Below are 55,847 nucleotides of genomic sequence, written 5' to 3'. Positions count from 1 at the left end.
ACGCGCCGCGTGGTGCGGTTGAACAGGCGCGTGCCGAGCAATTGCTCCAGCGCCCTCACCTGCTCCGATACCGTCGAGCGCGGCAGGCTCAGGCTGTCTGCCGCCAGTGTGAAACTGCTCAGTTCACTGACGCGAACGAACGTGCGCAGCAGTTCCAGCTTGTTCATACCCGCTCCTACTGTTCGAGCAACACGAACAGTATTTCCGATTTCACTGGATTTAACAGCCGCAGCACGATCAATAACCTGTGCGTCATCCACCACCCACGAGGGATACGACATGACTCGCAAGATCGCTCTGATCACTGGCGCCAGCCGTGGCCTGGGCCGCAATGCTGCCGAACACCTGGCTGCACGCGGCATCGACATCATCGGCACCTACCACAGCCAGGCCGACGAGGCCCAACGCGTGGCCAAGGCCCTCGAAGCGGCTGGCGCCAAGGCTGCCATGCTGCAGTTGGATGTCGGCGACAGCAGCAGCTTCGCCGGCTTTGCCGAACGCCTGGGCACGACCTTGCAACAACACTTTGGTCGTGAGCGCTTCGATTTCCTGGTGAACAATGCCGGCATCGGCCTGAACGTGCCGTTCAGTGAAACCAGCGAGGCGCAGTTCGACCAATTGTCGAACATCCAGCTCAAGGGGCCGTTCTTCCTCACCCAGCGGCTGCTGCCGTTGCTGGTCGATGGCGGGCGCATCGTCAACATCTCGTCCGGGCTGGCACGCTTTGCGCTGCCTGGGTATGCCGCCTATGCGGCCATGAAGGGGGCGATGGAGGTATTGACCCGGTATCAGGCCAAGGAGCTGGGGGCACGGGGAATACGCGTCAACATCCTCGCGCCGGGGGCGATCGAGACCGACTTTGGTGGCGGGGTGGTACGCGACAATCAGCAGGTCAATGACTTTATCGCCGGCAATACGGCGCTGGGACGGGTCGGGTTGCCGGACGATATCGGTGCTGCCATCGCCCTGCTGCTGGAAGAAGGCAATGGATGGATCACCGGGCAGCGGCTGGAAGTGTCTGGCGGGATGTTCCTTTAAGGCAGAGAAACTGGGGCCGCTTTGCGGCCCCAATGGTCATTACCGCTTCGCCTGATCCTCATGCACCTGCACGCTGGCGGTCATCCCGGCACTCAGGTGCACGCCCTCGGGCACCTGGTCCAACCTGATCCGCACCGGAATCCGTTGCGCCAGCCGCACCCAGTTGAACGTCGGCTCCACCACCGGCAGCAGTTGGCTGTCCGGATTGCTGTTGCTGTCGGTAATGCCGCGGCTGATGCTCTGCACATGCCCCTGCATCGCATCGCCCGCGCCCATCAGCCAGACTTTCACCTCATCGCCAACGCGGATGCGCGGCAGCTTGGTCTCCTCGAAGTAGGCCTGGATGTAGAACGTCGAATCATCCACCAGGGCCATCACCGACTCACCGGTGTTCACATAGTTGCCCTGGGCCAGGCGCAAGTTGGTGATATGCCCGCTGCGCGGCGCCCGCACTTCGCTGCGCGCCAGGTTGATCTTCGCCACTTGCAGCTGGGCTTCGGCCTCATGCAGTTCGCCACGGGCGACGGCGGCGTTGATCTGGGCGTTTTCGCGCAGTTCGGCACTGATCGCCTCCGGGCCCAACGCCGTGCGCCGCGCGGCTTCACGCTCACGCAGGTGCAACTGCTGGGCGCGGGTTTCAGCCACCGCGCTGGCCTGCTCGAAGGCCGCCTGGAAGCGCTCGCGATCGATGCTCATCAACAGATCGCCAGCCTTGACCTGCTGGTTGTCCTGCACCTTGAGTTCACGCACCCAGCCCGACACGTCCGGGGCGATCACAACCACATCGGCGCGCACCCGGGCATCGCGCGTCCACGGCGTGAGCATGTAGTACTGCCAGAGCTTGAAGCCGGCCACAACGGCAATGGCGACCACGCACAGGGTCACCAGAGTACGGACGACAGCACGCATTGAATCACTCCTTACAAAGGCCCCAGCAGGCGAACCACCAGGAACAGCACACAAACGAACAACGCCGTGTCGAACAGCGCTTCATGCCAGATCCAGCGCCCCAGCGGCGTGGCCTGCACCAGCAGGCGCAACACCCCGGTCAGCGCCAGTGCCATCAGCACATAAATCAGGAACGGACTGAGCAGCACACCGCCCAGCTCCCATTCACGCAAGCCCATGGGCATCCTCCTGCGCGCGGCACCATTTACCCCAGCTTTTCTGCAACTGCAGCACCGCGCCTTGGGCGAGGCGCAACGGGTCGCTGGCCGGCGCCCGCTGCAAGGCACCGATGAACTGCTCGCTGGCCGCATCCAGGCGCTGCCCGCGGCCAGCAGCCGGGCCTTTGGCGAGCACCGCTTCGACCTGCCGCAGGTATTCGCGCTCGGCGCCGGCCAGCGGCACCTGGGCCACCGCCAGGCACATGCGCAGGTGCACCAGCTCGTCACCGATGTCCAGCCCGTGCAGGCCATCATCCCAGCGCTTGCGTTCGGTGGCCGGCAGCTCGCTGGCATGCCGGGCCAGCTGCATCAGGCGGTCGGCCATGCGCCCGCCAAACCAGCTGTCGGCACCGCGCAGTTCGCGCCGGGTCAGGCGCACCAGGTCGCTCTGGGTCGCGGCACGCAGGCGCCGGCCAAGCCAGGCCGGGTGGCGGAACACCAGCAGGCGGAACGCCAACACCGCGGCGCCCACGCCGACCAACATGGCCAGGGCGCTGTTGAGCAGGGTCGCCACACCGAACGTCATGGCGTTGAGTGGCGAAACCAGCACGATGAAATGCAGGCAATAGGAAGTGGCCGTGGCCCCGGTGCGCGGATGAGCCATGCCCAACGCCCCGAAGAACAGCGGCACACCCATGCCCAGGCAGAGCATGGCGAAGCTGCTCCACTGCGGCAGGATGATCTGCCCGACCAAAAAGGCTGCCGGGACCGCCAGCAAGATACCGCGCAAGAAGCTCAGGCCGATCTGCGCCCCGTTCTCACGGCTGGCGAACAGGCTGCACACCACGCAGGTCAACACCAGGCCGCCAGGCGCCGACGGCCAGGCGGTGGCCAGCCAGAAGCTGCTCATCACCAGAAAGGCCAGGGCACTGCGTGAACCGAACAACAAGGCCAGGGACCAGTCGCGGTGTGCCGCCAGGCCCTGGGAGACATCCTTCGGCGCCCTGCCCGCCTCGACATCGTCCAGCCCCTGGGTGGCGGCCATGGCGTAGTCCAGCAGCAAGGCCATGCGCGCCAGGCAGAAATGCTCGGCGGAGCTGATCTGCTCATCATGGGCAGCGTCCCAGATACGCTGGCGCAACACCAGCAGGCTCGGCTGATCCGGGTTGGCCAACTGCGCCCGTACCTCTTCGAGCCAAGGTGCGAGGCGCCCGGCTTCGCGCTCGTCCAGTTGCCGCCACTGGCGGCGCACCGAGCGTGAAATACGCAGCAGCACCATGAGCTTCTGGCTCAGCCCGCGAATGGCCCTGGCCCGCTGCCGCCCGCGCGGGCCTTCGAACCAGGCGTGCTCGCGCTGGGTATCGATGGCGACGATACGACCGAGGCTGTCCAACAGCCCTTTGCGCGCTTCATCCTCGCCACCCAGCATGGCGCTTGCCGCCTGCAGACCGTTCTGCCAGGCCTGGCGGGCCTGCCCGGCAAGCTGCTGCTCGACCCGCATCGGCCAGATCAGGGCACTGCTGGCAGTGGCGCAGAAGATCCCCAGGCAGATTTCGGTGCACCGCGCCACCGCCTGGTCAAATACCTGCAAGGGATGATTGATAGCGGGCAAGGCGATGATGGCGGCGGTGTAGCCTGCCAGTACGAACGAATAGGCCCAGGCACTGCGCAATTGCGTGGAGGCCGCCGTGCACAGGGCCAGCCACAGCGCCAGGGTGATCAGGAACAGCCACGGGGTCTGGGCAAACAGGCCGATGAACACCACCGACATGACCGTGCCGACCAAGGTCCCGGCCAGACGCGCCAGGCCTTTCTGCACCACCATGCCCGACAGCGGCTGGGCGACGATGAACGCGGTCATCAATGCCCAGGACGGTTGCGCCAGCCCCCAGCGCATGGCCAGCCACAGCGCCAGTCCCGCTCCAAGCAGGGTCTTGATGGCGAACTTGATGGCGAGGCTGCTGGGTGCGAACAGGGCCTGGAAGGTGATGGGCACGAATCGGACCTTGCGGGGGATGGTCAGTTAAACGATAGACAATGGTGAGCAGGATACTGCGGGGACAAATAATTAGCTAGCTAATCATCTTTATGGGCAAAATACGCAGGCAAAAAAATAGGCGACCGAAGTCGCCCTAAATGCCTTGCGTGCTCGTGAATCCGAAAGGTCAGCGCGGCTTGCGCTTGTGCGAGTCCTTCCAGATGAAAATGCCCAGACCGGCAAAGAATGCGAACATCAACCCGACCGTTACCACGCCCGCGATAACCACGTTGTCGAAGAACATGCTGGCCTCCCGATTCGTTTGCCGTTGTCCGATGGATGCAAGGTAACGAATACGGAGGCGGGAAAAATTGATCAGGGTCAATGCTGCCCGGGACCGGGCACGCGAGGCGGGTGCAGGGTTGACCTGCGTCAAGTTTCAGCGCTTCTTGGGCTTGCCCTTGGGCTTCTTTTTCTTCGATGCGGCAAGCGGCATGGCCTGCTCGAACGCCTGGCGCACTTCATTCAGGCGTTTTTCCTTGAGGTCATGGATGCGCTTGGCGCGCTCGGCATCGAAGTCGATGAGGTTGTCTTGGCTCATGGGTGGGCTCGACGATCTACAGAGACTTGCATCATGAAGCCAGGCGCGGGCCGTGACCAGCCCCGCGTCAGACTTCGATATCGACCAGCAGGCCCTGGCGCGGGCTGTCACCCATCAGCGGCGCCACCGGCACGGTGTTGTCGGCGTTGACTTCGTCACCCGGCATGGCGTCGTAGCGCTGCGCCTGGTCCTTGTTGTTACGCCGCTGCTGGCGGCGCTGCTCCTCGCGCAGCAGCAGCACTTGCTCCTGCGGGTCGCGTTGCTGCTTCAGGTCGATGGCGCTTTCATTCGACGAAGGCTGCACCGGCACCACCGGCTTGATGTCGGGGGTCGGTTTGACCGGGTCCAGTTGCGAGGTCACCGGGGCGGCACTGAGCGGGATGATCGGCGGCAGCATGGCAGTTCTCCTATGCCCACTGTATCGGCCGTCCGTTAGCCAGCTTGAGCGTGAAGGGTATGGATGTGCGGCCAGTCACGGCCGCGTCATGCCAGTGTAGACAGCAGTTACTCGGTATCGTCCTCAGGGTCGTCGTCGACCGGCGGGCTGGCTTCGCTCCAGGGCCGCTTGTAGACCTGCTGCCAGACCGAATCCATATGCTCGCGCAGCACCTGTGGCGCATTCTTCAGCGAAGCGCTGTCTTCACGCTCGCCGCCGACCGGCTCTTCACCTGCCGGGGTGATCAGCGACTGGCCAGTGATGGTGTAGGCGCTCTGCCCCTCGCGCATTTCGATGGCGATATCGTGGGGATCGATGCCGCCGCCGCAGAAGGCGTGGCTGGCCACGGTCACTTCGGCGACACCGTCCTGGTTCAGGTCACTGACGTCACTGACATCAGTATAGAAGTCGACATCCAGGTCCAGCCCCGGGCAGGTGGTTTCCTGCTCGATCTGCCAGCGCGGCTTGAACGTGTCACGCTCGGCGGTGCGCCCGTACAAGGTGGCCTTGAGTACCACCTTGTCGACTTCCTGCTCGGATTCGGCGTCGACTGCCTGGCCATCACTGCGGCTGAGCACCAGCAAACCCTCGCCGTCGCGGTCACGGAAGTGCACGCTCTTGATCGGCGTCTGCACGCCCAGCACTTCGAGCTGCTCGACCGGGATCGCAGGCAGGGTTTCGAAATTTTTCTGTTCACAGGCGGCCAGCAGCAAGATGCTGCCCATGGCCAGGGAGGTGTGCAACCAGCGGTGCTTGAGCGGCATATCGGTGCGTAGCCCTCGTCAGCAAGACGGTGATCTGCGATGAAACAGCTAGACTGATGGACTTCTGGTCTATGGTCCGCCCGGCCTATCCGTTAACATAGCCGGCTTTTTCATCGCGGGAGTTCAGGCAGTATGGCGCAGCAGTATCAACCGGGGCAACGCTGGATCAGCGACAGCGAAGCGGAGCTCGGCCTGGGGACCATCCTGGCGCAGGATGGCCGCCTGCTGACCGTGCTCTACCCGGCCACTGGCGACACCCGCCAGTATTCCCTGCGCAATGCGCCGCTGACCCGCGTGCGCTTCTCGCCAGGTGACCAGATCACCCACTTCGAAGGCTGGAAGCTGACCGTACGCGAAGTCGAGGACATCGACGGGCTGATGGTCTACCACGGCCTGGATGGCCAGAACCAGCCGCGCACCCTGCCGGAAACCCAGCTGTCGAACTTCATCCAGTTCCGCCTGGCCAGCGACCGCCTGTTCGCCGGGCAGATCGACCCGCTGTCGTGGTTCAGCCTGCGTTACAACACCCTGCACCACACCAGCAAGCAGATGCAGTCGTCGCTGTGGGGCCTGGGTGGCTGCCGCGCGCAACCGATCGCCCACCAGCTGCACATCGCCCGCGAAGTCGCCGACCGCAGCGCCCCACGGGTATTGCTGGCCGACGAAGTCGGCCTGGGCAAGACCATCGAGGCCGGCCTGGTGATTCACCGCCAGTTGCTGTCCGGTCGCGCCAGCCGCGTGCTGATCCTGGTCCCGGAAAACCTCCAGCACCAGTGGCTGGTGGAAATGCGCCGGCGCTTCAACCTGCAGGTCGCCCTGTTCGACGCCGAGCGCTTCATCGAAAGCGACGCCAGCAACCCGTTCGAGGATGCCCAACTGGCGCTGGTCGCCCTGGAATGGCTGGTCGATGACGAAAAGGCCCAGGACGCGCTGTTTGCCGCTGGCTGGGACCTGATGGTGGTCGACGAGGCGCACCACCTGGTGTGGCACGAAGAGCAGGCCAGTGCCGAATACGGCCTGGTCGAACAACTGGCCCAGGTCATCCCGGGCGTGCTGCTGCTGACCGCCACCCCAGAACAACTCGGCCAGGACAGCCACTTCGCCCGCCTGCGCCTGCTCGACCCCAACCGTTTCCATGACCTCGCGGCGTTCCGCGCCGAGAGCGAAAACTACCGCCCGGTGGCCGAAGCCGTGCAGGAGCTGCTTGAAGAAGGCCGCCTGTCACCCAAGGCCCATGCCACCATCCAAGGCTTCCTTGGCGCCGAAGGCGAAGCCCTGCTGGCGGCGGTCAACGATGGCGATACCCAGGCCAGCGCCCGCCTGATCCGCGAGCTGCTTGACCGCCACGGTACCGGCCGCGTGCTGTTCCGCAACACCCGTGCGGCAGTCCAGGGCTTCCCCGAGCGCCAACTGCACCCGTACCCGCTGGCCAACCCCGCGCAATACCAGGACCTGCCAGCCGGCGAACACGCCGAGCTGTACCCGGAAGTGGCCTTCCAGGCCCAGGGCGAGGTCAGCGATGACGAACGCTGGTGGCGCTTCGACCCACGGGTCGACTGGCTGATCGACACGCTGAAAATGCTCAAGCGCACCAAGGTCCTGGTGATCTGCGCCCACGCCGAAACCGCCATGGACCTGGAAGACGCCCTGCGCGTGCGCTCCGGCATCCCGGCCACGGTGTTCCACGAAGGCATGAGCATCCTCGAGCGCGACCGCGCCGCGGCCTACTTCGCCGACGAGGAATTCGGCGCCCAGGTGCTGATCTGCTCCGAGATCGGCAGTGAAGGCCGCAACTTCCAGTTCGCCCATCACCTGGTGATGTTCGACCTGCCGGCCCACCCGGACCTGCTCGAACAGCGTATTGGCCGTCTCGACCGGATCGGCCAGAAGCACACCATCGAACTGCACATCCCGTACCTGCAGGACAGCCCGCAGGAGCGCCTGTTCCAGTGGTACCACGATGGCCTCAACGCCTTCCTCAATACCTGCCCGACCGGCAACGCCCTGCAGCACCAGTTCGGCCCACGCCTGCTGCCGATGCTCGAAGGCGGCGATGCCAAGGCCTGGACCGCACTGGTCAGCGAGGCCCGTGGCGAGCGCGAGCGCCTGGAGGCAGAACTGCACAGCGGCCGTGACCGCCTGCTGGAGCTCAACTCCGGTGGTGCCGGTGAAGGCCAGGCGCTGGTCGAGGCGATCCTCGAACAGGACGACCAGTTCGCCCTGCCGATCTACATGGAAACCCTGTTCGACGCCTTCGGCATCGACAGCGAGGACCACTCGGAAAACGCCCTGATCCTCAAGCCGAGCGAGAAGATGCTCGACGCCAGCTTCCCGCTGGGTGACGACGAAGGCGTGACCATCACCTACGATCGCGCCCAGGCCCTGTCGCGTGAAGACATGCAGTTCCTGACCTGGGAGCACCCGATGGTCCAGGGCGGCATGGACCTGGTGCTGTCCGGCTCTATGGGCAACACCGCCGTCGCGCTGATCAAGAACAAGGCGCTCAAGCCGGGTACCGTGCTGCTCGAGCTGCTGTTCGTCAGCGAGGTGGTGGCGCCACGCAGCCTGCAACTGGGCCGCTACCTGCCGCCAGCGGCGCTGCGCTGCCTGCTCGATGCCAACGGCAACGACCTGGCTTCGCGCGTGGCGTTCGAAACCCTCAATGACCAACTCGAAAGCGTGCCACGTGCCAGCGCCAACAAGTTCGTCCAGGCCCAGCGTGACGTGCTGGCCAAGCGCATCAGCGGTGGTGAGGCCAAGGTCATGCCGGTCCATGTCGAGCGCGTGGCCGAAGCCCAGCGCCGCCTGGCCGCCGAGGCCGATGAAGAGCTGGCACGCCTGACCGCACTGCAAGCGGTCAACCCGAGCGTGCGTGACAGCGAGATCGAGGCGTTGCGCAAGCAGCGTGAACAGGGCATGGCGATGCTGGACAAGGCCGCGCTGCGGCTTGAAGCCATCCGCGTACTCGTTGCCGGTTGACTCAACCAGCCATATCACCGGGGGGCGCTTTGCGCCCCCCGGTTCGTTATGCCGACTGGCTATCGAAGCCAGAACCAAATCATTGAAGCCAAAGTGCCATTATTCAGGAAGGTTTAACCACCGGTTCCTATACTGCCTCAGGACAGTCTCCACAGGGCTTGAACGGAGACGAGTGAAAACTCGAGCAAAGGGCAAGCAATGGAATGGCTGGGTCTGCAACTGTTCACCGAACTGCCGGTAACCGGGCGCATCGTCATCGACTGCCGCCATGAACCGCTACTCATCCTGATCGCCTTTGCAGTGGCCAGTGCAGCCTGCTTCGCCACCCTCGACATGGCCGAACGGCAATCCCACAGCGAACACCCCGGCGCTCAACGGCAATGGCGCATGCTCGGTGCCTGCTGCCTGGCGGGTGGCATCTGGGCCATGCACTTCATCAGCATGCTGGCCTTCCAGGCCCCGGTGGAAATGCACTACGACGTGTCGCTGACCGGCCTGTCGCTGCTGATCGCACTGTTGGTGGCGTGGATGGCGATGACCAGCCTCGACCGCATCGACATGCGCCTGCATCACTACCTGCAAAGCGCCCTGCTCATCGGCCTGGGCATCATCCTGATGCATTTCGTCGGCATGGCCGCGCTGCAGACCGGTGCCCAGCAGTACTACCAGACCGCACTGCTGCTGAGCAGCACTGCCATCGCCTTGCTGACCAGTCTGGCCGCCTTGCTGCTGGCCCGTTACTTCCGCAATGGCAGCGGCACGCGGCACCAGGCCCTGAAATATGGCGCCAGCTTGCTGATGGCCGGTGGCATCGTCGCCACTCATTTCACCGCCATGGCCGCCATGACCCTGGTGATTCCCGCCTCTACTGCCCTGAGCCTGCCATCCACGGACAACAGCCTGCAGCTGGGGCTGGCCGTGGCCTTCATTACGTTGCTGATCAGTGGCAGCAGCATCAGCGCCGCGCTGGCCGACAAGAAGCTGCAAAGCAAGGAAGACGACCTGCGCCGCTACGGTGTGCTGCTCAGCCAACTGGACCAGGCCCGCGCGTCACTGCAGCAGGCGGCTCACTACGATGCCCTGACCAACCTGGTCAACCGCCGTGGTTTCAACCAGATCTTCGCCGAACGCCTGGCGGAACTGGACGCCGGCGAAAGCCGCCTGGCGGTGATGTTCCTCGACATCGACCACTTCAAGCGGATCAACGACAGCCTCGGCCACGATGCCGGCGACGAACTGCTCAAGGTGATCGCCAACCACATCAAGGCTGCCACTCGCAGTCACGACCTGGTCGCCCGCTTTGGCGGCGACGAGTTCTGCGTGGTCACCAGCCTCAACAACCGCGACGAGGCGCGCCACCTGGCCCAGCGCATCATGCAGCGGATGAAGGATCCGATCGACCTCGGCGGCCGGCGCATGGTCATGACCACCAGCATTGGCATCAGCATCTTCCCCGATGACGGCCTGACGGCCGAAGAACTGCTCAAGCATGCCGACCTGGCCCTCTACCAATCCAAGGGCAGCGGCCGCAACAGCCTGCACTTCTTCAACAGCAACCTGAAAAGCCGCGCCAGCCTGGCGCTGCAACTGGAGGAGGAACTGCGCATTGCCCTGCTTGAAGAACGCGGCTTGTGCGTGCATTACCAGCCCATCTTCGACCTGCGCACTGGCCAGGTGGCCAAGCTTGAAGCGTTGGTGCGCTGGCAACACCCGCTGCACGGGCTGATGGGGCCTGACCGGTTCATCGGCATCGCCGAAGCCAACGGCCTGATCGTCGACCTCGACCTGTGGGTGTTGCGCCACGCCTGCCAGGACCTGTCCCGGCTTCACCAGCATGGTTTTGCCAGCCTCAAGGTCACGGTCAATTGCTCGGCGGTGACCCTGGGCGACGAGAACTTGCCCAATGAAGTGGACGTGGCGTTGTTCCAGGCGGGCCTTGCACCTCGCCATCTGGAGCTCGAAGTCACCGAGAACGCCCTGATGGGTGATATCCAGCAGACCGTCAATCTGCTCAAACGCATCCGTGGCCAGGGCGTCAGCCTGTCGATCGACGACTTCGGTACCGGCTATTCGTCGTTGGCCTACCTCAAGCGCCTGCCCCTGGACGTACTGAAGATCGACCGCAGCTTCCTGCAGGATGTGCCCGCCAGCCTGAAGGATCGCGAGATCATCCAGGCCATCATCGCCATGGCCCATACCCTGCACCTGGAAGTGGTCAGCGAAGGTGTCGAAACCGTCGAGCAGCACGAATTCCTGGCCCGCAATGGCTGCGATTACCTGCAGGGCTACCTGCTCGGTCGCCCGGTGCCGATGACTGAGCTGCGCCCGCTGCTTGACCAGCTCGACCGCCAGGACATTGGGTTCAGCCCTTGTTGCGATACAGCTCTACCAGGGTCGCCGGATCTTTTTGCAGATAGCCCTGGCTACCGTGCAGGCGCATCAACTGCGCGGCGAGGCCACTGAGCGGCGTTGCCGCGCCCTGCTCGCGGGAAAGTTTGACCGCACCGTCGAGGTCCTTGAGCAACGTGCGCACATGCCACTTGATCGGCTCGAAACGGCTTTCGGCCATCTGCGGCGCCAAAATCTGCAGCGGCTTCGAATCGGCAAAGCCACCGGCAAGGGCTTGCGCGATCAAGGTGGCGTCGACACCTGACTGCTCGGCCAGTGCCACCACCTCGGCAATGACCAGGGCATTGCAGGCCACGATCATCTGATTGCAGGCCTTGGTCACCTGCCCTGCCCCTACCCCGCCCATGTGCGTCACCCGCTGGCCGAGCACCTGCAGCACCGGGCGCGCACGTTGCAGGTCAGTGGCATCGCCGCCCACCATGATCGCCAAGCTACCCGCCTCGGCCCCTGGCGTACCGCCGGATACCGGCGCATCCAGCCAGGCCATGCCGCACAGGGCAGCCAGCTCGGCCGCCATTTCCCGGGTCGCGGTCGGCTCGAGGCTGGAGAAGTCCACCAGCAACTGACCGCTGCGCCCGCCCTCGGCGATGCCTTGCTCGCCAAACACCACCTCGCGCACTACCGCCGTGTCGGCCAGGCACAGCAGCACCATATCGCTGTCACGGCACAACTCGGCAGGGCTGGCAGCCAAGCGCGCACCGGCTGCCACCAATGTGGCGCATTTGTCCGGGCTGCGGTTCCAGACCGTCAGCGGGTAGCCCGCGGCCAACAGCCTACGGCACATCGGCAGCCCCATCAGGCCAATCCCGGCAAACCCCAGCGAAGGCAGTGCAGTACTCATGAACGACTCCAGGCAGAAGATTAAAGAAGCGTGACAAGCGGGCGATGCAATACCAGCTCGACAGAAAAATCCTTAAAACAAGTAAGGGAAACCCCTATCGCATCCGTAAATGGCGCACTGCTAGAGTCGCGGCATTTAGCGTGATGGCCATATGGCATAACCCTCTAATAATCACTGACACCAGGCAAATGGCGCACTATGACCTCTACGAACACTTCTGCCAATGCGGTCCCCGAGTCTTCGACTCTACCCAATCTACCGACCGCCAGTAGTGTTCGTGACACGCTGCCGACGCGCAGCGCAGCGACACAGCAGTACCTGTACTTCACCGAGCAGGACATCCAGCGCATCCTCGACAACCTCGACGGCCTGCGTGACCTGGTGTTTCCCGGCAACCAGCACATCGAGGGCGATGACCCACTGCGCCTGGAGCAGCAGTTTCCGTCGGTCTGCCTGATTGGCCTGGGCCGTTGCGGCTCGAACATTGCCCTCGACGTGGCCGAACTGGTCTACAACGCCCGCACCTTCTTCCTCAACGAGTTCAACAACGAAGACCGACTCAAGGGCGAGTCGGGCTACAGCCCGGCACGCTGGATCCGCCAGAACCTGCGCCTGGTGCAGAACAAGGGCGTCAAGCCGGTGTTCCTGGTCGAACCGCTGGTGATGCTGGGTGACCTGGACAAGGACATCGCCGGGCGAATCCGCTTCTCGCGCAAGGGCGAGCGTGGCGAGTTCCTGCGCGACTACAGCAAGATGAAGATCATGGACCTGTCCGAGGTGCATGCAGGCGGTGCCGGCAACGCGCCGATCCTCGGCCAGTACCTGGCCAAGATCATCCTCAACAAGGACACCCAGCGCTTTTCCAGTGCCGACTGGAAACTGATCCACTCGTACCTGATCGACTCCTGTGGCATCAAGGCCAACCAGTCGCGGCTGTACTTCTATATCTTCAGCGCCGGTGGCGGCACCGGCTCCGGCATGGCTTCGGAATTCGGCCTGGCCCAGCAGTACTCGTACATGAACAAGACCTTCGACACCAAGCCGGCCGACGAGAACGACGGCAAGGGCGGGCACTCGTTCGTCTTCGAGCCGATCTTCACCAGCGGCATCTGCGTGCTGCCCAATGCGACGGACCATCGCAGCGAAATGTCCGAAGCCCTGCACATCAACGCCGGCCGGCTGTTGTGCAAATACCTGTCGGAAGAATGGGACTTCTCGTACAACTTCGATAATGAAGACAGCAGCGAAGCCAGCGTGATGGGCCGTATCCGCCCGTGGAACGCGATGATGCTGATCTCCAACGACATCATGCGCTATGCCGAAGAAAGCGATGACGGCACCATCCACAACATCGACGTCAACGCCATGGAGAAGCACGCCAACCAGTACATCTCCCAGCAGATCTTCAACATCCTCACCGCCCAGGCGGTGACCACCGACTACGACCAGAACTACTTCCGCCGCGCTGGCATCGACATTGGCGAAACCATCCGCCTGGATGCCAACGACCTGTTCATGAGCCTGGCCGGCCCGGTGGCGATTGCCTATGCTGAATCGGTAGTGCCCGAAGCACCTGCGCCAGGCACGGACAAGTTCAAGGTGTTCGAGCGCGAAGCCCCACGCCTGGACATCGACGACCTGTTCCTGCGCTCCATCGACCTGCCGCATTTCAACAAGCAGACCCAGGCCATCGAAGGCATCAGCCTGTTGCCGATCGAGTCGCGCCGTTACCGCGCAGCCCTGGAGCAGTACAAGGCTTCGGGTTACGACGCGGCGGCGCTGCATGACCTGCACTTCTTCAAGAACTGCTCGTCGGTGGTGTCGATCGTCTCGTTGCCCAAGGACTACAAGCTGTCGTACATGGACCTCAACCGGCTCAAGACCCACCTCAACAGCCTGTTCCCCAACACCACGCTCAAGCGCTATGCGCTGGTGATCGGTGCCTCGGCCAACCTGTCGCTGACCACACTGATCGCCAAGAGCCCCTGCCTGTCGGACGACTTCCTGACCCTGATCGTGGCCTTTATCAAGCGCTGTTTTGCCCGCACGCCGTACCGCTTCGATGACACCTTGGACAATGCCATCCTCGAATTCATCACCAGCGAGCATTTCGCGGAGGAGCGGATAGACGACCTGCTGAACGAGTTCGAAAACCCGGCGAAGATCCTCGACACCAACTGGTACGCGATCAAGCCGATGTACGAGAAGAAGTACCGTGAGCTGATCAACGACAAGAGCCGCTTCGTGTCGATCAACGATATCCGCCTGTCGCGCGAATGCGTGAAGAAGGCCGTGAAGTACCTGCGCGAGATATTCCGCCACCGCATCGGCAAGACCCGGGTGATTTCGCTGAACAGCCACACCGGCCGGGTCGATTACTGACCATCACGGGGCCGCTCTGCGGCCCTTCGCGGGCACGCCCGCTCTCATAGAACAATACATAACTCTTTGATTTAGCTGAGGTCTTGTGGGAGCGGGCGCGCCCGCGAACACCGGCGAAGCCGGTGCCATGCACCGCGTCGCATGCTTCGCGGGCACGCCCGCTCCCACAGGGTAAAGCGGCGCATGCTGAGGCTTTTTTCTCTGCGCGACAGCGCAGCCCAAAGGGCTGGGTGATCTCCCACAGGAATTTCGTGCACTTTCGAATTGCACCTCACCTGTGGGAGCGGGCGTGTGGGAGCGTGCGTGCCCGCGAAGGGCTGCACGGCAGCCCCAATTACGCATGCCGTAAACTGTTACCGCCCCGCCGAACCCCCCGGTCGTTGTTACTTACTTCCACCTTACGTGAGCGTCAACGAGCACCATCACAGGGCGACTGCGTATTTTTACGCACTAAAAAAGCGCTTTGTTATTCCGCTTGTTTCACCTGGATCACGATGAACGGCGAAACCACCACCGCCCAGATCTCTGGATCGCGGCTTTGCAGGTCGAGTGCCTGCTCGGCGCTGAGCGGCCCAACAGTGCCATCACTACGCCACTTGGCGAAGATCTCGCTGCGATTCTCGGCCATTGCCGCGGCAACCTCGATCAGGTCGAGACGGGGGTCGACCCAAATCAGGTCACCTTTGGCCCAGAAACGCTCCAAAGCTTTCCATTCGATTGTCGCAGTCTCACCGAGCAATTTGGCATAGAGGGTGCTTGTTTGATCAGTCATGGGTTTGTACCCGCAAATTCGGCCATTGAAAAATGGCCGGCATTTTTGCAGAAAAACCCGGTTTCAAATACGTAATTTGATCGATTGGCTCCGAAGTTGTGGGGTGGAGCCCAGGATGCAGGCAAAGTGATGGCGCTTTTCTGTATCTTTGTGTCGACCATGCGACAAGCCGCGGAACAGGCACTTTTTGCCGGCTTTTCAAGCGCGCAAGCAGCGCTCTACACTGTACCGGTACAGTTCCGGGACATGTTCCGGGGGAAGGTGGGCATGCAGTATGGCGTGGCCATGCCGCATATCCCGCCCGGTCTGTAGCCCTGGCCGCCAGGACTATAAGAATTACAACAGAATGAGTGGAGCACTATGATCAAGATTTCCAAGCTGTTCGCCGCAATGGTTCTGGCCGGGGTAGCCAGCCATTCGTTTGCCGCCGATACCATCAAGATCGGGATCGCGGGCCCCAAGACCGGCCCTGTGACCCAGTACGGCGACATGCAGTTCATCGGCGCCAAGCAGGCCATCAAGGATATCAACGCCAAGGGCGGCGTCGATGGCAAGATGCTCGAAGCCAAGGAATACGACGACGCCTGCGACCCTAAACAGGCCGTGGCAGTCGCCAACAAAGTGGTCAACGACGGCGTCAAGTTCGTCATCGGTCACCTGTGCTCCAGCTCCACCCAGCCAGCGTCCGACATCTACGAAGACGAAGGCGTGATCATGATCACCCCGGCCGCCACCTCGCCGGAAATCACCGCCCGTGGCTACAAGCTGATCTTCCGCACCATCGGCCTGGACAGCGCCCAGGGCCCGGCTGCCGGCAACTATATCGCCGACCACGTCAAGCCGAAGGTCGTCGCGGTACTGCACGACAAGCAGCAGTACGGTGAAGGCATCGCCACCGCAGTCAAGCAGACCCTGGAGAAGAAAGGCACCAAGGTGGCCGTCTTCGAAGGCCTGAACGCCGGTGACAAGGACTTCTCCTCGATCATCCAGAAGCTCAAGCAGAACAACGTCGACTTCGTCTACTACGGCGGCTACCACCCAGAGCTGGGCCTGATCCTGCGCCAAGCTCAGGAAAAGGGCCTGAAAGCCAAGTTCATGGGCCCGGAAGGCGTGGGTAACGACTCCATCTCGCAGATCGCCCAGGGCGCCTCCGAAGGCCTGCTGGTCACCCTGCCGAAGTCGTTCGACGCCGACCCTGAGAACAAAGCCATCGTCGACGCCATCAAGGCTGACGGCAAGGACCCAAGCGGCCCGTTCGTGTTCCCGGCCTACTCGGCTGTCGAGCTGATCGCCGCAGGTATCAAGAAAGCTGGCTCCGAAGATACCGACAAGGTGGCAAAAGCCATTCACGAAGGCACCTTCAAAACTCCGACCGGCGAACTGTCCTACGACGAGAAAGGCGACCTGAAAGACTTCAAGTTCGTGGTCTACGAATGGCACTTCGGCAAGCCGAAGACCGAAGTCTCCCCTCAGTAACTGCGTGACTAATAGCTGACCTAGGAGCCCACTGTGCGAGCAGTGGGCTTTGTTTTACGAGGTTCATGGGCCCGATCCCCGCGATCCGGGGGCCGACCCACCTGAAAATCTTAAAACCGTCACCCGCGGTTTCCTGGCCGTACCCCTGCCAGTGAAATGCAAATCAGGTTTTTAGGAGCGCTGTAATGCCTGAGATCTACCATTTCTTCCAACAACTGGTTAATGGATTGACCATCGGCAGCACCTATGCCTTGATCGCCATCGGCTACACGATGGTGTACGGCATCATCGGCATGATCAACTTCGCCCACGGCGAGGTGTACATGATCGGTTCCTACGTGGCCTTCATCGCCTTGGCGGGCCTGGCCATGATGGGTATCCACTCGTTGCCGATCCTGATGACCGTCGCCTTCGTCGCGACGATCTGCGTCACCAGTGCCTATGGCTACAGCATCGAACGGGTTGCCTACCGCCCCCTGCGCAACAGCAACCGCCTGATCCCGCTGATTTCCGCCATCGGCATGTCGATCTTCCTGCAGAACACGGTCTTGCTGTCGCAAGATTCGAAGGACAAATCCATCCCCAACCTGATCCCGGGAGCCTTCTCCTTCGGGCCAGGTGGAGCCGAAGAAGTCCTGGTTTCCTACATGCAGATCCTGGTGTTCGTGGTCACCCTGGTGGCCATGACCTGCCTGACCCTGTTCATCTCCCGTTCCCGCCTGGGCCGCGCGTGCCGCGCCTGCGCCGAGGACATCAAGATGGCCAACCTGCTGGGCATCAACACCAACAACATCATCGCCCTGACCTTCGTCATCGGTGCCGCCCTGGCGGCCGTGGCGGCCGTGCTGCTGAGCATGCAGTACGGGGTGATCAACCCCAACGCCGGTTTCCTGGTAGGCCTGAAGGCCTTCACCGCGGCGGTACTGGGCGGCATCGGCAGCATCCCGGGCGCCATGCTCGGCGGGCTGGTGCTGGGCGTGGCCGAAGCCTTCGGCGCCGACGTTTTCGGCGACCAGTACAAGGACGTGGTGGCATTCGGCTTGTTGGTTCTTGTCCTGCTGTTCCGGCCGACCGGCATCCTCGGCCGCCCGGAGGTTGAAAAAGTATGAACAGAAATCTCAAACAGGCGTTCTTCAGCGCCTTGCTGGTCTGGGCCGTGGCCTTTCCGGTGCTGGGCCTGAAACTGAGCATCGACGGCATCAGCCTGATCGTGCACAGCCAGGGTTCGTTCACCATCAGCATCATCGCCGTGTGCTCGGTGTTGATGTTCCTGCGCGTGCTGTTCGACAGGCAGTGGAACTCGGTGATGGGCCGTCGCTCGGATCGCAAGCTGATCCCGCCAGCCGTCAGCAACTACCTGACCCTGCCGAAAACCCAGCGCTATGTGATCATCGGCCTGATCGTCGCGGCGCTGGTGTGGCCGTTCTTCGGTTCACGCGGCGCGGTGGACATCGCCACGCTGATCCTGATCTACGTGCTGCTGGGCCTGGGCCTGAACATCGTGGTCGGCCTGGCCGGTCTGCTCGACCTCGGCTACGTCGGTTTCTACGCCGTCGGTGCCTACAGCTACGCGATGCTCTCGCACTACCTGGGTTGGAGCTTCTGGGTCTGCCTGCCGATCGCCGGCCTGATGGCCGCCACCTTCGGCTTCCTGCTCGGCTTCCCGGTGCTGCGCCTGCGCGGTGACTACCTGGCGATCGTGACCCTCGGCTTCGGCGAGATCATTCGCCTGTTCCTGCGTAACCTCACCGACTGGACCGGCGGCCCCAACGGCATCAGCAACATCCCCAAGCCGGAGTTCTTCGGCCTGACCTTCGAGCGCAGGGCCGCCGAAGGGATGCAGACCTTCCACGAGTTCTTCGGGCTGGAATACAACTCGATCAACAAGGTCATCTTCCTCTACCTGGTCGCCCTGCTACTGGCCCTGCTGGCACTGTTCGTGATCAACCGCCTGCTGCGCATGCCGATCGGCCGTGCCTGGGAAGCGCTGCGCGAAGACGAGATCGCCTGCCGTGCGCTGGGCCTGAACCCTACCGTGATCAAGCTCTCGGCGTTCACCCTGGGTGCCTGCTTCGCCGGTTTCGCCGGCAGCTTCTTCGCTGCGCGCCAGGGCCTGGTGACGCCGGAGTCGTTCACCTTCATCGAGTCGGCGATCATCCTCGCCATCGTCGTGCTCGGCGGCATGGGCTCACAACTGGGCGTGATTCTCGCGGCCATCGTGATGATCCTGCTGCCGGAGCTGATGCGTGAGTTCAGCGAATACCGGATGCTGATGTTCGGTGCGCTGATGGTGTTGATGATGATCTGGCGTCCGCAAGGCCTGCTGCCTATGCAACGCCCCCACATGGAGCTGCATCGATGAGCCGTGAAATTCTGCAAGTCAGCGGCCTGAGCATGCGCTTCGGCGGCTTGTTGGCGGTCAACGGCGTGGCCCTGACCGTCAAGGAAAAACAGGTAGTAGCGCTGATCGGCCCGAACGGCGCCGGCAAGACCACGGTGTTCAACTGCCTGACCGGCTTCTACAAGCCCAGCGGCGGCACCATCCTGCTCGACGGCCAGCCGATCCAGGGCCTGGCCGGCCACCAGATCGCCCGCAAGGGCGTGGTGCGGACCTTCCAGAACGTGCGCCTGTTCAAGGAAATGACCGCGCTGGAAAACCTGCTGATCGCCCAGCACCGTCACCTGAACACCAACTTCTTCGCCGGCCTGTTCAAGACCCCGAGCTTCCGCCGCAGCGAGAAGGAGGCCATGGAGCGCGCGCAGTACTGGCTGGAGAAGGTCAACCTGACCGAGTTCGCCAACCGTACCGCCGGCACCCTCGCCTACGGCCAGCAACGGCGCCTGGAAATCGCCCGCTGCATGATGACCCAGCCACGGATCATCATGCTCGACGAACCGGCCGCCGGCCTGAACCCGAAGGAAACCGAAGACCTCAAGGCACTGATCGCCTACCTGCGCGAGTCGCACAACGTCACCGTGCTGCTGATCGAGCACGACATGAAGCTGGTGATGAGCATCTCCGACCACATCGTCGTGATCAACCAGGGCACACCCCTGGCGCACGGCACGCCGGAGGAGATCCGCGACAACCCTGACGTGATCAAAGCCTACCTGGGGGAAGCGTAAATGCTGAAGTTCGAGAACGTTTCCACCTTCTACGGCAAGATCCAGGCGCTGCACAGCGTCAACGTGGAGATCAACCAGGGCGAGATCGTCACCCTGATCGGTGCCAACGGCGCCGGCAAGTCGACCTTGCTGATGACCCTGTGCGGCTCGCCGCAGGCGCACAGCGGCAGCATCAAGTACCTCGGCGAAGAGCTGGTCGGCCAGCCGTCCTCGCACATCATGCGCAAGAGCATCGCGGTGGTGCCGGAAGGCCGTCGCGTGTTCGCCCGCCTGACCGTCGAGGAAAACCTGGCCATGGGCGGTTTCTTCACCGACAAGGGCGACTACCAGGAACAACTGGACAAGGTCCTGCAACTGTTCCCGCGCCTGAAGGAGCGTTACATCCAGCGTGGCGGCACCATGTCCGGTGGCGAGCAGCAGATGCTGGCCATCGGCCGGGCACTGATGAGCAAGCCCAAGCTGCTGCTGCTCGACGAACCTTCGCTGGGCCTGGCACCGATCATCATCCAGCAGATCTTCGACATCATCGAACAGCTGCGCCGCGATGGCGTGACCGTGTTCCTGGTGGAGCAGAACGCCAACCAGGCACTGAAGATCGCCGACCGGGCGTATGTGCTGGAAAACGGCCGGGTGGTCATGCAAGGCACCGGTGAAGCACTGTTGACCGACCCGAAGGTACGCGATGCGTATCTGGGTGGTTGAATGAAAAAGGGCCTTCGGGCCCTTTTTTCTGCCTGTCACAAATGTGTCGGCCTCTTCGCGGGCAAGCCCGCTCCCACAGGTTCTGCAGAGTTTCAGAATCTGTGGGATCCCTGTGGGAGCGGGCTTGCCCGCGTAGAAGCCGGCACAGGTGTACCAAAGGCTTGTGATCCCCGCCGAGCCTGAGTAACGTGGCCAGCTCTTTGGCAAAGATTCCCCGGAGCCCGCCCCATGCGCCTCACCCCTACCCTGCTGCTCAGTGCCCTGCTGCCCCTGTTCGCCGGCTGCCAGTTGCTGGCCGAGCAGCCCCGTGACCCGAACATCGGTACCACGCGCATGCAGGGCGAACTGAGCGCAGGCGGCGACCGGCTGTTGTTCAAACCCTGCGGTGAGAGCCGCCACTTCGTGATCAACGACGTCGCCGGCACTGGCATCCTCCAGGAGTCCGTCAACCTGGCCAAGGACGCCAACGCCAAGCTCTTCGCCGACGTGCGCGGGCGCCTCACCGGCGCCAAGCAGGCCGACAACGATGGCCAGCTGGAGGTCAGCCGCCTGTACCGACTGGAGCCCTCCACCCGCGCCTGCGACGACCCCAACTTCAAGCAGCTGACCTTGCGTGCCAATGGCCATGAACCGGACTGGGACATCAAGGCCAGTGGCAAGGGCATGGTGCTCAACCGCGTCGGCAAAGACCCGCTGCCCCTGCCGTTCCTCGAAGAAGAAGTGCCCGGCGGCGGCCTGACCCTGACCAGCGAAGCCAACGGCCAGCACGTTGAACTGTGGGTGGCCCCGCAACGCTGCGTCGATGGCGCCACGGGCGCCGTGCGCCACCTGCGCGCCGAGCTGCACATCGACGGCCAGACCCTGCGCGGCTGCGGTTACTACGGCGGGGCGCGCGACAACTGATCGCCGGGCGCTTTTATCCTGCCAGTCGGGGCGGCTAACAGCTTATACTTGGCGGTTTGTGTAAAGCCGCCGGCCGCCCATGGCCGGGATACTGGACCCTGCCATGCTACGAATCACCGAACTGAAGCTGCCCCTGGACCATCCCGACGAAGCCCTGCGTGAAGCCATCGTCCAGCGCCTGGGCATCCGCGACGAGCAACTGCTCAGCTTCAACCTGTTCAAACGCAGTTACGATGCGCGCAAGAAGAACAGCGAACTGCTGTTCATCTACACCATCGACCTGCAAGCCAGCAACGAAGCCGAGCTGCTCGGCAAGTTCGCCGATGACCACAACATCGGTGTGGCACCCGACGTTACCTACAAGTTCGTCGGCCAGGCCCCGGCCGACTTGCAGCAACGCCCGATCGTGGTCGGCTTCGGCCCGTGCGGTATCTTTGCCGGCCTGCTGCTGGCGCAGATGGGCTTCAAGCCGATCATCCTCGAACGCGGCAAGGAAGTGCGCCAGCGCACCAAGGACACCTGGGGCCTGTGGCGCAAAAGCGTGCTCAATCCCGAGTCCAACGTGCAGTTCGGCGAAGGCGGCGCCGGGACCTTCTCCGACGGCAAGCTCTACAGCCAGATCAAGGACCCGAACCACCACGGCCGCAAGGTCCTGGAAGAGTTCGTCAAGGCCGGTGCGCCAGACGAGATCCTGTACATCAACAAACCGCACATCGGCACCTTCCGCCTGACCGGCATGGTCGAGCAGATGCGCCAGGACATGATCGCCCTCGGCGCCGAAGTGCGCTTCCAGGAAAAAGTCACCGACCTGCTGATCGAAGACGGCCAACTGACTGGCGTGGTGCTGGAGAGTGGCGAGCAGCTGCACTCGCGCCATGTGGTCCTGGCCCTCGGCCACAGCGCCCGCGACACCTTCCGCATGCTGCACGCCAAGGGCGTGTACATGGAAGCCAAGCCGTTCTCGGTGGGCTTCCGTATCGAGCACCCACAAACGCTGATCGACAAGGCGCGCCTGGGCAAGTACGCCGGCCACCCGAAACTCGGCGCGGCCGACTACAAGCTGGTGTACCACGCCAAGAACGGCCGTTCGGTGTACAGCTTCTGCATGTGCCCAGGCGGCACCGTGGTCGCGGCCACCAGCGAACCGGGCCGCGTCGTTACCAATGGCATGAGCCAGTACTCGCGTAACGAGCGCAACGCCAACTCCGGCATCGTCGTCGGCATCGACCCCGAGCGTGATTACCCGGGTGGCCCGCTGGCCGGCATCGAGTTGCAGGAGCGCCTGGAAGCCCACGCCTACGTCATGGGCGGCAGCAACTACCAGGCGCCGGCGCAGTTGGTGGGCGATTTCGTCGCTGGCAAGCCGTCCACGGCCCTGGGCAGCGTCGAGCCGTCGTACAAACCCGGGGTGACCCTGGGTGACCTGGCGCCGAGCCTGCCGGACTTCGCCATCGAGGCCATCCGCGAGGCACTGCCGGCATTCGACCGCCAGATCAAAGGTTACAACCTGCATGATGCGGTATTGACCGGGATCGAAACACGCACCTCGTCGCCACTGCGGATTACCCGCGGCGCTGACTTCCAGAGCTTGAACCTGAAGGGGCTGTTCCCGGCAGGTGAAGGTGCGGGGTATGCCGGCGGCATTCTTTCGGCAGGCGTGGATGGTATCCGCATTGCCGAAGCCGTGGCTCGCGACATTCTCGGCCTGTAAAGCTACCGGCCTCTTCGCGGGCACGCCCGCTCCCCCAGGAATGCTACTGACTCAAGAACAGTGGAGTACCTGTGGGAGCGGGCGTGCCCGCGAAGAGGCCGGCGCAGGAAAACAAAAAACCCCGAATGGGCCTGGTCCATTCGGGGTTTTTATTTGCCGCTGCGATCAGTGCGAAACGCGGCTGGTACCGTCAACGGTCATGATGCGCACGCGGTCGCCCACACGGAAGATTTCATTCTCCTGCACGGCCTGAACATAAGCGCGCATGCTGCCATCGTCTTCACGCACGGTGATTTCCACGCCCTGGGTACGGGTGATGCCTTCCTCGGCAGCCGAACCTGCCAGGCCACCGGCCACGGCACCGATCACTGCAGCGACGATGCTGCCACGGCCACCGCCAACGGCGCTGCCGGCCACGCCACCGACGATGGCGCCAGCGCCACCGCCGATCGGGGTCTTGGTGCCTTCGATCTTCACCGGACGCAAGGATTCGATGGTCCCCATGCGCACGGTCTGCACGCGACGGGCCTCATCACGGGAGTAACTGTCACCGGTCAGGCTCGAGGCACAGCCACCGAGCAGCAGCGACAGGGTGGTGAACGTCGCCACCAGCAAAGCGGATTTACGCATGAGTACAATCTCCAGAAAACAGGTGTCCATTAGACGCTGCGCATAGACGGCTGTCACGGCGCCAACGCGAAAATTTTATTTCCATTCAGCCCCTGTACAGCCACCGAGGACAGTAATGCGGGCGTTACAGCTCAGACCAAGCATAGCCACGGATTACTGCATCGTCGTGTGCAGACGGTGTGGTATCAGGAAGGCAAGGGGCCGCAGAAGCGGCCCCAGGTAGTCAAGGCGCCAGGCGCTCTCGCACCCACTGCCCGTCGACCAGGCGGTAGTTCAAGCGGTCATGCAGGCGGCTGGCCCGCCCCTGCCAGAACTCGACCCGCTCCGGCAGCAGGCGGTAACCGCCCCAATGCTCCGGGCAATGCGGCTGGGTATCGGAGAAGCGCGCCTCGGTGGCCTTGACCAACCCTTCGAGTTCTTCACGGTTGGCAATCACCCTGCTCTGCGGCGAGGCCCAGGCCCCCAGGCGGCTACCCAGCGGGCGCACCTGGTAATAGTCATCCGACTCCTTGGCCGTGACCTTTTCCACCCGCCCTTCGATCCGCACCTGGCGCTCCAGCGCCGGCCAGAAGAAGGTCATGGCAGCGAACGGATTGGCCAGCAGCTGCTGGCCCTTGGCGCTGTCATAGTTGGTGAAGAAGGTGAAGCCACGGTCATCGAGCCCCTTGAGCAGCAGCACCCGGCAATGCGGGCGGCCCTCGCCATCGACCGTGGCGAGGGTCAGGGCGTTGGCCTCCACCGGTGGCTGCTCGGTCTTCACGGCATCGGCAAACCACTGGTGGAACAGGGCGAACGGCTCACCCGGGGCCTGGGCTTCAGCCAGGCCATCACGGGTGTAGTCGCGGCGCATATCGGCCAGGGATTGGGTCATGGCTGCGGTTCCTTGACGATCAGTTGGTCTTCGCAGGGCTGTTGGCGGCTACTTTCTTGTCGGTGGTAGCAGCCTTCTTGGCGGCAGGCTTGGCTGGCGCGGCTTTCTTCTTGGCGGTGGCCTTCGCCGCAGGCTTGGCAGCGGCTTTCTTCGCTGCTGGCTTGGCGGCCGGTTTCTTGGTCTCGACAGGCTTGGCGGCAGGCGCCTTGGCATCCTGCACGGCAACCATCGCAGCCGGGGTTGCCACCGGGGCAGCCTGCTGGTACTTGGCCAGCAGGGCAAGCATGGTGTTCTGCGGCGTCAACAGCATTTCCACACGACGGTTCAGTGCGCGGCCTTCGGCGCTGTCGTTGGCAGCACGCGGCATTTCCGAACCCATGCCCTTGAGCGACAGGCGGTCACGCTGCAGGCCACTCAGACGGAAGATCGCCGATACCGAGGCGGCACGCTCCAGGCTCAGCTTCTGGTTGGCGGCAGCCACGCCGCTGCTGTCGGCATGGCCGAGAACCAGCACGGCAGTCTTCGAGTCACCTTCGACAGCCTTGGCCACGCGGGTGATCGGGCCCAGGGTCATCGGCAGCAGCATGTTCGGGCGGTCCGGGTTGTACGAGCTGTCGACCGGGATGGTCACCACCAGCACGTTGTCGCGGCGTTCCAGCTCCAGCTTGCTGTCCTTGACCGCTTCACGCAGCTTCGGCTCGTACTGGTCCAGCCAGGCCTGGGTGGCCTTTTCGTCAATCTTCGGCACCGCCGGCCCTTTGGCCTGCTTGTCGTCACCGCCAAACGGCCACCACCAGTGGCTGGCGCTCTCGGACTTGGCATCGGCCTTGGCGACTTTCTCGGTTACCGCCGCTTTCACTTCCTTGTCGGCTACCTTGTCGGAACCGAACGGCCACCAGCTGCTGCCGCCGTCCTTGGAGGCGTCCTGGGAATGGCTGGCGCAACCGGTCATGGCGGCCAGGCACAGGGCGAGAGCTAAGGTTTTATGTGAAGACATCAGCGATACACCATGAAATTGAAAGATATTTTGCCAACGCACTTCAGGCGTTGGCATTGAGGATAGTCAAAGGGGTTGCGTAATACCCGCTTTACCCGATCAAAGGCAAGTGCCAAGCACGCGTACCAGCTGCTGGGCTCTTGGATCCATGAGCACGTAAGGGCCGAGGGTGTTGACCACGAAGCCGAAGGCCACGTCGTGCTCCGGGTCGGCGAAACCGACCGAGCCGCCCGCGCCTGGATGGCCGAAGGCCCGGGCGCCGAGGCCGAAGGTGGCGTTGGCCACATCGGGCTGGTCGAGCATGCAGCCCAGGCCGAAGCGGGTCTGGGTCAACAGGGTACGATCCTGGCCAAGGCTGTGTTCACGGGTCAGTTCGTCGAGCAGTTCGGACTCGAGCAGGCTGCCGTCGAGCAGGCCCGCGTAGAAACCTGCCAGGCTGCGCGCATTGCCGTGGCCATTGGCCGCCGGCTGTTGCATGCGCCGCCATTCGGGCTTGTTGGTGCTGGTCAGGATGGCTGGCGGGTTGGTGAAGGCGCGCGTCGACAGCGCCTCGGGTTCACGCATGGTCACCTGCAGCAGGCGCTGGGCGGCGGCATCACCGGCGTTGCCCTTGCCTCGGGCGATATGCGCCACGCGATGGAATTCTTCGTCGGCCAGACCGACGTGGAAGTCCAGGCCCAGCGGCCGGGCGGTACGGGCAACGATCGACTCACCCGGGCCACGGCCATCGACGCGGCGGATCAGCTCGCCGATCAGCCAGCCGTAGGTGATGGCGGCATAGCCGTGTTCAGTACCGGGCGTCCACCAAGGCGTTTCGGCGGCCAGGGCATCGACCATGGTTTGCCAGTCATACAGGGCCTCTGCCGGCAGCAGCTCGCGGATGGCGGGCAAGCCGGCACGGTGGCTGAGCAACTGGCGCAGGGTGATGTTCTGTTTGCCGGCCTGGGCGAACTCCGGCCAGTAGCGCGCTACCGGTGCATCCAGGGCAAGCTTGCCCTCACCCACCAGCTGCAGGGCCGTCACGGCGGTGAAGGTCTTGGTGCAGGAAAACAGGTTGGCGATGGTATCGCTGTGCCAGGCCTGCTGGCCGTCCTTGTCGGCACTGCCCGCCCACAGGTCGACCACGGTCTCGCCACCGACCTGGATGCACAGCGCAGCGCCACGCTCCTGGGGATCTTCGAACAATGCCGCAAACGCTTCGCGCACCGCTTCGAACTTCAGCTCATAGTGACCCTGGATCTGCACCCGCTGTTCTCCGTACGACCTTGCTGACAAAGGCGTGCATTGTTTCAGTAGTTGGCGGTTTTGCCTACTGGGCAAGGCCGGATGGTCTGTGCCGAATACTGCCGTGTCATCTGTGCCGGGGGCACACAGCGCCCCCGGTAGACCTTCAGGGGGCCTTTTTCTCCAGCTCGCCACGCAACTGACCAACGGCCTGCAGGTTGCTCTTGCGCACCGCTTCGACGAAGCCTGGGTACGGCACATCGGTGATCGCCACCAGGCCCAGGTGGCCGTTCTCGCCATCGAGCAAACGCCCACTGGCCGGTTGGTCGAGGTACTGGAACCAATGCACGCCCACGATCATCGGCTGTGCCAGGGCGGCCTTGAGGAAGTTGCCGTAGGCCGGCCCACGGTCTTCTTCCCTTGCCACCTCGACCGGCCCCGGCCAGAACGGCCCACGATCGCGGGAGCCGAACTGGAACTCGGACACCAGCACCGGCTTGTCGAGCTCGGCAAGGCGGGCAAAGTCATAGCCATCCTCGGGCTTGAGGGTATAGAAGTTGAAACTCAGTACGTCGCAGAACTCGGCGCAGGCCTTGACCGCTTCCGGTGTGCTCACGGCGTAGCGACCGCCCAGCAGCAGGTGGTTGGGCGCATGCCACTTCAGCGCATCGGAAATGGTCTTGAAGTAGGTTTCGGCGAATACCTGCTGGAAATACTGGTAATCACGCTCGATTTCCGGGTGTTCGGGGTTGGGCAGCGGCGCCTCGAAACCTGGGTCTTCCATCAGTTCCCAGGCCTGCAGGTCGATGCCCCAGGCCTTGGACAACCCCTCCTGGTTACGGTACTTGTCGCGCAGCTGCTTGAGAAAGGCGCGCTTGGCCGGCACGTCGGTGGTCAGGCGCAAGGTGCCATAGGCCAGGCCATAGCGTGCCTTGGGGTCATTGCCGGGCGCGGCCCAGGCCAGTTCGTTGTCGGCGAAATAGCCGATCAGCCAGGGGTCGTCACGGTGATCACGCGCGGCAATGGCCACGGCGCGCTCCGTGGCCATGGCAAACCGTGGGTCGAACGGGTCAGGCATGCGGCCCCACCAGTCCATGCCGGTGCTGATGCTGGCATAGTCCCCGACGATCGACAGCGGCAAGGTATAGGGCATGCGCTTGGCCTGGCCGGCGGCCGGGTCGCTCCAGTTGCCCAAAGTGTTGAAGCCCCAGGCCTGCAGCCGGTCCAGCGTGTGCCCCTGCCAACGCTCGGCGTCCAGCACCAGCGGCGGGCACACGGGGGCCGCTTGCCCTTCAACGGCTGGCGGGCACGGTTTGCCATAGGTGCGCTGGATGTTCGCGGCATAGAAGTCGAACCAGCGCCCTTGCTTGAAACTGCGCCCTTGCGACGAGGCGTTGCCATCGTCGTTGTTGCCTTCACCATAAAAGGCCGTCAGGACGTCGCCTTCAGCCGGCAACCCCTTGAACATCCCCTCGCGGCCGGCAACGTAGGTACGCCCGCCATCGGCGGCCACGGCATTGACGCCCAGCGAGAAGAACGGATGCCCCTCCGGCGTGACCAGGTACCAGCGGCCTTCGCGCTTCTGCGTATTGAAAAAACCCTTGGCTGCAAACGCCGGCCCGTCCAGCAAGCCACCGTAACTGTCCAGTGGCTGCTTCTGACGGTCAGCCAACCAGCCCTTGAGCTGTTGCTGTTCGCGGCTGTCGGCGGCCTTGAGTTGCTCGTCGTTGGCAATCTTCTCGGGCCAATGCCCCCGGGTGGACTGGCCGTAGGCATCGATCAGCTCGTGGTAGGCCGCCTGGTAGGCCAGGTTGTCGTCCTGGATGCCGACCTTCTCGATCAGCAGGTTCTGCGCCACTTTCGGGTTGGGTATGCTCAGGCTGATGGACACCACCTGCTTAAGGTCAACCTCACCGGCACTGCTGGTCAACAGCAAGCGCTGCCCTTCGTAGGCCCATGGCATGGGCGGGCCGGCACGCATGCCCTGGCTCAGCGGCGAACTGGCATTGAGCGGCACCATGACGGTCTGCGCAGGCCCCGCAGGCAGGTCGATACGGCTGGTCAGCGTGCGCCCATCGCTGCCCAGGACCGTGACGTCGACGGTCAAGGCCCAGTCCTGGGCACTTTGCATACGCAAGGTAAGAAACTGCCCGGCCGACCAGTCCCACACGCCGCTCTGCGGGCTCAGGCGCAAGGTCGGCCGTTCGACCGGGTTGAACACCACCCGCCTGAGCACCTCGCCTTCGGCTGTCTGCTCCGCGTTGTACTGCGGCATGCCGGTGCCTTCGGTCGCCACATTGACCACCGAGGCCGGGCGAACGAAGCTGAACAGCGTCTGCTGCCCAGCCAGCAAAGGCGTGCTGAACAACAAGGTAAGTACCACGGGCAAGCTGCGGCGAATCATAGGGCTGAAGCTCTCCTTCCAGGCCCTCATGGGCCCGCGACTGAGTGATGGACAACGGGCCGGCGCATCGTGCTCCGACCGTCAGGAAATCTCCCGCCGGAAAGGCGGCAGCGCATTGAGAATAGCCTTGCCATAGCGCTGCGTGACCAGACGCCGATCCAGCAGGGTGATGACACCGCGATCCTGCTCGGTACGCAGCAGGCGACCGCAGGCCTGAATCAGGCGCAGCGAGGCATCGGGCACGGCAATTTCCATGAACGGGTTGCCGCCGCGGGCTTCGATCCATTCGGCCAGGGCCGCTTCGACCGGGTCGTCGGGCACGGCGAAGGGGATCTTGGCGATGACCACATGCTCACAATAGGCACCTGGCAGGTCGACACCCTCGGCGAAACTGGCCAGGCCGAACAGCACACTGTGCTGGCCATCGTCGACCCGGGCCTTGTGCTTGTTCAAGGTTTCCTGCTTGGACAGGTTGCCCTGGATCAGCACCAGCTTGCGCCAGTCGCGATCCAGGCCGTCGAACACTTCCTGCATCTGCTTGCGTGAAGAGAACAGCACCAGCGCGCCGCGGGCATCTTCGACAATGCTCGGCAGTTCGCGAATGATCGCTGCGGTGTGTGCTGCCGCGTCGCGCGGATCGGCCTTGAGGTCGGGGACCCGCAACAGGCCGGCATCGCCGTGCACGAACGGGCTTGGGACCACACAGGTGACGGCATCGCGGGGCAGCCCTGAACGCATGCGGAAGCGGTCGAACTTGCCCAGCGCGGTCAGCGTGGCCGAGGTCACCAGGGCGCCATGGGCGACACTCCATAAGCTGCGCCGCAGCATCTCGGCGGCGAGAATCGGGCTGGCATTGACCTCGATGTCGAACAGCGCTCCGCTTTCGGCCAGGGTCAGCCAACGCGCCATGGGCGGGCTGTCTTCCGGGTCTTCGGCGGTGAACGCGGTCCACAGCTCCCAGTTGCCCTGTGCGCGGGTGACCAGGCTGCCGAACAGCGGGTACCACTCCTCGGCCTGGTGGCTGGCGATGCCGATGTTGACCTCACCGTCCATGCCTTCCTTGAGCAAGTCGGCAAGGCGGGTAAACAGGTCATTGAGGCGGGCGAAGCCTTTCTTCAGCTCGATGCCGACTTCGCGGATCTGCTCGGGCACCACACCGCCCTCGAAGCGGTAACGCGGACGCTCGCGGCCTTCGGTGTCCTCGCTCGGGCGGAAATCGGCAACCTGCTCGCACAAGGTGAACATGAACTGCTGCTGGGTACGCACTTCCCGCGCCAGCTCAGGCACCTGTTCGATGTACTTGCCCAGGTCGCCCGGCAAGGGGTGCTGGGCCAACAGCTTGGTGAGATTCTTGGCGGTCTGCTCCAGCCAGTCGGCCGTGGAGCGCAGGCGCGAATAATGGGCGAAGTGGCCGATGGCCTTGTCTGGCAGGTGGTGGCCTTCGTCGAACACGTACATCGTGTCGCGCGGGTCAGGCAGCACCGCGCCACCGCCCAGGGCCAGGTCGGCCAGCACCATGTCGTGGTTGGTGACGATCACATCGACCTTGCCCATGCCTTCGCGGGCCTTGTAGAACACGCACTGCTGGAAGTTCGGGCAGTGGCGACCGGTGCACTGGCTGTGGTCAGTGGTCAGGCGCGCCCAGTCCTGGTCCTCGATGGCTTCCGACCAGCTGTCGCGGTCACCGTCCCAGCGGTTGCCGGCGAGCTTTTCGATCATGCTGTTGAACAGCTTCTGACTGCGCTCGTCGACCTCGATGTGGAAGCCTTCTTCCTCGAACAGCTGGGCCGTGGCCGACTGCGCGTGGCCCTCCTGCAGCAGGATGTCGAGCTTGGACAGGCACAGGTAACGGCCGCGGCCCTTGGCCAGGGCGAAACTGAAGTTCAGGCCGCTGTTGCGCATCAGGTCCGGCAGGTCCTTGAGGACGATCTGTTCCTGCAACGCCACGGTCGCGGTGGCGATCACCAGGCGCTTGCCGGCGGCCTTGGCGGCCGGGATCGCGGCCAGCGCATAGGCGACCGTCTTGCCGGTACCGGTGCCCGCCTCCACCGCAACCACGGCAGGCTCGCCGGCACGGCGGCCTTCGTCGTCACAGGCGATGTCGCCGAGCACCTTGGCCACTTCGGCGATCATCAGGCGCTGGCCATACCGCGGCTTGAGGCTCTTGGCTTCGAGAAAACGCGTGTAGGCGCCCTGGATGGTGGCTTTGAGTTCGTTGCTGATCATGGTCTGCAGGCGCCCGGAGGGCTGGATATATTTTCAGTGTTTCGCATGGGGCGGCTATCATACCCCGCTATTGCCCTTTGTGCCGCATGGAGATCCGGATGCTTGCCTTTGCCCTGCCCTACACACTGCATGTTCTTGCCGCCCTGGTCTGGGTCGGCGGCATGTTCTTCGCCTGGCTGGTACTGCGCCCGGCAACGGTTGCAGCCCTTGAAGGGCCTGCCCGCCTGCGCTTGTGGGTGGAAGTTTTCCGACGCTTCTTCGTCTGGGTCTGGCTAGCCGTTGCGATCTTGGCGATAAGTGGTATCGGCATGTTGCACATGCGCTTCAGCGGCTTCGAGACAGCGCCCAAATATGTGCATGTGATGATTGGCGGCGGGATTGCCATGTTCGCGCTGTTCATGCGCATCCAGGCATTGCTGTTGCCGGAACTGAAGGCAGCGGTGCAGGCCGAGGACTGGCCGACGGGCGCTGCGGTACTCGGACGTATTCGACGGATGGTGGGGATCAACCTGCTGCTGGGCCTGGCGGTGGTTGCGGTCGCCAGTTCCCGGTTACTGATGTAGCTGGTTTCGCGGTCCTGTAGGAGCAGCCCTTTCGCGACACAAGGCCGCTCCTGCATGGCGTGCGAAAAGTCCTTCAGAGGCGCTGCAGGATCAGTTCACCCTCGGCGCCAGCCAACCCAGGCTGCCCTTCCTGCCCCGGTCGGCCATTGGCCCCGGCATCGGTGCGATATACCAGGCATCCCTTGCTCGCCCCGCCTTTACCCGCCTTGCCGGCTGCCCCGGCCTTGCCCGGCGCACCGCCCTCCAGGCGTACCACGATGCGCTCCTGCGCGAAGCCCTGCGGCAGGCTCAGGCGAATCCGCCCGCCAGGCGCACCGTCATGCCCGTTGCCACCATCATCGCCGTTCGCCCCTTGGCTGGCCTGGCCCCAGGCACAGCCTCCCGCCTGGCCATTGGCGCCATCAAGGCCCACATAACCCGGTGCTCCGGCGCCACCACGGGCATCGATGGCCAAACGCTCGGCATCGACTGCGTCAAGCTTCAACTCCAGGCTGCGCCCGGAGCGGGCAGCCCGCTCGTAAGTGCCGGGCGCCCCTGGCGCGCTGATCTCGCTGCCCTCGCCCAGCACAGCATTGCGTACATCGATGCGCAGCGGTGCTTCGGCGGGTGCGATGGCAATCCGCGCCTCGCGGCCCAGTTGCAGATGATCGACCTTCAGTTCGGTCAACGTGGCCGGTAACAGCAAGGTTGCCGAATCTGCCACGCGCAATTGCTCCAGGTGCACGCTGGCCGACTTGTTCGGCAGGCGCAGCATGGAGTGGGAGGGAACTTCAAGGCTCTGTGCCTGGGCCATAGGCGCGGCCAATACCGCCAGCAACATCAATTTACGCATGGCGAGGCGCCTCCTGCGGACGGGGGATGGACATGACATGGAAAATACCGGTCAGCAGGATCTGCAACCGGTCGAACCAGCGATGGCTGCGGCCTCGCAAGCTGCCATTGAAAAACAGCACTTCAAGAAAATGCAGGCTCAGGACAAAAATGCCCAAGGCATTGATCAACAGATTCAACGGCAATGGTTGCGGCATCATCAGGTTGAACAGCACCACGCCCCAGAACGCCACGGTCAGGACCTTGCCCAGGCCCAGGATGAACTTCATACCCCGCCCCTACGTGTCTATTTATTGTTATGCCTACGCGGCCCGAGCAAGCGCGCCGCGCAGCCAACACTACCTGCATGCCCGGGCAGGCGCCAGCGCAGTCAGTTGAGGTGCAAGTCCACCCGTCGGTTGTGCGCACGCCCTTCATCGGTGGCGTTGTCAGCGATCGGCTCATGGGCGCCACGACCTTCGCTGGTCACCTTCTGCGGCGCCAAGCCCTGACTGATCAGGTACTCGGCGACACTGGCGGCACGGCGTTCGGAAAGCGCCTGGTTGTAGCTGTCGGAGCCGACGTTGTCGGTATGACCGACCACCTTGACACGGCTGACTCCCAGCTCGTTGAGGCGCGGCAGCAGGCTTTTCAGCCGCTCCTCGCTACCCGGCGTGAGGTCGGCGGAGTTGAAGGCGAACATCACCTGGCCCTGGTCGTCGAGGGTGATTACCTCGGGCTTGGGCTCCGGTGCAGGTTGGGAAGGCGGATACTGCGCCAGCGGGCAGCCCATGTGGTCAACCGGGGTATTGGCCTGGGTGTCGGGGCAACGGTCGCGGCGGTCGAACACGCCGTCACCATCCTCGTCACCATCCTGGGCGTAGCAGATCAGCCCGCCAGCGATCGCGCCGAGGGCACCGAGGCCAGCCGCCCAGCTTGAGTTTTCAATGGCGCCAAGGCCACCGCCGACCGCACCGCCGAGCAGGCTGCAGATGGGCCAAGTCCTTTGATTGAGGGGCGCACTGCCGTCACTGTGGGTGGCGCAGCCTGCAAGCAGGCCGGTCACCACCAGCAACGGCAACGCCGCCTTCGACATTACACTCATGATGAATGCTCCTGTGTCATCGGCCGCGACCGGCTAACAGGATTAAAGACGCGCCCGCGCCACTTCTCAAGGCGCGGGCGCCAGGGCGTCAACGCTGGATCTTGATTTCGGTACGACGGTTCATGGCACGCCCTTCGGCCGTGGCATTGTCTGCCACTGGCTGGGTTTCACCAGCACCTGCCACCGAAACGAAGCTGGCGCGAGGCACACCGCTTTCGATCAGGTAATCGGTTACCGCGTGAGCACGGTGCTCGGACAACTTCTGGTTGTACTTGTCGGAGCCCACGCTGTCGGTGTGGCCGGTCACGCTCAGGCGGGCGCTTGGCGCTTCCTGCTTCAGGCGAGTGGCAACCGTGTTCAGGCGTTCCTTGTCGGCCGCCGTCAGGCGCGAGGAATTGAACTCGAAGTGCACATCACGAATGACGATCACTTCCTCCTTCTGCACCACCACTTCCTCGACGACTGGAGGAGGTGTAGGCGGGCAGCCATTGGCATCGACCTTCACGCCATGTGGCGTACCTGGGCACTTGTCACGGCTGTCCGGCACGCCATCGCCGTCCTCGTCACCATCGCCGTGAGCCCAGCAATAGCCTGCCGCCAGGCCACCACCGAGCAGCGCGCCCCAGCCCGCCCAGCTGGAACTCTCGATGGCACCCAGGCCGGCACCGGCGACGCCCCCGACGGCAGCACACTTCGGCCAGTCGGTTTTTTGCAAACCTGCACAACCAGTCAACACACTGGTGAGCAGTACCAGGGGTAACGCTGTGCGTACTATGCTCATTTTCGTAGCTTCTCCTAGGGGGAATCGGCATAAGACCGATCTCTGGGAGTAAAGACCGCGCAACCCATCCCTGCCAGCAATAAGCCACGACGCGGCCACTTGCCTCTATGCCGGCGCACAGCAGCCCGCTAGTCTTGGACGACATGAACGAGGATTGGCAATGACCGACGGTTTTTCCCAGCGCACCCCGCAGCAAGCCCTGGCCGCCCTGCTGGAGCGCTTCACCCCGCAACGCCTGCTGCTGGTGGGCACGCGCTTCCCGGCCCTGGATGCCTTTGCCCAGGCTCACCCGCAGGTGACCATCGAAACCTGTGCGCCGGGGCCATTGCCCGCAACGCTGGCGGCGCAGCGCTTTGACCTGGCGGTGCTGGTGGACTGCCTTGAACACGTGCCAAAACGTACCGGCCTGCAACTGCTGGGCGGCATCCGCAACCTCAACGCAAGCCGCGTTGCAGTGCTGGCCGACCTGCCCGCCTGCGGCTGGCAAGACACCGATTTCTTCTCCCTGGCGCTGCAGGCCAGCGAGAAATTCCGCCGCGATGAGCAGGTGTTGAGCTTGTTCACCTATGATCTACATGACTACAAGCAGGTCCCGGACTGGCTCAACGCCAAGTTCTGGGCCAACCCTGAAAACTTCGGCAAGTATTGGTGGTGATGATGAGTGTCTCGGTTTGCCCTTGTGGCAGCGGCAATCTGCTCGACGCCTGCTGCGGGCATTACCATGCCGGCACCCCGGCGCCCGACGCCCAGACGCTGATGCGTTCGCGCTACAGCGCCTATGTATTGGGGCTGGTCGACTACCTGGTAGCCACGACCCTGCCGGCCCAGCAGGCCGGGCTGGACCGCGCCGCCATCATGGCGTGGAGCGCCCAGAGCACCTGGCTGGGCCTGGAAGTGGAAAGCGCCGAAGTGCTCGGTGGCCAACCCGAACACGCCTTCGTGACCTTCACCGCGCGCTGGCATGACCAGGAGGGTGACCATCAGCACCGCGAGCGTTCTGCTTTCGTGCAGCACGAGCGGCGCTGGTACTTCATCGACCCCACCGTCGCGCTCAAGGCCGGGCGCAACGACCCCTGCCCCTGCGCCAGCGGGCAGAAGTTCAAGAAATGCTGCGCCAGTTACGTCGGTAACTGAGCATGATCGCCGCCTCCCGCCTGCTCCTGCTCAGCGCCCTGCTGATGCTGCTGGCGGGCTGTGCGAGCTGGAGCGAAGACTGGCGCGAGCCGGAACTGCACCTGGACAAGGTCGAAACGGTGAAGGCGCGGCTGCTGCAGCAGGAGTTCGTCCTGCACCTGCGCGTGGACAACCCCAACGACAGCCGCCTGTTCATTCGCAACCTGAGTTATTCGGTGTGGCTGAACGACCTGTTGCTGGCCCAGGATGACGTCAGCCTCTGGCGCAGTGTCGGCGGGCATGCCCGGCGCACGTTCAAGATCACTGCACGGACCAACCTGTGGCAGCACCTCAAGCCATTGGCCAAGCTGCTCAAGAGTGGGCAGCCGCTGCAATACCGCTTGCAAGGCGAGCTGGAGACCGGGCTGATCATCCATCAGGACCTGCACTTGTCGCGCAGTGGTGAGATAATCCCCGGCGATTTCATACCGGAGTAACCCTGCAATGACTCAGCAACCTCATGTTCATGGCCCGGACTGCAACCACGGTCACGATCATCAGCATGATCACGACCACGGCCATGTACACGGCCCGCACTGCAACCACGGCCACCAGGAGCCGGTGCGCAACGCCCTGAAGGACGTTGGCCGCAACGACCCGTGCCCATGCGGCAGCCAGAAGAAGTTCAAGAAGTGCCACGGCGCCTGATGCCTTGAACGCCGGTACCTGCAGCGGCAATGACGGCGGTGCAGGTACCGCTGGTAAATAAAGCTCCACCGCACCTTGCACGGCGCCTGCGCGCTCACTACCTTAGCGCCTTTCGAACCCCGCCACGCCTTGCAGGAGCCCTTGTCATGGCCGCCCCCGTCCTTCCTCCCTTCCGCCCGCGGCTCAGCGCCGCCGCCACGCTGCTCGGCATGCTCGGGCTCGCCGGCTGCCAGATGGGGGGCTATCAGGACAGCGTGCCACCGACCACCGGCGTGCAGCCGCTCAAAGGCCTGGCGCAGAACGTCTCGGTCCGGCGCAACGCCATGGGCGCACCGCTGATCGAAAGCAGCAGCTTCCATGACGCCCTGTTCACCCTCGGCTATGTACATGCCGGCGATCGCATCGAGCAGATGCTCGCCATGCGCCTGCTCGCCCAGGGCCGCCTGGCGGAGCTGGCCGGCAGCGAAGCGCTGGACATCGACCGGCTGATGCGCGCGGCCAACCTCAAGCAGAACGCCGCCCAGCAGTACGCCGACGCCTCGCCACGCCTGAAGCGCTTCTTCGAGGTGTATGCCCGTGGGGTCAACGCCTACCTGTTCCGCTACCGCGACAAGTTGCCGGCCAACCTGGCCAGCAGCGGTTATCGCCCGGAATACTGGAAGCCTGAAGATTCGGCATTGATCTTCAACCTCTACGCCTTCAGCCAGTCGGTGAACCTGCAGGAAGAACTCAGCGCCCTGACCCTGGCGCAGAAGGTCGGCAACGACAAGCTGCCCTGGCTGCTGCCCGGCGCACCGGACGAACCCCTGGCTGACGCCGAGGTGGAAAAACTCAAGGGCCTGAACCTGGGCAGCCAGCTGCCAGGCCTGCCCGCATTGGCGGCGGCCAGCCAGAAACTCGCCGACCTTGACCTGCTCGGCAGCCCCGGTTCGGCCAACCTGGCGCTCGGCCCGCAACGCAGCCGCAGCGGCAAGAGCCTGCTGGCCAGCGACAGCCGCGCCGCCTGGGCCCTGAGCCCGGTACAGATCCACACGGGCAAGTACCAGGTCGCCGGCCTGTCACTGCCGGGCCTGCCGATCGTGCTGGCCGGCTACAATGGCAAGCTGGCCTGGAGCAGCAGCGCAGTGATGGCCGACAACCAGGACCTGTACCTGGAGCAGCTGCGTCATGCCGGCAGCCAGGTGACCTACCTGGCCGACGGCAAGTGGCTGCCGGCCCGGGCCCGCAGCGAAACCTTCTTTGTTCGCGGCCAGCGCCCACTGCGCGAAGTGATGTACGACACCCGCCACGGCACCCTGCTGCCCCAGGCAGGCAACGCCAGCCTGGGCCTGGCCCTGAGCCTGCCGCAGCTCAAGGGCGACCGCAGTCTCGATGCGCTGTTCGACCTGACCCGCGCACAGAACATCGAGCGCGCCTTCGACAGCACCCGTGAAGTCGCCACTGCCGCGCTCAACTTCGTCTTCGCCGAACCCGAACACATCGGCTGGCAAGTCAGCGGCCGCTACCCGAACCGCCGTGAAGGCCAGGGCCTGCTGCCGTCGCCGGGCTGGGACGGCCGTTATGACTGGGACGGCTATGCCGACCCGATGCTGCACCCCTATGACCAGGACCCACCGGCCGGCTGGATCGCCCACGCCAACCAGCGCAGCCTGCCGCGTGGCTACGGCATGCAGCTGTCCAGCACTTGGTACTACCCTGAACGCGCCGAGCGCCTGGGCCAGCTGGCCGGCAACGGCCGTCACGACAGCCGCAGCCTGATGGCCATGCAGAACGACCAGGTGACGCGGCTGGCCGACAAGCTCAAGCAGATGTTCGACGCCCCCGGCATGGCCCAGCCGCTCAAAAAGGCGATTGACGCGTTGCCTGCTGCCCAGCGCGACAAGGCGCGCGAGGCCCTTGCCCGACTGAAGGCCTTCGATGGCCGCCTGAGCCCGGTGTCGGCGGATGCCGCGTTGTACGAACTGTTCCTCCAGGAGGTGGCCCGGCAGACCTTCCTCGACGACCTCGGGCCGGAGTCAAGTCCGGCTTGGCAAGCGTTCGTCAGCAACGCCCGCCTGTCGTACTCGGCCCAGGCCGACCACCTGCTGGGCCGCGACGACAGCCCGTTCTGGGACGATCGCAATACCCCGCAAAAGGAAGACAAACCCGCCATCCTGGCCCGCAGCCTGGCCGCTTCGGTGGATGCCGGCACCGCGCAACTGGGCAGCGACCGCCGTGCCTGGCAGTGGGGCAAGCTGCACCAGTATCGCTGGCCGGCCCCTGCCTACCACGGGCTGGGCGATGCGCTGAACCGCTCGCCGCTGGCCGCCGGTGGCGACTTCACCACCCTGGCCCTGACCCCTTACGCCTGGGGCAGCGATTTCGACACCCGCCTGCCGGCCTCGGCGCGGATGATCGTCGACTTCGGCCAGGCCGAGCCGCTGCAGATACTGACCAGCAATGGCCAGTCGGGCAACCCGGCCAGTTCGCATTACAGCGACGGCCTGGATGCCTGGTTCAAGGGGCGGTTCATGAGCCTGCCCCTGCAGCCGCAGAATTTCGGGCGGGCCTATGGCAGCCAGCGGTTGACGTTGGTGCCAGGCCGCTAGCGGTCAGAGTTCCTTCTGATCACCTGTGAGCCCGGTGCTTAGCATCCTGTCGTACTGCGTTCGCCCGTCGGCAAGCGCAGCACGACTCAACCCAAAAAAGGATGACTAGCATGAGCAGCGAAACCCTCAAGATCGAAATCTCCTGGCCAGCATCGATGGCCGTTCCCGCAGGCGCGACCGTCAATGCGCAACTGTGGGTTGGCAATGCCAGCGCTGGCTACAGCATGATCGGCGAACTGGATGCCTCGGCAGACGCTGTCAGCTCGCCGACCACGCTGGAAATCCCCTACAGCCCGGACGACCTGCAGTCCTCGGACGGCGACACGACCTGGGATCACTTCCACACATCCCCTTACCTGGCACACGACGGCAAGCGCCTGAACATCAGTTATTCCGAAAAGATCAGCATTGCCGATGCCAAGGCCAATGGCTGGAAGATAACCCTGCGCTAAGCGTTCGAGGCGCCGGCCCTGTGCCAGGGCTGGCGCCTGACATCACCCGAACTTCCCTCACCCGATGACGTTCTCAACTGGTAAGCCCTCTGCCCAGGCACTGCCATGGACCTCGTCATCGCTCGCCCCGAAGGCCTGTACTGCCCACCCGGCAACTTCTACATAGACCCCTGGCGCCCGGTCGACCGCGCCGTGATCACCCATGGTCATGGTGACCATGCACGCACCGGCAACCGCCACTACCTGACCGCCGCCCCCGGCGCGGGCATCCTGCGCAGCCGCCTGGGCCAGGACATCGACCTGCAGACCTTGCCCTACGGCGAGCAGATCCGGCACCACGGCGTCACCCTCAGCCTGCACCCGGCCGGCCATGTGCTGGGTTCGGCACAGGTGCGCCTCGAGTACCAGGGCGAAGTCTGGGTTGCCTCGGGTGATTACAAAGTCGAGCCTGACGGGACCTGCGCAGCCTTCGAACCGGTGCGCTGCCATACCTTCATCACCGAGTCCACGTTCGGCCTGCCCATCTACCGCTGGCCCAGCCAGGCGAATATCCTTGCCGGGATCAATGCCTGGTGGCGCAGCAACAGTGAGCAAGGCAAAGCCAGCGTGCTGTTCTGTTATGCCTTCGGCAAGGCGCAGCGAATTCTCCATGGCCTGGCCCCGGACATCGGGCCGATCCTCGTCCACGGTGCTGTCGAGCCACTGAACCGGGTCTACCGCGAAGCCGGTGTGTACTTGCCAGCCACCCGCTATGCCGGTGACGTGCCGCGCAACGACCCGCTGATGCGTCAGGCGTTGGTCCTGGCGCCACCCTCTGCCGCAGGTAGCAGCTGGATGCGCCGTTTCGGCGAATACAGCGATGCCTTTGCCAGCGGCTGGATGCTGCTGCGTGGTACACGGCGAAGGCGCGGTGTGGACCGCGGCTTCGTGCTTTCCGACCACGCCGACTGGCCGGGGCTGCTGTGGGCCATCGGCCAGACCGGTGCCGAGCGGGTGATGGTCACCCACGGCTCGGTCAATGTGCTGGTGCGCTACCTCAACGAACAGGGCCTGGATGCCCGCGCCTTCGTCACCGAATACGGCGAAGAGGATGACACCACGGTCACGGAGCCTGAGGCATGAAAGCCTTTGCCGAACTGTACCTGCGCCTGGACGCCACCACCTCCAGCAATGCCAAGCTCGAAGGCCTGCGCGACTATTTTGCTGCAGCGCCGGCCGAGGATGCGGCGTGGGCCGTCTATTTCCTTGCTGGCGGGCGCCCTCGCCAGCTGGTGCCGACCCGCGTGCTGCGCGAGCTGGCCATGGCACTGGCGGGGTTGCCCGAATGGTTGTTCGAAGAGAGCTACCAGGCCGTGGGCGACCTGGCCGAGGCCATCTCGCTGCTGTTGCCCGAAGCCCCCCATGCCAGCGACGAGGGCCTGGCATACTGGGTCGAGGCCCACCTGCTGCCTTTGCGCGGTTTGCCTGCTGAAGAAGTCCAGCAGCGCCTGCCTCCCTTGTGGGCACAACTGGACCGCCCCAGCCTGATGCTGTGCCTGAAGCTGATCACCGGCAGTTTTCGCGTCGGGGTGTCCAAGCTACTGGTCACCCGCGCCCTGGCACAACTGGCCGGGCTGGATGCCAAACGCGTGGCCCAGCGGCTGGTCGGTTACACCGATATCGGCCACCGTCCAACGGCCGCCAGCTACCTCAAGCTGATCGCCGAAGAATCCGCTGACGAACATAGCCAGCGCGGTGGCCAACCTTACCCCTTCTTCCTGGCCCACGCCCTGCAGGCCCCGTCGGAACAGTTCGAAGCGCTGCTCGGCCCCCCCGCTGCATGGCAGATCGAGTGGAAGTGGGATGGCATCCGCGCCCAGGTCGTCAAGCGCGATGGCCAGCTGTGGGTCTGGTCACGGGGCGAAGAGCTGGTCACCGAGCGCTTCCCCGAACTGCATGTCTTGGCCGAAAGCTTGCCGGACGGCACGGTGCTCGACGGCGAAATCCTGGTCTGGAAGCCTGGCATCGATGCCAGCGTACCCGCAGTACAGCCATTCGCCGTGCTGCAGCAACGCATTGGCCGCAAGACCCTGGGCAAGAAGCTGCTGGCCGACGCGCCGGTGGTACTCCAGGCCTACGACGTGCTGGAGTGGCAAGGCGAGGACTGGCGCAACCGCCCGCAGCATGAGCGGCGCCAGCAATTGCAGCGCCTGGTGGCCGAGTACCCTTTGGCCCCGCTGTTGCTTTCACCGCTGCTCGAAGGCAATGACTGGAACGAGCTGGCCCGGCAACGCGAACAGTCGCGAAACCTTGGCGTGGAGGGGTTGATGCTCAAGCAGCGTGAGGCGTTGTATGGCGTGGGCCGAACCAAGGACATGGGGCTGTGGTGGAAGTGGAAAATCGACCCGTTCAGCGTCGATGCCGTACTGATCTATGCCCAGCGCGGCCATGGTCGCCGTGCCAGCCTCTACAGCGACTACACCTTCGCGGTGTGGGACGCGCCCCCCGGCACGCCCGAACGCACGCTGGTGCCCTTCGCCAAGGCTTATTCGGGGCTCAGCGACGAAGAGATGCGCAAAGTGGATGCGATCATCCGCAAGACCACGGTGGAAACCTTCGGGCCGGTACGTAGCGTCACGCCGACCCTGGTGTTCGAGCTGGGCTTCGAGGGCATTGCGCTGTCCAAGCGCCACAAGAGTGGTATCGCCGTCAGGTTTCCGCGGATGTTGCGCTGGCGCCTGGACAAGCCGGTCGATGAAGCCGATGACCTGGCAAGCCTGCAGGCATTGCTGGTCTGAAAGAAGGCAACGCGGTGAGGCGCGACAACGGAAATTATGCTTCTATCTTTGAGCCGACCCGTGTCGCAGACCGTTTTCGCCACGCAGCCAGGACCACCATGCACCATTCGACTCACGACCTGCTCTCGCCCGTACCGGGTATTACCCGCCAGTTGCACAGTTTCCACTTTGGCCCACGGGGTGGCGCCAAGGTGTATATCCAGGCTTCACTGCATGCCGACGAACTGCCCGGCATGCTGGTCGCCTGGCACCTCAAGCGCCGCCTGGCCGAGCTGGAGCAGCAAGGTCGCCTGCTGCGCGAGATCATCCTGGTACCGGTGGCCAACCCGGTTGGCCTCGAGCAGGTGATGCTGGATGCCCCGCTGGGCCGTTTCGAACTGCAAAGCGGCGAGAACTTCAACCGTAACTTCGTCGACCTGTCTGACAGCATCGGCGACCAGATCGAAAGCCACCTGACCCAGGACCCGGCCCACAACCTGGCATTGATCCGCGAGTACCTGCGTCGCGGCCTGGATGCCCACCCGGCGCACACGCCATTGCAGTCCCAGCGCCTGACCTTGCAACGGCTGGCCTGCGATGCTGACCTGGTGCTGGACCTGCACTGTGACTTCGAGGCTGTCGAACACCTCTACACCACCCCTGAGGCCTGGCCACAGGTCGAGCCGCTGGCCCGTTACCTGGGTGCCCGGGCCAGCCTGCTGGCCACCGACTCCGGTGGCCAATCGTTCGACGAGTGCTTCAGCCTGGTCTGGTGGCAGCTGCAACAGCGCTTCGGCAAGCGCTACCCGATCCCGCAGGGCAGCATTGCTGTGACCGTCGAGCTGCGCGGCCAGGCCGATGTCAGCCATGACCTGGCCAGCCAGGACTGCCAGGCGATTCTCGACTACCTGACCCACGCGAGCGTCATCGAAGGCACCGCCGCCCCACTGCCGGAGCTGACACGCCCGGCCACACCGCTGGCCGCCGTCGAACCCGTGGCCGCGCCCCTTGGCGGGCTGCTGGTGTACCACGCCCGCCCCGGCCAGCACCTGGAAGCCGGGCAACTGATCGCTGAGGTCATCGACCCGATCAGCGACCGGGTAACGGCCGTGCGCAACAGCCACCCCGGCCTGCTCTACGCCCGCAGCGTGCGCCGCATGGCCACGGCCGGCATGGTCATCGCCCATGTCGCCGGTGAACAGGTGCTACGCAGCGGCTACCTGCTGGCCAACTGATCGGTTAAAACCAATGCCGGTGGCGAGTGGTCTGTAGAAGCACAGCCCATTCAGGACCGCTCGCCCCTATGCCCGCCTCTGCCGACCTCGCCAATGCCTGGTTCACTGCCCGCGGCTGGAAGCCTTTCGCTTTCCAGCGCCAGGTATGGGCGGCGGTCGGGCGCGGTGAGTCCGGGCTGCTGCATGCCAGTACCGGAGCTGGCAAGACCTATGCAGTCTGGCTGGCAGCGTTGCGTGCCTTCTCCCAACCCGTCTCCGCGCGCCAACCCGCCGCGCTGCAGGTGCTCTGGGTCACCCCCATGCGCGCACTGGCCGCCGATACCGCGCGCGCCCTGCAAACGCCACTGGATGAGCTCGGCCTGAACTGGACGGTCGGCGTGCGCAGTGGCGACACCGGCAGCGCCGAACGCGCTCGCCAGGCCCGACGCCTGCCAAGCACCCTGATCACCACACCGGAAAGCCTGACCCTGCTGCTGACCCGGGCGCAAGCCAGTGATGACTTCGCCAGCCTGCGCCTGGTGGTGGTGGATGAATGGCACGAACTGCTCGGCAACAAGCGCGGGGTGCAGCTGCAACTGGCCCTGGCCCGCCTGCGCCGCTGGCATCCGGGCCTGATGACCTGGGGCTTGTCGGCCACGCTCGGCAATCTGCCACATGCACTCGAGGTGCTGCTTCCGGGGGGCGGCCAGTTGGTGAAAGGCCGCCAGGACAAGCAGCTGGTGGTCGATACCTTGCTGCCCGCTGCCATCGAGCGCTTCCCATGGGCCGGTCACATGGGCCTGAAGATGCTCGACCAGGTTGCCGATGAGCTCGACGCCAGCAGCAGCAGCCTGGTGTTCACCAACACCCGTGCACAAGCCGAACTCTGGTACCAGGCCTTGCTGGACGCCCGCCCCGATTGGGCCGGGCAAATTGCCTTGCATCATGCCTCGCTGGCCCGGGCGACCCGCGACTGGGTCGAGCAGAGCCTCAAGCAGGGCACACTCAAGGCCGTCATCTGCACCTCCAGCCTGGACCTGGGGGTGGACTTTCTGCCGGTCGAGCGGGTGCTGCAGATCGGTTCGGCCAAAGGCATCGCCCGCCTCATGCAGCGCGCCGGGCGCTCTGGGCATGCGCCGGGGCGCCGCTCGCGCGTCACTCTGGTACCCACCCATAGCCTGGAGCTGGTGGAAGCTGCCGCCGCCCGCGCCGCACTGTCGGCCGGCCATATCGAAGCGCGCCGCTCGCCGCGCCTGTGCCTGGACGTACTGGTCCAGCACCTGGTCAGCATGGCGCTGGGCAGCGGCTTTCGCCCTGCTGAGCTGCTCGCGGAAGTCCGCAGCACCTGGGCTTTCCGTGACCTGCTCGACAGCCAGTGGCAATGGGCGCTCGACTTCGTCAATCACGGTGGCCACGCCTTGACGGCGTACCCTGATTATCAGCGTGTCGAGGCGCACCCCGACGGGATTTGGCGGGTGGCCAGCGAACGCCTGGCGCGGCGTCAGCGCATGGGCATCGGCACCATCGTCAGCGACGCCAGCCTGCAGCTCAAGTACTGGAGCAAGGGTGGCGGCGGCAAGCACCTGGGCAGTGTCGAGGAAGCCTTCATTGCCCGCCTGCGCCCTGGCGATACCCTGGTGTTTGCCGGGCGGGTGCTGGAATTGGTACGGGTAGAAGGCATGACCGCCTATGTGCGCCGCAGCACCGCACGCAAAGCCGCCGTGGCGCGCTGGAATGGCGGGCGCATGCCGCTGTCCAGCGAACTGGCCGACGCATTGGTCGAGCAACTCGATGCCGCCGCGCACGGGTACTACATCGGCCCGGAGATGCAGGCCGTGAGGCCACTGCTGGGCGTACAGTCGCAGTGGTCGGCCTTACCCACCAGCGCCACGCTGCTGGCCGAAACCCTGGGATCGCGCCAGGGATCGCACCTGTTCCTCTACCCCTTCGCCGGGCGCATGGCCAACCTGGGCCTGGCCAACCTGATTGCCTGGCGGGTGAGCCGGGTACAGCCACTATCGGTGTCCATCGCAGTGAACGACTATGGTTTCGAGCTGCTCAGCCCCGGCAGCGTGGATTGGGCCAGTTGCCTGCCGCAGGCGCTGTCTGGCGACAACCTGCTGGAGGACGTGCTGGCCAGCCTGAACGCTGGCGAAATGGCGCTGAGGCGTTTTCGCGAAATCGCCCAGATCGCCGGGCTGGTATTCGGCGGCTACCCGGCCGCGCAGAAGAGCACACGGCAGATTCAGGCCTCCAGCGGGTTGTTCTACGAGGTTTTCCGCAAACACGATGCCGGCAACTTGCTGCTAGGCCAGGCGCGCGATGAAGTGCTGAGCGAAGAGCTGGAAATCGAGCGGCTGCACCGCCAATTGCTCAAGATGCAGCACCTGAAACTGGACCTGCGCCCGCTGCAACGGCCTGGCCCGTTGGCATTTGCCCTGCTGGTCGAGGGCATGCGCGAGACCTTGAGCACGGAAAAGCTGGCGGACCGCATCGCGCGCATGGTGGCCGACCTGGAAAAAGCGGCAAACCGGCCATGAACAGCTACCTGCCCATCGAGCACTGTGGCGAAACGCTCTGGCTGTTACCGGACAAGGCCATCTACTGGCCAGCCCGGCGCGCCCTGCTGGTGGCCGACGTCCATATCGGCAAGGCGGCCAGTTACCGAGCCTTGCATCAACCGGTGCCGCGTGGCACCACGGCCATTACCCTGGCACGCCTGGATGCGCTGCTGAACCAGCATGACTGCGAGCAGTTGATCATCCTCGGGGACTTTCTTCATGCGCGCGCTGCGCACTCACCCGACATTCTGGCCAGCCTGTCCACATGGAGAAAACGCCATGGCACGCTGAAGGTCGTGCTGGTGCGCGGCAACCATGATCGCCACGCCGGTGACCCGCCTGCGGCGCTGGCTATCGAGGTGAAAGACCAACCGTTGCTGCTGGAACCCTTCGCCCTGCAGCATGAACCCGTGCCACATCCCAGCCACCCGGTACTGGCCGGGCATGTGCATCCGGTGTACATACTGCGTGGGCGGGCACGCCAACGGCTCAGGCTGCCGTGCTTCCTGATCGATGCTCAGGTCAGCCTGCTGCCGGCGTTCGGTGAATTCACCGGGGGGTGGTTGGTCGAGCCAGGCCTGGGCGCCCGCGTTTACCTCGCCGGAGGCGATCAGGTCTGGGCAGTTGCCAACTGATCAGGCGACCGGGGCAGGTGGTGGCTCATCGGGAAGGGTGGGCTCACCCGGCTCCATCGGCGGCTGTTCACCGGGCTCTGGCGGTTGCGGCGTATCGGGATCAGGCTGGTGCGGCACGCCGCCGGCCTGCATGGGCAGCGGGTGCGCCAGCAGTGACCATGCCAGCAACCCGATCTGGTTGGGCTGCAGTACAGCCAGCTTCGCACTGATTGCGGGGTTGAGTTTCATTGGCAGCTCCTGACGAGGGCCGACACGCTTCATGCGTACCGGCACTGTTCAAAACGTTGGAGTGCCACCCGGGAAACTAATTCCCCGCGCTCGTCGGATCAGGTGCGTGGCAAGGTGACGCCGCGCTGCCCCTGATACTTGCCGCCACGATCCTTGTAGGACACTTCGCACTCTTCATCGGACTCGAGGAAGAGCATCTGCGCCACGCCTTCGTTGGCGTAGATCTTCGCCGGCAGCGTGGTGGTGTTGGAGAATTCCAGGGTCACGTGGCCTTCCCACTCCGGCTCGAGCGGGGTGACGTTGACGATGATCCCGCAACGGGCGTAGGTGCTCTTGCCGAGGCAGATGGTCAGCACGTTGCGCGGGATGCGGAAGTACTCGACGGTGCGGGCCAGGGCGAAAGAGTTAGGCGGGATGATGCAGACGTCGCTCTTGACGTCGACGAAGCTGCCGGCGTCGAAATTCTTCGGGTCGACGGTGGCCGAGTTGATGTTGGTGAACACCTTGAATTCATCGGCGCAGCGCACGTCGTAGCCGTAGCTGGAGACGCCGAAGGAGATGACCCGGCTGTCTTGCTCGCCGCGCACCTGGCGCTCGACGAACGGTTCGATCATGCCGTGTTCCTGCGCCATGCGGCGAATCCACTTGTCCGATTTGATGCTCATGGCGGGGGTGTCCTGAAGAGTTGCGAGGGGAAAATCCAGACGCGCATCTTACCGGTCCCGGCGCCAGGGTTAAAGTTCCAAGCCACATCCCGCGCCGGACGGGGGCTGCAGCCGCCGTCGATCCGAATTTGCGTAAAGCGTTCACAGACCATTGGCAGCTCGTGGAAAGTGGGGTAAGGTGGCGCCACTGTGCTGCACGTGACACCGAGAATCTCTAGTTTGATGCACGATCCTGATCGGCCCATCGCTGAATTTTCTGCTCTCTTTGCGCTCAGTCCCGGCCAGGGTTTTTCCTGACCGTTATCAAATTGTCCAAGGAGACAGAAAAATGTCCAACCGTCAATCCGGTGTTGTTAAGTGGTTCAACGATGAGAAAGGCTACGGCTTCATCACCCCTCAGTCGGGCGACGACCTGTTCGTGCACTTCAAAGCCATCCAAGCTGACGGCTTCAAAACCCTGAAAGAAGGCCAGGCTGTTACTTTCGTCGCTACCCGCGGCCAGAAAGGCATGCAGGCTGAAGAAGTTCAGATCGCCTAAGTCGATCTCAGCTTCCTGGCTTTCAAAAAAACCCGCCTTCTGGCGGGTTTTTTTATGCCTGACCGAAATACCGGGTCTCCTGCTTCGCGGGCAAGCCCGCTCCCACAGGGGCTGCAAAAGGCTTGAAACCTACGCGATCCCTGTGGGAGCGGGTTTACCCGCGAAGCAAGCAGCGCGGCCTTCAGTCCTCGCTGATGGTAATGCTCGGCATCGCCGGCGCCGCCGCTTCCTGCAGCACGATCCGTGCGCCCACCTGGCGAGCCAGCTCCTGGTAGACCATGGCAATCTGGCTTTCCGGCTCGGCGATCGCCGTCGGCTTGCCGCTGTCGGCCTGCTCGCGGATCAGCATCGACAGTGGCAGCGAAGCCAGCAGGTCGACGCCGTACTGCGCCGCCAGCTTCTCGCCACCGCCTTCACCGAACAGGTGCTCGGCATGGCCGCAGTTCGAGCAGATGTGCACGGCCATGTTCTCCACCACGCCCAGCACAGGGATATTGACCTTGCGGAACATCTCCACGCCCTTCTTGGCATCCAGCAGGGCCAGGTCCTGAGGTGTGGTGACGATTACCGAACCGGCCACCGGCACCTTCTGCGCCAGGGTCAGCTGGATATCGCCGGTACCCGGCGGCATGTCGATGACCAGGTAATCCAGGTCGTCCCAGGCAGTCTGGGTCACCAGCTGCAGCAACGCACCGGACACCATCGGCCCGCGCCAGACCATCGGTGTGTTGTCATCGGTGAGGAACGCCATCGACATCACTTCCACACCATGGGCCTTGATCGGCACGAACCACTTCTGTTCGCGGATCTGCGGGCGGGTGCCCTCGGCGATCCCGAACATCACGCCCTGGCTGGGGCCATAGATGTCGGCATCGAGAATGCCCACGCGGGCGCCTTCGCGGGCCAGGGCCAGGGCCAGGTTGGCGGCGGTGGTCGACTTGCCGACCCCGCCCTTGCCCGAGGCCACGGCAATGATGTTCTTGACGTTGGCCATGGCCGGCACCTGGGCCTGGGCCTTGTGCGCGGCGACCACGCAATCGACCGACACCTGGGCCGAACCGACGCCGTCGAGGTTCTCGATCGCGGTCTGCAGCACCTGGGCCCAGCCGTTCTTGAACAGGCCGGCGGCATAGCCCAGCTGCAACTGCACAGCGACCTGACCGCCCTGGATGTCGATGGCGCGCACGCAACCGGCGCTGACCGGGTCCTGGTTCAGGTAGGGGTCGGTGTACTGGCGAAGCACGCCTTCGACGGCGGCACGGGTTACGGCACTCATGGACACTCCCATTGGCAAACTGAGTACGAAACAGACGCCTATCCTAACCCGTCAATCGTCAGCAGATGCGTGCTTGGGGTGAAATATCTTCGCCGGCCCTTTATAGTGGCCGATCACCCTCATTTTTACCCGAGCCAGATAAGTAGCCGAGCCACCATGTCCGAGCCACGTCAGATTCTCGTTACCAGCGCCCTGCCCTATGCCAATGGATCCATCCACCTTGGCCATATGCTGGAGTACATCCAGACGGACATGTGGGTGCGCTTCCAGAAGCTGCGCGGCAACCAGTGCATCTACGTCTGCGCCGACGATGCCCACGGTTCGGCCATCATGTTGCGTGCCGAGAAGGAAGGCATCACCCCGGAGCAGCTGATCGCCAATGTCCAGGCCGAGCACAGCGCCGACTTCGCCGACTTCCTGGTGGATTTCGACAACTTCCACTCCACCCACAGTGACGAAAACCGTGAGCTGTCGGGCCTGATCTACGGGCGCCTGCGTGACGCCGGGCACATCGCCACCCGTTCGGTGACCCAGTATTTCGACCCCGAGAAGGGCATGTTCCTCGCCGACCGTTTCATCAAGGGCACCTGCCCGAAATGCGCGGCTGAAGACCAGTACGGCGACAACTGCGAAAAATGCGGCGCCACCTACGCCCCGACCGAACTGAAGAACCCGAAGTCGGCGATCTCCGGTGCCACCCCGGTACTGCGCGACTCCCAGCATTTCTTCTTCAAGTTGCCGGACTTCCAGGCCATGCTGCAGCAGTGGACCCGCAGCGGCACCCTGCAGGACGCCGTGGCCAACAAGCTCGCCGAATGGCTGGATTCGGGCCTGCAGGAGTGGGACATCTCGCGTGATGCGCCGTACTTCGGCTTCGAGATCCCGGGCGAGCCGGGCAAGTACTTCTATGTCTGGCTGGACGCGCCGATCGGCTACATGGCCAGCTTCAAGAACCTCTGCGCGCGCCGCCCGGGGCTGGACTTCGACGCATTCTGGAACGAAGGCTCCAAGGCCGAGCTGTACCACTTCATCGGCAAGGACATCGTCAACTTCCACGCCCTGTTCTGGCCCGCCATGCTCGAAGGCGCCGGTTTCCGCAAACCGACTGCGGTGAACGTGCACGGCTACCTGACCGTCAACGGCGCGAAGATGTCGAAGTCGCGCGGCACCTTCATCAAGGCCCGCACCTACCTCGACCACCTGCAGCCGGAATACCTGCGCTACTACTACGCCTCCAAGCTTGGCCGTGGCGTCGATGACCTCGACCTGAACCTCGAGGACTTCGTGCAGAAGGTCAACTCCGACCTGGTCGGCAAAGTGGTCAACATCGCCAGCCGTTGCGCTGGTTTCATCCACAAGGGCAATGCCGGCGTGATGGTCGCTGGCGACGCTGCGCCGGAGCTGACCGAGGCCTTCCTCGCTGCCGCCCCGTCGATCGCCGAGGCCTATGAAGGCCGCGACTTTGGCCGTGCCATGCGCGAAATCATGGCCCTGGCCGACCGTGCCAACGCCTGGATCGCCGACAAGGCGCCCTGGTCGCTGGCCAAGCAGGAAGGCAAGCAGGACGAAGTCCAGGCCATCTGCGCCCAGGGCATCAACCTGTTCCGCCAGCTGGTGATCTTCCTCAAGCCAGTGCTGCCGCTGCTCGCTGCCGATGCCGAGGCGTTCCTCAACGTCGCGCCGCTGACCTGGAACGACCATCAGTCGCGCCTGGAGAACCACCCGCTCAACCCGTTCAAGGCACTGATGAGCCGTATCGAACCGGCCAAGGTCGAAGCCATGGTCGCCGCCAGCAAGGAAGACCTGCTGGCCGCCGAAGCCCAGGCGCCAGCCGGCAATGGCGAGCTGGCCAAGGATCCGCTGTCGGCCGAGATCGAGTTCGACACCTTTGCCGCCGTCGACCTGCGCGTCGCGCTGATCGTCAAGGCCGAGGCCGTAGCGGGCGCCGACAAGCTGCTGCAGCTGACGCTGGACATCGGTGACGAGCGCCGCAACGTGTTCTCCGGCATCAAGTCGGCTTACCCGGACCCCTCCAAGCTTGAAGGCCGCCTGACCATGATGGTGGCCAACCTCAAGCCACGGAAGATGCGCTTTGGCATGTCCGAAGGCATGGTCATGGCGGCCGGCCCTGGCGGCGAAGAGATCTACCTGCTCAGCCCTGACAGCGGCGCCAAGCCAGGTCAGCGCATCAAGTAACCCCCCTGCCCCGGCCTCACCGCCGGGGCAGTTCCATCTGCTGCGCCAATGCCGGACGATCCAGGCGATTCCGGCTATCGTCATTCACATGAACGACACCATGCTGATCCTGGCCAGCGCTGCGCTAGTCAGCCACCTGCTCTTGCAACAACAGCCGTTGAGCCGGCTGCGCCTGCACGTGTGCGGCCTGGCAGGCGCCCTGTCGATAGCACTCGGGGTAGCCGGCGGGCAAATGCTCGAACGACTGGTGGTAGTGCCCTGGCATCTACAGGACCTGCGCCTGTTCCTGCTGCTGCCCTGGCTGGGGTTGCTGGCATGGGGCGTGCCGCAAGGGCTGGCAAGGCTACGCCCGCAATGGCCCACCGGGCACCTTGCGCTGCCATTGCTGGGCAATGCTCTGCTGCTGGGCCTTGCCCTGCAAATGGCAGGAGACAGCGCCACGCCGCTGGCCACGGTGAGCGGGGCAATAGTGGCTGGCCTGGGCTTCTGGCTTGCACTGGCGCTGTTCGACGACCTGCACCAGCGCAGCCAGCACGCTGAAGTGCCCGTTGCGCTGCGCGGCCTGCCCATCACATTGATCGGTACAGGTGTCATGGCCCTGGCGTTCTCGGGATTCAACGGATTATTCACGCAATGAACTTGATTCAACGCATCGACGCCCTGTTGCCGCAAACCCAGTGCGGCAAATGCGGCCACAACGGTTGCCGGCCCTACGCCGAAGGCCTGGCGGCGGGCGAAGCCATCAACAAATGCCCGCCAGGCGGCAGTGAAACCATCGCCGCCCTGGCCGTGCTGCTCGAGGTACCGCTGCTTGAGCCTGACCCGCAGCGGGGTAGCGCACCGCCCCAGGTGGCGTACATTCGCGAAGCCGAGTGCATCGGTTGCACCAAATGCATCCAGGCCTGCCCGGTGGATGCCATCATCGGTGCCGCCAAGCTGATGCACACGGTCATCGCCAGCGAATGCACCGGCTGTGACCTTTGCCTGGCTCCCTGCCCGGTCGATTGCATCGACATGCGCCCGCTGCCGGCGACCGTGGTGCCGATTGTCAGCGGCCTGGCCCACACACCCGAGCAACTGCAAGCCCGCCGCCAGCGCCGAGATCATGCGCGCCAGCGCCACGAACAGCGAAATGCCCGCCTGCAACGCGACATCGCGCGCCGCGAAGCGCAACGCCTGGCACGGGCCGATGCCGCAAAAGGCGCGGCAGACCCGATCAAGGCCGCCCTCGAGCGGATCAAGGCGCAAGAAAGCGCTGCTGCCGATGCTGCGCAGACCGCAGCCGGGCGCGACCATGGCAAGCCCTGACCCACGGTTACGCAAGGCCATGGGCCTGGTGCTGCTGGCCTGCATACCCGGCTTGCTCACGGCGTTCTGGACGCAAGGCTGGGGCGTGCTGTTCAGCCTGCTGTTGTGTGCCAGTTGTGCCTTGGGCTGCGAAGCGGCACTGCTGGCTGTACGCCGCCAGCCCGTATTGCCAGCATTGAACGATGGCAGTGCGTTGGTGACTGCCGTGCTGCTGGCCATCGCCCTGCCGGCTGCGGCGCCCTGGTGGCTGCCGGTGACAGCGGCAGGCATTGCCATCGGCGTCGGCAAGCAGGCTTTTGGCGGAGTCGGCCGCAACCTGTTCAACCCAGCGATGGTCGGTTATGCCTTTGTGCTGCTCAACTTTCCACTGCAAATGACCCACTGGCCCAACCAGGCCCTCGGCCTCATCGATAGCCTGCAACTGCTGTCTGGCAGTGGCGGCCAGATCGATGCGTGGGCGGGGCCGACCCTTCTCGACGGCCTGCGTCACAACCGCAGCCTGACCATCGACGAACTGTTTGCCAGCCACCCTGGCTTTGGCAGTTTCGGCGGCCGCAACAGCGAGCAGGTGAACCTGGCACTGCTGTTTGGCGGGCTGTTTCTCTTGCAGCGCAAGGTCATCAGCTGGCATGCCCCGGCAGGCCTGCTGGCCGGCTTGTTCCTGTTCAGCCTGCTGGCCTGGAACGGCTCCGGCTCGGATTCGAACGGCTCGCCCCTGCTGCACCTGTTCAGCGGCTCGACCATGCTGGCGGCGTTCTTCATCGCCACGGAGCCGGTGTCCGGCCCCAAGGCCAACCTGGCCAGGTTGTTGTTCGGCTTTGGCGCAGGCACGCTGATCTACCTGATTCGCACCTGGGGCAGCTACCCGGATGGCACGGCATTCGCCATCCTGTTGATGAACCTGGCGGCGCCCGCGCTGGATCGGTTCGCCTTGCGGCGACCGCAGGTCCTGCCATGATCGCGCCCGTTCGCAGCACTTTACTGTTACTGGCTGTCGGTGCTTCGGCACTGGCAGTGACGCTGGCCTGGCAACACTGGACCCGCCCCACCATTGCCGATGCCGAGCGCCAGTTGCAGGCAAGCCAGTTCCTCGCGGCCCTGCCAGCGCAAAGCTACGACAACCACCCGCTGGACAGTGCGTTGCCATTGCCAGCCGACCAGCCACTTCACAGCAAGGTACTCGCCGCCTATCGCGCAACCCACGGCGCTTCGCCAACCGCCATCGTGCTGGTGAGCCAGGTACAGGGCTATGCCGGCCCTATCAGGCTGATCATTGCCATCGCCGCCGATGGCCGCCTGATCGGCACCCGGGTGGTCGAACAGCAGGAAAGTCCTGGGCTGGGCGGCCAGATTGCCGATCCGCAGTCTGGCTGGCTGGCGCAGTTTGCCAGGCATGGCCCTGACGATCGTTGGGCGATCAGGCGCGACCAGGGCGAGTTCGACCAGTTGGCCGGTGCTACGGTGACGTCTCGGGCAGTCATCGAAGCCCAGCAGGAAGCCTTGCGCTATTTTGACCAGCATCGCAGCGAACTGCTCGGAGCCCCCGGCCATGAATAGATTCTGCTTGCTTGTAACCGGCCTGGCGCCGCTGCTTGGCGCGACCCGAAGCTTCCCTCAAACGGTGGCTCTGGGCGTGTGCATGCTCGTGCTGGTGCTTCTGCACCAAGCCTTGCTATGCCCGCTGAGGGCAACGCTCAGTGGCGCAAAATACTGGCTGGCAAGCCTGCTGCTGCTGGCTGCGCTTGCCAGCTGCCTGCAACTGGCGCTGCGTGCCTGGGCATTGCCGCTGGCACTGACGCTTGGCTATTTCCCAGCGCTGATCTGCCTGCAATGCCTTGCCATCGACGCACTGCTGCCAAGCGCAGGGCGCTGGCGCCAGCTGTTGCTTCATTTGACCGGGCTGCTGCTTGCCTGCCTGCTGCTGGGTGCCGGCCGCCAATGGCTGGATCAGGTCGCCGGCATGCACCTGGCCAACTTGCCACCAGGCGCACTGCTACTGCTCGGCGCGCTGCTGGCCTTGTACAATTGGCTACGCCCCACCCTCACACGTCGTCAAGGAAAGCGTTGACCCCATGAATGCCGCCAAACGCCTGGAGATCTTTCGCAGGCTGCACGAAGACAATCCCGACCCAAAGACGGAATTGGCTTACACCACCCCTTTCGAGCTCCTGGTTGCCGTGACGCTTTCCGCTCAGTCCACCGATGTCGGCGTCAACAAGGCCACCGCGCGCCTGTTCCCGGTCGCCAATACGCCGCAAGCCATCCATGCGCTCGGTGTCGCGGGACTGAGCGAATACATCAAGACCATCGGCCTCTACAACAGCAAGGCCAAGAATGTCATCGAGGCGTGCCGCCTGTTGATCGAGCGCCATGGCGGCGAAGTCCCGCAGACCCGTGAAGCACTGGAGGCGTTACCGGGTGTTGGCCGCAAGACCGCCAACGTGGTGCTCAACACCGCCTTCCGCCAGCCAGCCATGGCCGTGGACACGCATATCTTCCGGGTCAGCAACCGCACCGGCATCGCACCTGGCAAGACCGTGCTCGAGGTCGAAAAGAAACTGCTCAAGTTCGTCCCCAGGGATTATCTGCTCGACGCCCACCACTGGCTCATCCTGCATGGCCGCTACGTTTGCCAGGCACGCAAGCCACGTTGCGGCAGCTGCCGCATCGAAGACCTCTGCGAATACAAGCACAAGACCTCGGACGATTGAGCCAATAGCAAAAACAGCTGCATCGCGATTGAAAAAATCTTTTTTACCGGACTTCGCTTTCTC

At 64.1% G+C, this 55,847-nt stretch carries 53 protein-coding genes and 1 pseudogene (1 of these 54 running past the window's edge); 31 read left to right on the top strand and 23 right to left on the bottom strand.

The window, feature by feature from the left end; all coding sequences use genetic code 11:
* A protein-coding gene (locus CAF78_RS10095; protein WP_085675278.1) for a LysR family transcriptional regulator crosses the window boundary here: on the bottom strand, positions 1–167 show its beginning. 775 nt of this gene lie to the left of the window's left edge; 167 of the gene's 942 nt are visible here — the first part of the coding sequence; its start codon is at positions 165–167; the stop codon falls past the left edge of the window.
* 112 nt (positions 168–279) lie between these two features.
* Here CAF78_RS10095 and CAF78_RS10090 point away from each other — a divergent pair, with 112 nt between their 5' ends.
* Positions 280–1,038: an SDR family NAD(P)-dependent oxidoreductase gene (locus CAF78_RS10090; protein ID WP_085675277.1), complete on the top strand. Its 759-nt coding sequence runs from the start codon at positions 280–282 to the stop codon at positions 1,036–1,038.
* A 39-nt stretch (positions 1,039–1,077) separates the two neighbouring features.
* On the opposite strand, the gene CAF78_RS10085 is transcribed toward CAF78_RS10090, so the two are convergent.
* The 7 genes from CAF78_RS10085 to CAF78_RS10065 all read right to left on the bottom strand — a co-directional run bounded on the left by CAF78_RS10085 (position 1,078) and on the right by CAF78_RS10065 (position 5,923).
* Positions 1,078–1,947: an HlyD family secretion protein gene (locus CAF78_RS10085; RefSeq protein WP_085675276.1), complete on the bottom strand. Its 870-nt coding sequence runs from the start codon at positions 1,945–1,947 to the stop codon at positions 1,078–1,080.
* 11 nt (positions 1,948–1,958) lie between these two features.
* A complete protein-coding gene (locus tag CAF78_RS10080; RefSeq protein WP_054886934.1) occupies positions 1,959–2,165 on the bottom strand; it encodes a DUF1656 domain-containing protein in 207 nt (68 codons plus the stop codon).
* Positions 2,152–4,140, bottom strand: a complete 1,989-nt coding sequence (locus CAF78_RS10075) for an FUSC family protein (RefSeq protein ID WP_085675275.1) — start codon at positions 4,138–4,140, stop codon at positions 2,152–2,154. Before CAF78_RS10075 ends, CAF78_RS10080 begins: the two co-directional genes overlap by 14 nt.
* Before the next feature lie 169 nt (positions 4,141–4,309).
* Positions 4,310–4,426, bottom strand: coding sequence for a cytochrome c oxidase subunit CcoM (gene ccoM, locus CAF78_RS28900; protein ID WP_027918924.1), 117 nt, complete (start codon positions 4,424–4,426; stop codon positions 4,310–4,312).
* 135 nt (positions 4,427–4,561) lie between these two features.
* Entirely contained in the window at positions 4,562–4,723 is a 162-nt protein-coding gene (locus tag CAF78_RS28555) for a hypothetical protein (RefSeq protein ID WP_177408514.1), read from the bottom strand.
* 67 nt (positions 4,724–4,790) lie between these two features.
* Positions 4,791–5,120 carry an aspartate-semialdehyde dehydrogenase gene (locus CAF78_RS10070; protein WP_085675274.1) on the bottom strand — a complete coding sequence of 110 codons (330 nt, stop codon included), beginning with the start codon at positions 5,118–5,120 and terminating at the stop codon, positions 4,791–4,793.
* Between the two features lie 107 nt (positions 5,121–5,227).
* Complete coding sequence (locus tag CAF78_RS10065) at positions 5,228–5,923, bottom strand: M949_RS01915 family surface polysaccharide biosynthesis protein (protein ID WP_085675273.1); 696 nt, start codon at positions 5,921–5,923, stop codon at positions 5,228–5,230.
* A 132-nt stretch (positions 5,924–6,055) separates the two neighbouring features.
* On the opposite strand from CAF78_RS10065, the gene rapA reads away from it, so the two are divergent.
* The gene (gene rapA, locus CAF78_RS10060) at positions 6,056–8,902 is read left to right on the top strand and encodes an RNA polymerase-associated protein RapA (protein ID WP_085675272.1); all 2,847 of its coding nucleotides are present in this window, start codon (positions 6,056–6,058) and stop codon (positions 8,900–8,902) included.
* Between the two features lie 198 nt (positions 8,903–9,100).
* On the top strand, positions 9,101–11,365 hold the full coding sequence (locus CAF78_RS10055) for a bifunctional diguanylate cyclase/phosphodiesterase (RefSeq protein WP_085675271.1): 2,265 nt from the start codon (positions 9,101–9,103) through the stop codon (positions 11,363–11,365).
* Here CAF78_RS10055 and CAF78_RS10050 read toward each other — a convergent pair.
* Positions 11,265–12,152 carry an NAD(P)-dependent oxidoreductase gene (locus CAF78_RS10050; protein ID WP_085675270.1) on the bottom strand — a complete coding sequence of 296 codons (888 nt, stop codon included), beginning with the start codon at positions 12,150–12,152 and terminating at the stop codon, positions 11,265–11,267. The two genes, CAF78_RS10055 and CAF78_RS10050, sit on opposite strands and share 101 nt — an antisense overlap.
* A 198-nt stretch (positions 12,153–12,350) precedes the next feature.
* Here CAF78_RS10050 and CAF78_RS10045 point away from each other — a divergent pair, with 198 nt between their 5' ends.
* On the top strand, positions 12,351–14,534 hold the full coding sequence (locus CAF78_RS10045) for a hypothetical protein (RefSeq protein ID WP_085675269.1): 2,184 nt from the start codon (positions 12,351–12,353) through the stop codon (positions 14,532–14,534).
* Between the two features lie 466 nt (positions 14,535–15,000).
* Here the strand turns inward: CAF78_RS10045 and CAF78_RS10040 are convergent, their stop codons facing one another.
* The gene (locus CAF78_RS10040) at positions 15,001–15,306 is read right to left on the bottom strand and encodes a DUF2288 domain-containing protein (RefSeq protein ID WP_085675268.1); all 306 of its coding nucleotides are present in this window, start codon (positions 15,304–15,306) and stop codon (positions 15,001–15,003) included.
* A 360-nt stretch (positions 15,307–15,666) separates the two neighbouring features.
* Here CAF78_RS10040 and CAF78_RS10030 point away from each other — a divergent pair, with 360 nt between their 5' ends.
* From CAF78_RS10030 to CAF78_RS10000, 7 genes are all read left to right on the top strand, one after another.
* Positions 15,667–16,782, top strand: a complete 1,116-nt coding sequence (locus CAF78_RS10030; RefSeq protein ID WP_085675266.1) for a branched-chain amino acid ABC transporter substrate-binding protein — start codon at positions 15,667–15,669, stop codon at positions 16,780–16,782.
* Between the two features lie 185 nt (positions 16,783–16,967).
* Positions 16,968–17,891 carry a high-affinity branched-chain amino acid ABC transporter permease LivH gene (gene livH, locus CAF78_RS10025; RefSeq protein WP_085675265.1) on the top strand — a complete coding sequence of 308 codons (924 nt, stop codon included), beginning with the start codon at positions 16,968–16,970 and terminating at the stop codon, positions 17,889–17,891.
* A complete protein-coding gene (locus CAF78_RS10020) occupies positions 17,888–19,144 on the top strand; it encodes a high-affinity branched-chain amino acid ABC transporter permease LivM (RefSeq protein ID WP_085675264.1) in 1,257 nt (418 codons plus the stop codon). The genes livH and CAF78_RS10020 overlap by 4 nt, the downstream gene beginning before the upstream one ends.
* On the top strand, positions 19,141–19,908 hold the full coding sequence (livG, locus tag CAF78_RS10015) for a high-affinity branched-chain amino acid ABC transporter ATP-binding protein LivG (RefSeq protein ID WP_003254878.1): 768 nt from the start codon (positions 19,141–19,143) through the stop codon (positions 19,906–19,908). The genes CAF78_RS10020 and livG overlap by 4 nt, the downstream gene beginning before the upstream one ends.
* Positions 19,909–20,610: an ABC transporter ATP-binding protein gene (locus CAF78_RS10010; protein WP_003254879.1), complete on the top strand. Its 702-nt coding sequence runs from the start codon at positions 19,909–19,911 to the stop codon at positions 20,608–20,610.
* A gap of 228 nt (positions 20,611–20,838) precedes the next feature.
* Entirely contained in the window at positions 20,839–21,513 is a 675-nt protein-coding gene (locus CAF78_RS10005) for a COG3650 family protein (RefSeq protein ID WP_085675263.1), read from the top strand.
* Between the two features lie 103 nt (positions 21,514–21,616).
* Complete coding sequence (locus CAF78_RS10000; protein ID WP_085675262.1) at positions 21,617–23,224, top strand: NAD(P)/FAD-dependent oxidoreductase; 1,608 nt, start codon at positions 21,617–21,619, stop codon at positions 23,222–23,224.
* A 165-nt stretch (positions 23,225–23,389) separates the two neighbouring features.
* Here CAF78_RS10000 and CAF78_RS09995 read toward each other — a convergent pair whose 3' ends face one another.
* The 6 genes from CAF78_RS09995 to dinG all read right to left on the bottom strand — a co-directional run bounded on the left by CAF78_RS09995 (position 23,390) and on the right by dinG (position 31,576).
* Positions 23,390–23,854 carry a glycine zipper 2TM domain-containing protein gene (locus CAF78_RS09995; RefSeq protein WP_085675261.1) on the bottom strand — a complete coding sequence of 155 codons (465 nt, stop codon included), beginning with the start codon at positions 23,852–23,854 and terminating at the stop codon, positions 23,390–23,392.
* A gap of 223 nt (positions 23,855–24,077) precedes the next feature.
* Positions 24,078–24,725 carry a pyridoxamine 5'-phosphate oxidase gene (gene pdxH / locus CAF78_RS09990; protein WP_085675260.1) on the bottom strand — a complete coding sequence of 216 codons (648 nt, stop codon included), beginning with the start codon at positions 24,723–24,725 and terminating at the stop codon, positions 24,078–24,080.
* Positions 24,726–24,744: 19 nt separating this feature from the next.
* A complete protein-coding gene (locus CAF78_RS09985) occupies positions 24,745–25,722 on the bottom strand; it encodes an OmpA family protein (protein WP_085675259.1) in 978 nt (325 codons plus the stop codon).
* A 99-nt stretch (positions 25,723–25,821) separates the two neighbouring features.
* Entirely contained in the window at positions 25,822–26,967 is a 1,146-nt protein-coding gene (locus tag CAF78_RS09980) for a serine hydrolase domain-containing protein (RefSeq protein WP_085675258.1), read from the bottom strand.
* 145 nt (positions 26,968–27,112) lie between these two features.
* Entirely contained in the window at positions 27,113–29,350 is a 2,238-nt protein-coding gene (locus tag CAF78_RS09975; protein ID WP_085675257.1) for a beta-galactosidase, read from the bottom strand.
* Positions 29,351–29,431: 81 nt separating this feature from the next.
* Complete coding sequence (gene dinG / locus CAF78_RS09970; protein WP_085675256.1) at positions 29,432–31,576, bottom strand: ATP-dependent DNA helicase DinG; 2,145 nt, start codon at positions 31,574–31,576, stop codon at positions 29,432–29,434.
* Between the two features lie 98 nt (positions 31,577–31,674).
* On the opposite strand from dinG, the gene CAF78_RS09965 reads away from it, so the two are divergent.
* A complete protein-coding gene (locus CAF78_RS09965) occupies positions 31,675–32,139 on the top strand; it encodes a CopD family protein (protein ID WP_085675255.1) in 465 nt (154 codons plus the stop codon).
* A 73-nt stretch (positions 32,140–32,212) separates the two neighbouring features.
* On the opposite strand, the gene CAF78_RS09960 is transcribed toward CAF78_RS09965, so the two are convergent.
* The 4 genes from CAF78_RS09960 to CAF78_RS09945 all read right to left on the bottom strand — a co-directional run bounded on the left by CAF78_RS09960 (position 32,213) and on the right by CAF78_RS09945 (position 34,835).
* Positions 32,213–32,971, bottom strand: a complete 759-nt coding sequence (locus CAF78_RS09960; RefSeq protein WP_085675254.1) for a collagen pro alpha-chain precursor — start codon at positions 32,969–32,971, stop codon at positions 32,213–32,215.
* Positions 32,964–33,239, bottom strand: coding sequence for a DUF1145 domain-containing protein (locus CAF78_RS09955; protein ID WP_085675253.1), 276 nt, complete (start codon positions 33,237–33,239; stop codon positions 32,964–32,966). Before CAF78_RS09955 ends, CAF78_RS09960 begins: the two co-directional genes overlap by 8 nt.
* A gap of 101 nt (positions 33,240–33,340) precedes the next feature.
* The gene (locus tag CAF78_RS09950) at positions 33,341–34,054 is read right to left on the bottom strand and encodes an OmpA family protein (RefSeq protein WP_085675252.1); all 714 of its coding nucleotides are present in this window, start codon (positions 34,052–34,054) and stop codon (positions 33,341–33,343) included.
* A gap of 88 nt (positions 34,055–34,142) precedes the next feature.
* Complete coding sequence (locus CAF78_RS09945) at positions 34,143–34,835, bottom strand: OmpA family protein (RefSeq protein WP_085675251.1); 693 nt, start codon at positions 34,833–34,835, stop codon at positions 34,143–34,145.
* A gap of 160 nt (positions 34,836–34,995) precedes the next feature.
* Here CAF78_RS09945 and CAF78_RS09940 point away from each other — a divergent pair, with 160 nt between their 5' ends.
* The 11 genes from CAF78_RS09940 (at position 34,996) to pdeM (ending at position 46,862) form a co-directional block, all read left to right on the top strand.
* Positions 34,996–35,490 (top strand): DUF6231 family protein, encoded by a 495-nt coding sequence (locus CAF78_RS09940; RefSeq protein WP_085675250.1) that lies wholly within the window; start codon positions 34,996–34,998, stop codon positions 35,488–35,490.
* A gap of 2 nt (positions 35,491–35,492) precedes the next feature.
* The gene (locus tag CAF78_RS09935) at positions 35,493–35,969 is read left to right on the top strand and encodes a YchJ family protein (protein WP_085675249.1); all 477 of its coding nucleotides are present in this window, start codon (positions 35,493–35,495) and stop codon (positions 35,967–35,969) included.
* Between the two features lie 2 nt (positions 35,970–35,971).
* Complete coding sequence (locus tag CAF78_RS09930) at positions 35,972–36,445, top strand: LEA type 2 family protein (RefSeq protein ID WP_085675248.1); 474 nt, start codon at positions 35,972–35,974, stop codon at positions 36,443–36,445.
* A 7-nt stretch (positions 36,446–36,452) separates the two neighbouring features.
* The gene (locus tag CAF78_RS09925) at positions 36,453–36,656 is read left to right on the top strand and encodes an SEC-C metal-binding domain-containing protein (RefSeq protein WP_060486211.1); all 204 of its coding nucleotides are present in this window, start codon (positions 36,453–36,455) and stop codon (positions 36,654–36,656) included.
* A 146-nt stretch (positions 36,657–36,802) separates the two neighbouring features.
* A complete protein-coding gene (locus CAF78_RS09920; protein WP_085675247.1) occupies positions 36,803–39,244 on the top strand; it encodes a penicillin acylase family protein in 2,442 nt (813 codons plus the stop codon).
* Positions 39,245–39,354: 110 nt separating this feature from the next.
* Positions 39,355–39,696 carry a hypothetical protein gene (locus tag CAF78_RS09915; RefSeq protein ID WP_085675246.1) on the top strand — a complete coding sequence of 114 codons (342 nt, stop codon included), beginning with the start codon at positions 39,355–39,357 and terminating at the stop codon, positions 39,694–39,696.
* 105 nt (positions 39,697–39,801) lie between these two features.
* Positions 39,802–40,818 (top strand): ligase-associated DNA damage response exonuclease, encoded by a 1,017-nt coding sequence (locus tag CAF78_RS09910; RefSeq protein WP_085675245.1) that lies wholly within the window; start codon positions 39,802–39,804, stop codon positions 40,816–40,818.
* Positions 40,815–42,473: an ATP-dependent DNA ligase gene (locus CAF78_RS09905; RefSeq protein ID WP_085675244.1), complete on the top strand. Its 1,659-nt coding sequence runs from the start codon at positions 40,815–40,817 to the stop codon at positions 42,471–42,473. Before CAF78_RS09910 ends, CAF78_RS09905 begins: the two co-directional genes overlap by 4 nt.
* Positions 42,474–42,571: 98 nt before the next feature.
* Positions 42,572–43,687 carry a succinylglutamate desuccinylase/aspartoacylase family protein gene (locus CAF78_RS09900; RefSeq protein ID WP_085675243.1) on the top strand — a complete coding sequence of 372 codons (1,116 nt, stop codon included), beginning with the start codon at positions 42,572–42,574 and terminating at the stop codon, positions 43,685–43,687.
* 68 nt (positions 43,688–43,755) lie between these two features.
* Positions 43,756–46,206, top strand: coding sequence for a ligase-associated DNA damage response DEXH box helicase (locus CAF78_RS09895; RefSeq protein ID WP_085675242.1), 2,451 nt, complete (start codon positions 43,756–43,758; stop codon positions 46,204–46,206).
* On the top strand, positions 46,203–46,862 hold the full coding sequence (pdeM, locus tag CAF78_RS09890) for a ligase-associated DNA damage response endonuclease PdeM (RefSeq protein WP_085675241.1): 660 nt from the start codon (positions 46,203–46,205) through the stop codon (positions 46,860–46,862). Before CAF78_RS09895 ends, pdeM begins: the two co-directional genes overlap by 4 nt.
* Here pdeM and CAF78_RS09885 read toward each other — a convergent pair whose 3' ends face one another.
* Together CAF78_RS09885 and dcd are read right to left on the bottom strand one after the other, a co-directional pair.
* A complete protein-coding gene (locus CAF78_RS09885; RefSeq protein ID WP_085675240.1) occupies positions 46,863–47,090 on the bottom strand; it encodes a hypothetical protein in 228 nt (75 codons plus the stop codon).
* 98 nt (positions 47,091–47,188) lie between these two features.
* On the bottom strand, positions 47,189–47,755 hold the full coding sequence (gene dcd / locus CAF78_RS09880; protein WP_008096785.1) for a dCTP deaminase: 567 nt from the start codon (positions 47,753–47,755) through the stop codon (positions 47,189–47,191).
* Between the two features lie 328 nt (positions 47,756–48,083).
* On the opposite strand from dcd, the gene CAF78_RS09875 reads away from it, so the two are divergent.
* Positions 48,084–48,293, top strand: coding sequence for a cold-shock protein (locus CAF78_RS09875; protein ID WP_003254922.1), 210 nt, complete (start codon positions 48,084–48,086; stop codon positions 48,291–48,293).
* Between the two features lie 181 nt (positions 48,294–48,474).
* Here the strand turns inward: CAF78_RS09875 and apbC are convergent, their stop codons facing one another.
* Entirely contained in the window at positions 48,475–49,569 is a 1,095-nt protein-coding gene (gene apbC, locus CAF78_RS09870) for an iron-sulfur cluster carrier protein ApbC (protein WP_085675239.1), read from the bottom strand.
* Positions 49,570–49,725: 156 nt separating this feature from the next.
* Here apbC and metG point away from each other — a divergent pair, with 156 nt between their 5' ends.
* The 7 genes and pseudogenes from metG (at position 49,726) to nth (ending at position 55,784) form a co-directional block, all read left to right on the top strand.
* Positions 49,726–51,765, top strand: a complete 2,040-nt coding sequence (metG, locus tag CAF78_RS09865; RefSeq protein WP_085675238.1) for a methionine--tRNA ligase — start codon at positions 49,726–49,728, stop codon at positions 51,763–51,765.
* A gap of 88 nt (positions 51,766–51,853) precedes the next feature.
* Positions 51,854–52,402: an Rnf-Nqr domain containing protein gene (locus CAF78_RS09860; protein WP_085675237.1), complete on the top strand. Its 549-nt coding sequence runs from the start codon at positions 51,854–51,856 to the stop codon at positions 52,400–52,402.
* Positions 52,399–53,058: pseudogene (locus tag CAF78_RS09855) on the top strand (RnfABCDGE type electron transport complex subunit B); the annotation flags it as partial. The gene CAF78_RS09860 and the pseudogene CAF78_RS09855, both read left to right, overlap by 4 nt.
* Position 53,059: 1 nt before the next feature.
* The gene (locus tag CAF78_RS09850; RefSeq protein WP_085675293.1) at positions 53,060–54,031 is read left to right on the top strand and encodes an RnfABCDGE type electron transport complex subunit D; all 972 of its coding nucleotides are present in this window, start codon (positions 53,060–53,062) and stop codon (positions 54,029–54,031) included.
* Positions 54,028–54,630: an RnfABCDGE type electron transport complex subunit G gene (locus tag CAF78_RS09845; RefSeq protein ID WP_085675235.1), complete on the top strand. Its 603-nt coding sequence runs from the start codon at positions 54,028–54,030 to the stop codon at positions 54,628–54,630. Before CAF78_RS09850 ends, CAF78_RS09845 begins: the two co-directional genes overlap by 4 nt.
* Positions 54,623–55,141, top strand: coding sequence for an Rnf-Nqr domain containing protein (locus CAF78_RS09840; RefSeq protein WP_085675234.1), 519 nt, complete (start codon positions 54,623–54,625; stop codon positions 55,139–55,141). Before CAF78_RS09845 ends, CAF78_RS09840 begins: the two co-directional genes overlap by 8 nt.
* A 4-nt stretch (positions 55,142–55,145) precedes the next feature.
* On the top strand, positions 55,146–55,784 hold the full coding sequence (gene nth, locus CAF78_RS09835) for an endonuclease III (RefSeq protein WP_085675233.1): 639 nt from the start codon (positions 55,146–55,148) through the stop codon (positions 55,782–55,784).
* The last annotated feature ends 63 nt before the right edge of the window (positions 55,785–55,847 follow it).

Origin of the sequence: Pseudomonas sp. R28(2017) (assembly GCF_002112505.1) — a bacterium.
GTDB lineage: Bacteria > Pseudomonadota > Gammaproteobacteria > Pseudomonadales > Pseudomonadaceae > Aquipseudomonas.
This window is presented reverse-complemented; position numbering and strand designations above follow the sequence as displayed.

What these genes read in the sequence shown, in the direction of transcription:
- CAF78_RS10090 (WP_085675277.1), top strand. Translation starts at nt 280, where the DNA reads ATGACTCGCAAGATCGCTCTGATCACTGGCGCCAGCCGTGGCCTGGGC.
- CAF78_RS10085 (WP_085675276.1), bottom strand. Translation starts at nt 1,947, where the DNA reads ATGCGTGCTGTCGTCCGTACTCTGGTGACCCTGTGCGTGGTCGCCATT.
- CAF78_RS10080 (WP_054886934.1), bottom strand. Translation starts at nt 2,165, where the DNA reads ATGGGCTTGCGTGAATGGGAGCTGGGCGGTGTGCTGCTCAGTCCGTTC.
- ccoM (WP_027918924.1), bottom strand. Translation starts at nt 4,426, where the DNA reads ATGTTCTTCGACAACGTGGTTATCGCGGGCGTGGTAACGGTCGGGTTG.
- CAF78_RS28555 (WP_177408514.1), bottom strand. Translation starts at nt 4,723, where the DNA reads ATGAGCCAAGACAACCTCATCGACTTCGATGCCGAGCGCGCCAAGCGC.
- CAF78_RS10070 (WP_085675274.1), bottom strand. Translation starts at nt 5,120, where the DNA reads ATGCTGCCGCCGATCATCCCGCTCAGTGCCGCCCCGGTGACCTCGCAA.
- CAF78_RS10065 (WP_085675273.1), bottom strand. Translation starts at nt 5,923, where the DNA reads ATGCCGCTCAAGCACCGCTGGTTGCACACCTCCCTGGCCATGGGCAGC.
- rapA (WP_085675272.1), top strand. Translation starts at nt 6,056, where the DNA reads ATGGCGCAGCAGTATCAACCGGGGCAACGCTGGATCAGCGACAGCGAA.
- CAF78_RS10055 (WP_085675271.1), top strand. Translation starts at nt 9,101, where the DNA reads ATGGAATGGCTGGGTCTGCAACTGTTCACCGAACTGCCGGTAACCGGG.
- CAF78_RS10050 (WP_085675270.1), bottom strand. Translation starts at nt 12,152, where the DNA reads ATGAGTACTGCACTGCCTTCGCTGGGGTTTGCCGGGATTGGCCTGATG.
- CAF78_RS10045 (WP_085675269.1), top strand. Translation starts at nt 12,351, where the DNA reads ATGACCTCTACGAACACTTCTGCCAATGCGGTCCCCGAGTCTTCGACT.
- CAF78_RS10040 (WP_085675268.1), bottom strand. Translation starts at nt 15,306, where the DNA reads ATGACTGATCAAACAAGCACCCTCTATGCCAAATTGCTCGGTGAGACT.
- CAF78_RS10030 (WP_085675266.1), top strand. Translation starts at nt 15,667, where the DNA reads ATGATCAAGATTTCCAAGCTGTTCGCCGCAATGGTTCTGGCCGGGGTA.
- livH (WP_085675265.1), top strand. Translation starts at nt 16,968, where the DNA reads ATGCCTGAGATCTACCATTTCTTCCAACAACTGGTTAATGGATTGACC.
- CAF78_RS10020 (WP_085675264.1), top strand. Translation starts at nt 17,888, where the DNA reads ATGAACAGAAATCTCAAACAGGCGTTCTTCAGCGCCTTGCTGGTCTGG.
- livG (WP_003254878.1), top strand. Translation starts at nt 19,141, where the DNA reads ATGAGCCGTGAAATTCTGCAAGTCAGCGGCCTGAGCATGCGCTTCGGC.
- CAF78_RS10010 (WP_003254879.1), top strand. Translation starts at nt 19,909, where the DNA reads ATGCTGAAGTTCGAGAACGTTTCCACCTTCTACGGCAAGATCCAGGCG.
- CAF78_RS10005 (WP_085675263.1), top strand. Translation starts at nt 20,839, where the DNA reads ATGCGCCTCACCCCTACCCTGCTGCTCAGTGCCCTGCTGCCCCTGTTC.
- CAF78_RS10000 (WP_085675262.1), top strand. Translation starts at nt 21,617, where the DNA reads ATGCTACGAATCACCGAACTGAAGCTGCCCCTGGACCATCCCGACGAA.
- CAF78_RS09995 (WP_085675261.1), bottom strand. Translation starts at nt 23,854, where the DNA reads ATGCGTAAATCCGCTTTGCTGGTGGCGACGTTCACCACCCTGTCGCTG.
- pdxH (WP_085675260.1), bottom strand. Translation starts at nt 24,725, where the DNA reads ATGACCCAATCCCTGGCCGATATGCGCCGCGACTACACCCGTGATGGC.
- CAF78_RS09985 (WP_085675259.1), bottom strand. Translation starts at nt 25,722, where the DNA reads ATGTCTTCACATAAAACCTTAGCTCTCGCCCTGTGCCTGGCCGCCATG.
- CAF78_RS09975 (WP_085675257.1), bottom strand. Translation starts at nt 29,350, where the DNA reads ATGATTCGCCGCAGCTTGCCCGTGGTACTTACCTTGTTGTTCAGCACG.
- dinG (WP_085675256.1), bottom strand. Translation starts at nt 31,576, where the DNA reads ATGATCAGCAACGAACTCAAAGCCACCATCCAGGGCGCCTACACGCGT.
- CAF78_RS09965 (WP_085675255.1), top strand. Translation starts at nt 31,675, where the DNA reads ATGCTTGCCTTTGCCCTGCCCTACACACTGCATGTTCTTGCCGCCCTG.
- CAF78_RS09960 (WP_085675254.1), bottom strand. Translation starts at nt 32,971, where the DNA reads ATGCGTAAATTGATGTTGCTGGCGGTATTGGCCGCGCCTATGGCCCAG.
- CAF78_RS09955 (WP_085675253.1), bottom strand. Translation starts at nt 33,239, where the DNA reads ATGAAGTTCATCCTGGGCCTGGGCAAGGTCCTGACCGTGGCGTTCTGG.
- CAF78_RS09950 (WP_085675252.1), bottom strand. Translation starts at nt 34,054, where the DNA reads ATGAGTGTAATGTCGAAGGCGGCGTTGCCGTTGCTGGTGGTGACCGGC.
- CAF78_RS09945 (WP_085675251.1), bottom strand. Translation starts at nt 34,835, where the DNA reads ATGAGCATAGTACGCACAGCGTTACCCCTGGTACTGCTCACCAGTGTG.
- CAF78_RS09940 (WP_085675250.1), top strand. Translation starts at nt 34,996, where the DNA reads ATGACCGACGGTTTTTCCCAGCGCACCCCGCAGCAAGCCCTGGCCGCC.
- CAF78_RS09935 (WP_085675249.1), top strand. Translation starts at nt 35,493, where the DNA reads ATGAGTGTCTCGGTTTGCCCTTGTGGCAGCGGCAATCTGCTCGACGCC.
- CAF78_RS09930 (WP_085675248.1), top strand. Translation starts at nt 35,972, where the DNA reads ATGATCGCCGCCTCCCGCCTGCTCCTGCTCAGCGCCCTGCTGATGCTG.
- CAF78_RS09925 (WP_060486211.1), top strand. Translation starts at nt 36,453, where the DNA reads ATGACTCAGCAACCTCATGTTCATGGCCCGGACTGCAACCACGGTCAC.
- CAF78_RS09920 (WP_085675247.1), top strand. Translation starts at nt 36,803, where the DNA reads ATGGCCGCCCCCGTCCTTCCTCCCTTCCGCCCGCGGCTCAGCGCCGCC.
- CAF78_RS09915 (WP_085675246.1), top strand. Translation starts at nt 39,355, where the DNA reads ATGAGCAGCGAAACCCTCAAGATCGAAATCTCCTGGCCAGCATCGATG.
- CAF78_RS09910 (WP_085675245.1), top strand. Translation starts at nt 39,802, where the DNA reads ATGGACCTCGTCATCGCTCGCCCCGAAGGCCTGTACTGCCCACCCGGC.
- CAF78_RS09905 (WP_085675244.1), top strand. Translation starts at nt 40,815, where the DNA reads ATGAAAGCCTTTGCCGAACTGTACCTGCGCCTGGACGCCACCACCTCC.
- CAF78_RS09900 (WP_085675243.1), top strand. Translation starts at nt 42,572, where the DNA reads ATGCACCATTCGACTCACGACCTGCTCTCGCCCGTACCGGGTATTACC.
- CAF78_RS09895 (WP_085675242.1), top strand. Translation starts at nt 43,756, where the DNA reads ATGCCCGCCTCTGCCGACCTCGCCAATGCCTGGTTCACTGCCCGCGGC.
- pdeM (WP_085675241.1), top strand. Translation starts at nt 46,203, where the DNA reads ATGAACAGCTACCTGCCCATCGAGCACTGTGGCGAAACGCTCTGGCTG.
- CAF78_RS09885 (WP_085675240.1), bottom strand. Translation starts at nt 47,090, where the DNA reads ATGAAACTCAACCCCGCAATCAGTGCGAAGCTGGCTGTACTGCAGCCC.
- dcd (WP_008096785.1), bottom strand. Translation starts at nt 47,755, where the DNA reads ATGAGCATCAAATCGGACAAGTGGATTCGCCGCATGGCGCAGGAACAC.
- CAF78_RS09875 (WP_003254922.1), top strand. Translation starts at nt 48,084, where the DNA reads ATGTCCAACCGTCAATCCGGTGTTGTTAAGTGGTTCAACGATGAGAAA.
- apbC (WP_085675239.1), bottom strand. Translation starts at nt 49,569, where the DNA reads ATGAGTGCCGTAACCCGTGCCGCCGTCGAAGGCGTGCTTCGCCAGTAC.
- metG (WP_085675238.1), top strand. Translation starts at nt 49,726, where the DNA reads ATGTCCGAGCCACGTCAGATTCTCGTTACCAGCGCCCTGCCCTATGCC.
- CAF78_RS09860 (WP_085675237.1), top strand. Translation starts at nt 51,854, where the DNA reads ATGAACGACACCATGCTGATCCTGGCCAGCGCTGCGCTAGTCAGCCAC.
- CAF78_RS09850 (WP_085675293.1), top strand. Translation starts at nt 53,060, where the DNA reads ATGGCAAGCCCTGACCCACGGTTACGCAAGGCCATGGGCCTGGTGCTG.
- CAF78_RS09845 (WP_085675235.1), top strand. Translation starts at nt 54,028, where the DNA reads ATGATCGCGCCCGTTCGCAGCACTTTACTGTTACTGGCTGTCGGTGCT.
- CAF78_RS09840 (WP_085675234.1), top strand. Translation starts at nt 54,623, where the DNA reads ATGAATAGATTCTGCTTGCTTGTAACCGGCCTGGCGCCGCTGCTTGGC.
- nth (WP_085675233.1), top strand. Translation starts at nt 55,146, where the DNA reads ATGAATGCCGCCAAACGCCTGGAGATCTTTCGCAGGCTGCACGAAGAC.